The organism is Planomonospora parontospora (assembly GCA_014647935.1).
In the GTDB taxonomy this organism is placed as follows: domain Bacteria; phylum Actinomycetota; class Actinomycetes; order Streptosporangiales; family Streptosporangiaceae; genus Planomonospora; species Planomonospora parontospora.
In genome coordinates this window covers 284,769-331,564 of the sequence record BMQD01000007.1, presented here as the reverse complement: position 1 = coordinate 331,564, position 46,796 = coordinate 284,769, and the positions used below count along the sequence as shown (strand labels likewise).

Here is a 46,796-nt window from a genome sequence, read left to right as displayed (position 1 = left end):
CATGTCCGGCGGCACGCCTGTGTGCTGGGGAAACTCTTACACCACTTCCGTGGACGCAACCAGATCGCGCATCGTGCACCGCGGTCTGGCTGTTCCAGCACACTTGAGCTCCGAAGCGCCAGCTGTGAGCAGCGGCGCCGAGCAGCGCCCACAACCCACTCCTGGCATGGTGCTCCCCGGCAACCGGTCGGCCCTCACGCGCCCGCGCGCGAGCGGCTCGCGAAACTCGCATCACCCTCTCGGGCGCCCCGGGCCGGGGCCGTCCTGAGCCGTCAGCGCGCCCGGCGGTCAAGTCCGCCGACCGAGCCCCGGCGAGGGAGCGGGCTTGAGGGGCGGGCCGCGACGGCTACGCTCGTCCGATACGGGGCGGGCCGAGGCGGACATGGCGACGCCCTGCCGGACGGCTCCTTGGGTTCTAATGATCGTCGCAACACTCGAACCCCGGGAACGCGATGGTTTTCAGAACAGCACCAGGTCGACCTCTGGTTGAGGCGCGACGAAAGTTTCTCGAGCTCGTTCGCGAGGGTGTGAACATCAGGGAAGCCAGTCACATTGTCGACGTTAACCGACGAACCGGACAAGAGTGGATGAATCGGTGCAGTGAGCGCTCGAAGACCTCGACGGCCAGGTGCCCGGCAGCCGAGTGACCGCGGCTCGCAGGGAAAGGCCGAAGACTGGGCCTACGATGCCAGGTGCTGCGCGTACTGATCGGGGGGCAGGCAGCTCTTGCCCAGGACCCTCAGACGCGTGGAGTCGTCCTCGGGGTAGACGGCGACCGTCTGGCAGCGGTAGCGGGCCTGGCCGGAGTAGCGGGCGTCCTGGAAGACGACGTCGACCGGCCCCGAGACCTCCCCCTCCCGGGTGGGCGCACCCGCCGAGGCGGTGCAGCCTTCGCCGTGCGCCCACGGCGGGTAGACGCGCGGTGCCGGCAGCTCCCGCTGGCAGGTGTAGGTGGCCGCCGGATCGGCCGCGAGCGCGGCCAAAGCAGGCACCGCGAGGGCCAGGGGAACGGTCAGCGCCGCCAGGGCGACGAGACGACGGGTACCGGACATGATTGCCGTCCATGTCATGAAATAGATGATTTCGGTCATCAACTTCGTACCCATATGTCACTTTATGTAATCAAACGAGCTGAAGTGTCACTATCAGCTACATACAGAATGGCGGGAGCTCAGCGAGCACCCGGGTGGGCTTGCCACCGAGAGCGGGCATGACAGGGGCGCCGTTCTGCCGGCCTGCACCGGCACCGGCACCGGCGAGGGGGCCAAGCACGGGCCCTCACGGTATTTCGACGCCTTGAGCCAGGTCGCCTACCAGGTGGAGCCCGATGCAGGTGACGACCAGGTGATGCGCGCCGACCACACGCCGAGCCGGTCCCACGGACCGTGCGGTGCACCGCCCCGGCGGTACGTTGTTGGTTAGCCGGTCTCTTCGCTCCCTGCGCCGCGCACGGGGCCAAGCGCCGTACGGAGGGCCCATGCCGCAGGACATCGCGTTCGACCTTCCTTTCCCGGTGCGGACGAGTCCGGACGCGGAAGGCGCCCGGCGGCGCAATCTCCGCTGGGTGCAACAGCACCGGCTGGTGACCGGCGACCAGGCCCTGGCCTGGTACCGCTCCTGGGACATGCCGCGCCTGGCCGCCTGCGGCTTCCCCTACGCACAAGGGGCCGAGCTCGACCTGTGCACCGATGCCATGGCGTTCTTCTTCGTCTTCGACGACCAGTTCGACGGCCCCCTGAGCCGCGCTCCCCGCGACGTCGCCCGCCTGTGCCAAGGCATGATCGACATCGTCCACGGCACCGGACCACCCCGTACGGCCGACCCCTGCTCGACCGCGTTCGCCGACCTGTGGCGGCGCAGCACCGACGGGGCACCTCCCGGATGGGCGGCGCGGACCGCACACGAATGGGAGTACTACTTCGCCGCCCACGCCCACGAGGCGGTCAACCGATGCCGGGCCGTTCCCTCGGACATGGAACGGTACCTGCAGGTGCGCCGGGGCGTGGCCGGCACCGCGCTGCCGGTGTCGCTGGGGGAACGCGCGGCGGCGATCACCGTACCCGCCGTGGCCTTCCACAGCCCGCACCTGCGGATCATGCGAGAGATCACCGTCGACGTGACACTGATGTGCAACGACGTGTACTCCCTGGAGAAGGAGGAAGCCCGCGGGGACATGGACAACCTGGTCCTGGTCATCCAGCACGCCCGCGCCTGCTCCCGCCAGGACGCGGTGGCCGCGGCCCGCGACGAGGTCCACCGGCACGTCACCCGCTTTCGGCAGCTGGCCGCCGAGGTACCGGACATGTGCCGGCAGGTCGGCCTCACCGGCCCACAATGCGCCGCCGTGGAGGCTTACGTCGAGGTCATGACCGCCTGGATGGGCGGCTACCACCTCTGGGAGACCGAGACGGCGCGCTACCGCGCCGCGGCAGACGTCCTGCCCGGCTCGGGCCCCGGCCACTTCGAGAAGCTCCTCGGTAGCGAACCCGAGCAAGACTCGCGGCCGTGAGGGCCGGGCGCGGCGGCCGTGCGTGCGGCCCGACCGGGGCGCCGGACGGGGTCCGCATCGGGTCGCTGGCGTACGGTCCCGTTCGGTCGCAGCTGCCGCTGACCGCCGTTTCGAGGCGGATGGCCTGGTGGGTGACGCCGGGTGACGGTGATCTTCGTATCCGGAAGTCCTCAGCAACGGACAAGATCACTTCGGTCCTCGATGGACCACGGCCGCTCCGGAGCAATCGTCAAGAGTTGTGGATCGATTGAGAGCAGGATTCTCAGGACTGGTCGGTCATGTCGGCCGCGACGAGCTCGACCTCGAACCCGTCCGTGTCCTCCAGATAGGCGGCGTAATGCTGATCGCCACCCGCGTGCGGATGGCGATCGGGGAACATCAGCCTCCAGCCGTGTGCGGGCGCCTGCTCGGCCAGCGCATCGACCAGGGCACGGCTTTCCACGTGGAAGGCCAGGTGGTTCAATCCAGGGCGGCAACGGTCGTGCCGGTCGGCGCTGAGCGCGGACGACTGCTCCAGGACCAGGTAGGTGGCCCCCAGCCGCCAGCTGCGCCCCTCGCTCCAGTCCTGGAAGAGGGCGTATCCGAGCGCCTGCAGCAGCCACTGCCAGCTGATCACGGCGCGTTGAAGGTCGGGCACCCAGATCTCGACGTGGTGCAGCGTTCCGGTGGTGGCCTTGTCGTTCATGCCGCGATCCCTTCGGGACGTTCAACGAGCTTGCCGCTGACGAAGACTGCCCCGGCGCGGACGAGCGCGACGAGATGGGGCGCGTTCACGGCGCGCCATCGCGCCTGGGCCGACTCGATCAGCTTGAACGCCATCGCCGGCCCGGCCGCCCGCGAGCCCGGCCCCTTGGTGACCTTGGTGCGGTGCCGGACGGTGGCGAAGGTCGACTCGATGGGGTTGGTCGTGCGCAGATGGATCCAGTGCTCGGCCGGCAGATCGTAGAACGCCGGCAGCTCGTCGACATCACCGACGACCTTGGCCACCGCCTTGGGGTACTTGGCGCCGTAGGCGGCACCGAACGCCTCCACCGCCGCCAGCGCGTGCGTCTTGTCCTCGGCGTTCCAGATCTCCGCCAGATGCTTCTTCGCTCCCGGGTGCGCCGGCTTCGGGAGCGCCCCCAGCACGTTAGCGATCTTGTGGAACCAGCATCTTTGGGCTCTGGCCTGCGGAAACACCTCGCCCAACGCGCCCCAGAACCCCAACGCGCCGTCCGCGACCGCGAGCACCGGTGCGCGCATCCCGCACCGGGTGCAGTCGCGCAGCAGGTCCGCCCACGACTCGGCCGATTCGCGGTAGCCGTCGGCCAGCGCGACGAGCTCCTTGCGGCCGTCGGCGCGCACGCCGATCATCACCAGCAGGCACAACCGCTGCTCCTCCAACCGGACGTTGACATGGACGCCGTCGGCCCACAGGTAGACGTAGTCGACGCCCGACAGGTCGCGGGCGGCGAATGCGCGCTGCTCGGCCTTCCACTGCTCGGTCAGCTTCGTGATCACCGGCGCCGACAGTCCGGCCGTCGAGCCGAGGAACTGCCCCAGCGCGGCGGTGAAGTCGCCCGAGGACAGGCCGTGCAGGTACAGCAGCGGCAGCACCTCGCTGACCTTGGGCGTCTTGCGGCACCACGGCGGCAGGATGGAGGAGGAGAAGCGCTGGCGTTCGCCGGTGACCGGGTCGGTGCGCTTGTCGTTGACCCGCGGAGCGCGGACCTCGATCGCGTCGGCCGCGGTGAGGATCTCACGCGGGGCGTGGTGTCCGTTGCGCACGACCAGGCGGTGGCCTGCTTCGTCGCGTTCGTCGGGGAAGGCGGCGATGTAGGCGTCGACCTCGGCCTTCAGCGCCTCGGCGAGCATGCGGCGGGCGCCTTCGCGGACGAGTTCGTCGATCAGCGCGGCGGAGACGGGGCCGTCGGTGGTGCGGCGGTCGCCGTCGGCGGAGTCGGGGTCGGGGTCGGGGACTACGGTGAGCATGGGTGTGCCTTCCCAGCCGACGTTGGCGCGTCGGCCATGCGTGTGAGACCTCAAACGATCACCGGGAAGGTACACCCCTTCCCGGCCGATCCACAGGTCTCAAGCATTGCTCCCGCTCCGCTCTAGCCAGTGACAAGTACGGCGATGATCAGGAGGGCGATGACGCCGATCGCGGCCAGCGGAAGTAGCCAAATCCGGAGTTCGATACGCGGTAGGGCCAGCGGTGCGATGCGGCCCACAGGAGCCGCTGACCACGCCGGTCCCAGTCGTTCGCTGAGCCCGAGCACCGAATACCCGCGGCACCGACGTGATCGAGGTCGGCGCCGCGGGGGTTTCAGCGCAGCTTGCTGAAGAACTCCCGGACATCACCGACGAGCAGGTCGGGGGCCTCCATCGCGGCGAAGTGGCCGCCGCGGCCGAATTCGGACCAGTGCACGACGGTGTGTTCGAGCTCGACAGTGCGCCGGATTGACACATCCATAGGGAACACCGCAACCCCGGTCGGCACCGTGGAGCGCTCACTCGCGCCCCAGGCTCCGGCATGCGCGGTCTCGTAGTAGCTGTTGGCTGAGGACCCGGCGGTGCCGGTCAGCCAATACAGCATCACGTTGGTAAGCAACAGATCCCGGTCCACCGCGTCCTCGGGCAGTTCAGCGGCCGGATCGGTCCACTCCTTGAACTTCTCCACGATCCAGGCCAACTGCCCCACCGGAGAGTCGTGCAGCCCGTGCGCCAGGGTCTGTGGCCGGGTGGTCTGGATCATCACGTAGCCGGACTGCTCGGTCTCCAGGTACTGCAGGTGCTCCAGCCGCGCCCGCTCGGCCTCGGTCAGCTCCCCCACCTCGTCCGGGTTGACCTCGGTGAACGCAGAGAGCCCGTTCGCGTGCACGCCGACGACCTTGTCAGGGTTGAGCCTGCCGAGCCCCGGGGAGATGACCGCGCCGGTGTCGCCGCCCTGCGCGCCGTAGCGGTCGTAGCCGAGTCGGTTCATCAGCTCGGCGAACGCCCTGGTCACCCGGTTGGTGTCCCAGCCGGCCTCGCCGGTCGGCCCGGAGAACCCGCTGCCGGGGATCGACGGGATCACCAGGTGGAACGCGTCCGCCGGGTCGCCGCCATGTGCCCTGGGGTCGGTCAGCGGGCCGATGACGTTCAGGAACTCCACGATCGAGCCGGGCCAGCCATGGGTCAGGATCAGCGGCAGCGCGTCCGGCTCGGGCGAGCGCACGTGCAGGAAGTGAATGTTCTGCCCGTCGATCTCGGTGGTGAACTGCGGGTACTTGTTCAGCTCCCGCTCATAGACACGCCAGTCGTAGCCATCACGCCAGTACTCGGCCAGCCCTTTGAGGTAGCTCACCGGCACCCCGCGGCTCCAGCCGGCATCGGGCAGGTCCGCGGCCCACCGGGTCCTGACCAGCCGGTCCCGTAGATCCTCCAGGTCAGCCTGGGGAATGTCGATAGTGAAAGGCCGGATCTCGCTGTTGTTCTCCATGCCGATAACGCTAGGAGCTGGTTAGGACAGGCCCGGTCCTAGGCCAATGGCAGACTTCAAATCATGTGGGAAACCTCGGCACGGCTACTGCGACTGCTCTCGCTCCTGCAGGCCCGACGCGAATGGACCGGCGCCGAACTGGCCGAGCGCCTGGAGATCACTCCGCGCACCGTGCGCCGCGATATCGACCGGCTGCGCGGCCTCGGCTACCCCGTGCTGGCCACCGCGGGCACCGCCGGTTACCGGATGGGTGCAGGTGCGGACCTGCCACCGCTGCTGCTCGACGACGACGAAGCCGTCGCGGTCGCGATGGGCCTGCGCACGGCCGCCGGCGGTTCGATCACCGGCATCGAGGAGACCTCCGTGCGGGCCCTTGCCAAGCTCGAACAGGTACTGCCGTCCCGGCTGCGCCACCGGATCAACGCCCTGCAGTCGGTGACAGTGCCAATGGCCAACACCGGCCCCACCGTCGATCCGAGCACCCTCACCGCCATCGCCGTCGCCTGCCGCGACTCGCTGCGCCTGCGCTTCGACTACCGCACCCACGACGGAACAAGCAGCATCCGCACGACCGAGCCGCACCGGCTGGTGCACTCGGGCCGGCGCTGGTACCTCATCGGCTGGGACGTCGACCGCCAGGACTGGCGCACCTACCGCGTGGACCGCCTCGACCCGCGCACGCCCACCGGTCCCCGGTTCACCCCGCGCACCCCGCCAGACCCCGATATCAGCGGCTACACCTCGCGGGCGATCTCCACGTCGGCCTACCGCTACCAGGCCCGGTTCACCCTGCGCGTCAGCGCCGAAACCGCGGCGGAGCGGATCACCCCCACCACCGGAGCGCTGGAGCCGATCGACGAGCACAGCTGCACCCTGCGGACCGGGTCCAACTCGCTGGACGAGTTGGCCATCTACGTGACAACCAAAGGGTTCGACTTTCAGGTGCACGAACCCCCGGAGCTTGTCGAGCACATCAGGACGCTGGCAGCCCGGCTCGCCAGCGCGACGGATTAGGGCGTGTCCCGTGATCATATGACTGGGTCGCGGAGCCGGATGCGGATCGAGGCGACATCGAGGGTGCCCTGGTAGATGAGCTCGCGCTTACCGTAGCGCGTAGCCACGGCGCATTCGCACCATCAGCCGGGCCCGGCAAGCGAGCACTCGCCAAGCGGCGGCCCGGCGCCGGCCGCTGCCCAGCCGCGCGTCAGCTCGCGCCGTCACCGCCAGCAGCCAGCACAGCGGCGCCGGGCGTCGCGCACTCCTGCCTGGTGTGTGACGCGCGGCGCTGCTTGGCAGCACTCCGGCGGCGTTATCTGGCAGGCGACGAACGGCTTGGGTGCCCCATCAGCGGAGCAGCAGGGCCAGCGTGAGTGCGAGCAGCAGGGAGTCGAGCCGGTCCAGCAGTCCGCCGGCACCCGCCAACCAGGAGGCCGAGTCCTTGACGTCGGCGCCTCGCTTGACCATCGACTCCAGCAGATCTCCCACGGGGGCGCCGAATGCCACGGCGGCCACCAGGGCAGGGGTGAACGCGTCCAGCAGGGCCAGCATGCCCAGGCCCGCGATGGTCCCGGCCAGCACCCCGCTCCAGCGTTTGGCCGGTGACAGCGGAGAAAGCACCGGGCCGCCCAGGAGCCGGCCGCCGAACGAGGCGGCGATGTCGGCGACCGACACCGCGGCGAACAGTGCCAAGGCGGCCGGGCCGAGCAGGACCACCCCGATCAACGGCGCGAACCAGACGACGCCGAACACCCCCCGGCACAGCCGGTTCAGCCCACCGGCCGCATCACCGGTCAGGAGCGGTACCAGGGCGACGGCCAAGACGGCGACGGCGAACACGTGAGGCAGTCGTGCGGGCGCCAGCCAGGCGGTCACCGGCGGCGCGGCCACGGCGGCGGTGAGCAGCACGCGGTCGGGCCGGGGCAGGCGGGTCAGCCCGCCGTACTCGGCGGCGCACACCATGCCCACCGCCGCGGCCAGGACCGCGGCCCCGCCGGGTCCCGCATACAGGGCGGCGACCACTACCGGTACGGCCACTGCCCAGGCGCACCACCGCAGCATGTACTGTCGCCGCCGAGACAGCGCGACGGCGATCCCGCCGGCTGCGAGCGCGCCGGCGATGTAGGGGATCAGGTCGCCGACGCCGGTCACGCCGGGTTCCGCAGATCGTGCAGGGCCGTGGTGACGGTTTCGGCGATCCGGGCGTTGGCGGTGGCCTCGCGCACCGCGATGCGTACCGTCCTGCCTTCGAATGCCGGGGAGATCGGTGACAGGTCGCGCAGGAACACGCCCCGCTCCCGGCATCGGCGGACCAGACGGGCGGCTGCGGGGCCGCCGCGGGCCAGGGTGAGCAGGACGAAGTTGGCCGCCGCTTCCTGGACGTGCACGTCCTGGCCGATCGCGGCGAGTGCGGCGGCCAGTTCGGCGCGCAGCGCCGCGGTCTGCGCCCAGCGGCCGGCGTAGTAGGCGGGGTCGCGCAGAGCGTGGACCGCGGCGATCTGCGCGGGCAGGCTCACCCCCCAGGGCGGGCTCCAGCGGCGCAGCTCGGCCACGATCTGCGCAGGTCCGGTCAGGTAGGCCGCCCGCAGGCCTGACAGCGCGTACATCTTCGAAAGCGAGGTGCACACGACGGTGTTGTCGGCGGCCGCGGCGTACGGCTCCAGCGATCGGCCCGGCCCGGCGTAGCCGGCGTAGGCCTCATCGATCCAGAACCGGGTCCCGCCGGGGGCCGCCGCCAGCACTTGGCGCAGGTCGTCTGCGTCCAGGTGCGCTCCGGTGGGGTTGTTGGGGTTGACGACGACCACGAGGTCGTAGCGTGCGCGCAGCGCTTCGCCGAGGCGGTTCGGGTCGATCCGCCAGCCCTCCTGGCGCCGTAACGTGAACCGGTCGGCGCGGCAGCCGATCACGTGCTCGATGACGTGCGCGTATTCACCGTAGGAGGGGTCGATCAGCAGTACCCGGCAGGAGGCCTCCAGCCAGCCGCGGAACGCCCGGAAGATCAGGTCGGAGGAGCCGGCCCCGACCGCGATGGCCTCGGCGGGAAGGCCGCGGCGGGTCCCGATCTCCTCGATGAGCCCTTCGGCCTGCGCGGGTGGAGAGGTCCGCACCATCCAGTCCTGGTGGGCGGCCAGGGCCGCGGCGGCACCGGGGGCGGGCGGGAACCAGGCGTCGAGCACGTCGGCGGGCACGACGTCTCCGTGCGCTTGGAGGGCATCGAAGCGGCGGCCCAGCGCCCCGATCGAGGTGCCGCCGTGCTCGCAGCCGCCCGTACCGGGCAGGAAGGGCGTCTCCAGGCGCCAGCGCAACCTCGGCTCCAGGTCCCGCAACACCGGACCGTACCTGCGCAGTGTCTGCTGGGCGAGGCCGGCCACCTCACCGGTCAGCAGTTCGAAGGCGACGGCCCCTGAGCGCACCGGTGTCCCGGTGGACGTCAGCCCCAGTTCCCGGTACATCGGCAGGAGCTCGGCCCGGCCCAGCGCCACGATGGTGCGGCCCCCGTGCGCCATCACCCAGCGCAGCGCCGCGTACATCAAGAGCCTGCCGGTCATCCTGCCCCGCCGAGCCGGGTCCACGGTCAGGATGCGGATTTCGAACAGGCCGTCCTGGCGCAGAACGGGGTGCTCAGTGCGCCGCAGGTACTTGTCGATCGAGTAGCGTCCGGCCCATGGTGGTGTCACGCTGATGAACCCGGCGGGGTGTCCCTGATGGACCGCCACGATATAGACGTTGCCCTCGTCGAATTCGTCGCTCAACTGCCCGGCGTCGTTGGCGGGGTGCTGGCCGAGTTCCCGGGCGTACACCTCGTGGCGCAGCCGGTAGATCCACTCGCGGTCGGCATCCGCTCCCGGGCGCAGCTCCAGCTCATCGATACCCACGACCACGATCTCCCCATGTATTCGCCGGTTCCATCGCGCGTCCTCGGGCCGAATGGCGCAGGCCCGCAGACGTCGAGCGCACACGCCCCTTGAGCGTCAACGCCGATCTCCGCCTCCCGGCCATCGCTAGGGTGTAGCCGATCGCGGAGTTGTCAAACAGCGCCGCGCGTCACACCGGCAGCCGGCCGGTCCTCACGCGCGCCCGCGCACGAGCGGCTCGCGACTCGCATCACTGTCCCTCGGGCGCCCCGGGCCGGGGGCCGGTCAGCCGTCGGCGAACCCCCAGGCCAGCGGGCCTTGCTGCAGATCGGATTCCAGCCGGGCGAACTGGGCGTCGCTCAGTTTCGGCAGCGAGGGCGGGCCGGTGGAGCGCAGCGCCCGGGTGCCGCCTTGGCGCCAGGAGCGGCGCCATCGTTCCACCGATCGCAGGCTGACCCGCAGCCTGCGGGCGACGGCCGCGGTGGTGTCGCCGTGTGCGAACGACTCGGCCGCGTCCAGGCGGAGTCGTTCACGACGTTGCTGCTCCGCGGCGGTGAATCCGCCGCCTTGCGCGTATCGCATACTTCTGTGATATCGCACTCACCAGGAGTGATCGGATGCGGCTCCGACATCACGCATTCAACTTCAGTACATCCCCGACAGCGGCAACGTCACCGCCGCACCGAACTGCCAGCACGGCGACACCACCAAGGGCGGCGTCGCGCTGGTGGTCGCCGACACCGGTATCGGCATCCCGGCCGAACAATACGAGCAGCTGTTCTCCCGGTTCTTCCGCGCCTCCACCGCCCGCGAGGCCGGTAGCCCGGGGACCGGCCTGGGCCTGGCGACCACCAAGGTGATCGTGGAGGCGCACGGCGGCGCGATCACCGCCGCACACCGCGCGAGGGCGGCGGCACCGTCTTCACCGTCCACCTGCCCACCGCAGAACCGGCCTCCTGAAACCGGCCCGCAAACACCGCCCGGACCTGATCGGCCCAGAACTCCGACGACTACGGTGAGCCGCCACCCAGTCGATCATCCCGATGATGCCCATGGCTGCTCAGCGAGCTCAGCCGGCCGGTCCGGTTCGCACTCTCCCTGATGCCCGACCAGAAAAATCCCACCCTCAAAGCAGCCTTGACAGCGGCTCAACGGACTCGGCAGGAGCCGCGATCTCTGTCACGATATGGGCATGCCCGTTCTGCGCCTGCTGCGCGCCACCGTGTTCGCGGTGGCGTGCGTGACGGTGTCGCTGGGCATGCACGTGCTGGCCGGAGGCGCCGCCGTCGATCCGGCGACGCCGACCGCGGTGGTCCCGTTGATCACGGGCGGGGCGTTCGTCCTGGCCCGGCGGCAGCGCGGGCTGGGCACCCTGCTCACCGCGGCCTTCGCCGTCCAGTACGGCCTGCACCACCTGTTCACGGCGGCCGCGGTGCAGCCGCCGCCGGTCCCCGGGCACGGCCACGGCGGCCTGGTCGCGGACCTGGGCATGCTGCTGGCTCACGCCGTGACGGCGCTGCTGTCGGCCTACTGGCTGGAGCGCGGTGAGACCGCTCTGGCCACGCTGCTGCACCTGCTCGTCGCCGCGGTGGTCACCCTGCTGGTGTGGCGGGCCGCACCCGCCGTACGGCGTCTCCTCCCACCGCATGTCGAGGAGGGCGGGACCCGGTTCGTCGCCCGGCTGCTGGATGCGGCCGTTTCCCGGCGCGGGCCGCCGGCCGGGGCGTTCGTCTTCTGATCCGGGCCATAGACCCGTGACCCCTTCGCCGCTGGTGCGGGCCGCCTGAGTCCGCACCGCACCGCCGCACACCCCTGCTGCGAGCCGGTCTCCGTCGTGACGGCCGCGCTCGCCGCCCCGGGGGCATCGTGGCTGCGCCGATCCTGACGAACCCCCGCCGGGGTGCGTACCTCGCTGTGCGCACCCCCGTGAACGGAGACCTTTTCCATGACCTCCGACGTGCGCGAACTCTCACCCGCTCCCGAACGTCCCCGCCCCGCCGCCTGGCCCGCGGTGCGCGCACTGCTGCTGCGCCTGCACTTCTACGCGGGCGTCCTGGTGGCCCCCTTCCTCCTGGTGGCCGCCACTACCGGCCTGCTGTACGCCGCCTCCTTCCAGATCGAGAAGACCGTCCACTCCCACGAGCTCACCGCCCCCGTCCCGGCAGGGCAGACGATGCTCCCGCTGGCCCGGCAGATCGCCGCCGCCCGCACCGCGCACCCGGAAGGGACGGTCGGCGCGGTACGGCCCGCCGCCGAGCCCGGTGCGACCACCCAGGTCCTGCTGGACGCGCCGGGCCTGCCGGAGAGCACCCGGCTGGCGGTCTTCGTCGACCCGTACACGGGCGAGGTGCGAGGCACGCTGGAGAGCTACGGCAGCTCGGGTGCCCTCCCGGTGCGTGCCTGGATCTCCACCTTCCACCGCCACCTGCAGCTGGGCGAGCCGGGCCGCCTCTACAGCGAGCTGGCCGCAAGCTGGCTGTGGGCGGTCGCGCTCGGCGGCGTCGTGCTGTGGTCGAGCCATCGCCGCCGCGCGCTGAAACCCGACCGCAAGGCCGGGGGTCTGCGGCGGACCCTGTCGTGGCACGGCTCGGTCGGCCTGTGGATCACCGTCGGCCTGCTCTTCCTGTCGGCCACCGGGCTGACCTGGTCGGCGTACGCGGGCGCGAACGTCGACAGGCTCCAGACCGCGCTCGGCTGGACCACCCCGGCTCTGCCGGCGGCCGCCGGGGACCATTCCGGCCACGCCGGACACGGCGCGGGCGGCGACGGGTCCGCGAGCGGAGCCGACGCCGACCGGATCGTGGCGGCCGCGGCGGGCGCCGGACTGTCCGGGCCGCTGGAGGTGGCCTGGCCAGCCGAGCCCGGTGCGGCCTTCACCGTCAAGGAGATGGACCGCGAGTGGCCGCAGCGCAACGACCAGGTCGCGGTCGATGCGGCGACCGGCCGGGTCACCGGTGAGTTGCGCTTCGACGACTTCCCGCTGGTGGCCAAGCTGATCCGGTGGGGCATCGACGGGCACATGGGCGTGCTGTTCGGCCTGCCCAACCAGATCCTGCTGATGGCGCTCGCCGCCGGTCTCATCTGCATGATCGTCTGGGGGTACCGGATGTGGTGGCAGCGCCGCCCCACCCGGGGCTTCGCCGCCCCGTACGCACGCGGCGCCTGGAGGGCGGTGCCCCTGCCGGTGCTGCTGCCGGTCGGGCTCGCGGCGATCGCGGTGGGGGTGTTCGTCCCACTGCTCGGCATCTCCCTGCTCGCCTTCCTGGCCGTCGACGCGGTGCTCGGCCGGGTCCGCGCCGCCCGCGCGGCGACCGCACCGGCGCGGCAGAGTGATCCCCCTGCCTGAAAACCACCGCCCTCTCCCCGGCCTCGGACGGCGACCGGCTGACGAGCACCGCACGATGCCGATGTCAGGGCACCGGCACCCCATGCCATGATGATCACGCCATGACCGCCTCCCCTCTCCTGCGCATCACCCGCGCCGCGGCCTTCGCCGCGGTGTGCATCGGGCTGAGCGCGGCCGCACACCTGCTGGCCGGGGGAGCGATCTGCGCGCAGAGCGCGGCGGGCGGGCTGGTGCTGGCGTTCACCGCGGGCCTGGCGGCCGCCGGGCGGGAGCGCCCGCTGGCGGTGATCCTGCCGCTGCTGGCCGGGGTACAGGTCGTGCTGCACGTGCTGTTCTCCCTGACCCATGCCTCCCTGACTCACGCCTCCCTGGCCCACGCCGCCCCTGCGGCCGAGGTGGCCGGGATCACCGGGCACGCCCACACCGGACTCGCACCGAGCCTGGGCATGCTGATCGCGCACGGCTGGGCAGTGGCCCTGACCGCGCTGTGGCTGGCCCGCGGCGAGGCGGCGCTGTGGGCGCTGCTGCGGCGGCTGCCGCTGCGGTTGCGTCGCCTCCTGTGGGTGTTCCGGCTCCCGGATCCGGTGCCGTTCCTCACCGCCACCTCAGCCGAGCCAGTGGCGCCGCGCCGGACGACGCTGCTGCGCCACGCCGTCCACCGGCGCGGTCCTCCCCGACAGGTCACCGCCGCCCTGCGCTGACCTTCTCGCGTCACCGCACGGCGGTTCGGCACCGCTTACGGGCCCGCGCGTGCGTGCCCGCGCCGAGACCGCCGTCACCGACGGTCCGGCGGATCCGATCCGTGTGACCTCACTCTTGCGGCACGGCCTCATGCCGGTGTTCTTCCGAACCCGGCTCCGCGCCCGTGGCGGCCTGCCGCATGTGCCAGAAAGGCCTTTCACCATGCTCGTTCGCCGTACCCGTTCCGCCGCTGCCCTGCTCGCCGCCGCGATGACTCTCACCGCGTGCGCCTCCCAGAGCACCACCTCGGCCGTCCCGGCGCCCGCCGCGGCCGCGTCATCGGCTGTCCCGTCGGCCTCCTCCACCTCGTCCCCGCTGACGATCACCGACCCGTGGGTGAAGACCACCGAGGAGGGCATGACCGCCGCCTTCGGCACCCTGGTCAACAACACCGGCACCGACGTGACCGTCGTCTCCGGTTCCTCCCCGCTGTCGCCGGAGATCGAGCTGCACGAGGTCGTCGACTCGGGCGGCAAGATGGTCATGCGCCCCAAGGCCGGCGGCTTCACCGTCCCCGCCCGCGGCACGCACCCCCTGCAGCCCGGCGGCGACCACATCATGCTGATGGGCGTCACCGAGAAGGTGGAGCCCGGCGCGCAGATCGCCTTCACCCTCACTCTCTCCGACGGCTCGGCCCTGGAGTTCACCGCCGTCGGCAAGGACTTCGCCGGTGGCGAGGAGGACTACCAGCCCGGCGGTGACATGGACGGTGACATGGACGGTGACATGGACATGGGCGGCCACGACGACAAGGGCAAGGACGCGCACACGGGCGGAGACGACCAGTGACCGCCGGATCCCGCTTCACCCGGCGCGGACTGCTCACCGGCGGTGCCGCCGCGGCCGTGGGCGCCGTGGCGGCGAGCGCCGCCGAGCCCGCCTCCGCGCCCCGGGCCGTCGCCGCGACCGGACCCACCGCAGCGCCCGCCGCGGTGCCCGCAGGCAGCGCCGTCGAGCCCTTCCACGGCGTCCACCAGGCGGGCATCGCCACGGCGCCGCAGACCCACGCCGCCTTCGTCGGCCTGGACCTGCGGCCCGGCACTGACCGCGAAGCGATCGTGCGGATGATGCGGCTGCTCACCGACGACGCGCGCCGCCTCACCGCGGGCACCCCCGCGCTCGCCGACACCGAACCGGAGCTGTCCACCCTCCCGGCCCGGTTGACCATCACCTTCGGTTTCGGCCCCGGCCTGTTCACCGCCGCCAGGGCCGAGCATCTGCGGCCCGAAGCGGTGGCGCCCCTGCCCGCCTTCTCCGTCGACAAGCTCCAGAAGCGGTGGAGCGGCGGGGACCTGCTGCTACAGATCTGCGCCGACGACGCCCTGACCGTGGCGCACGCGTTGCGCATGACGGTCAAGGACGCCCGCGCCTTTACGACGGTGCGGTGGGTCCAGCGCGGGTTCCGGCGCCCGCCGCACGTGCAGGCGCCGGGCCTGACCCAGCGCAACGTCATGGGTCAGCTCGACGGGACCGTCAACCCCCGGCCCGGCACGGCCGAGTTCGACAGGGCCGTATGGATATCCGAGGGCCCGGACGGGATGCGCGGCGGCACCACGCTGGTGCTGCGGCGCATCCGCGCGGAGCTGGAGACCTGGGACGCCGTCGACCGCACGGGCAAGGAGTTCACCGTGGGCCGCCGGCTGCAGGACGGCGCCCCGCTCACCGGGAGGACAGAGCACGACGAGCCGGACTTCGCCGAGCTCACCCCGGCGGGGTTCCCCGTCATCGCCGAACAAGCACACATTCGGCGGGCCCACGTCGCCGACCCGGGCCTGCGGATCTTCCGCCGGGTCTACAACTACGACGAGGGCCTGTCCACCGACGGGCACGCCGATGCGGGGCTGCTGTTCGCCTCCTACCAGGCCGACATCGCCCGGCAGTTCACCCCGGTCCAAAAACGCCTGGCCGAGGCCGATCTGCTGAACGAGTGGACGACGCCGATCGGCTCTGCCGTGTTCGCCGTCCCGCCGGGCTGCGCGCCGGGGGGATGGATCGGCCAGACCTTGCTGTCGTGACCTTCGCCCGCGCATTCCGGCTGCCTGCCTGGTGGCCGGAATGCACGGGGCCACACCTGCCCGTCATGAAGTGTTCCTCTCACGGAATCCACACAACAGGGGCAGAATCGGTCACCCGGACGTCGGCGACCTGAGCCAGCCGACGGATCTGCTCGTCGTGGTCGAGGGCGGGTACTTTCCGGGAGTTCCGGCAGCAGCAGTCCCGGCACACGGTGATCCTTTTCACGTGTTCCTTCCCCGGGCGGACCGGTGGCCCAGCACACAGTCACCACATGTGCCGCCTCCGGGCACCCGGTAGTAGAGGCAGCAGTTGCGCCGGAGGTAGAACGGTTGCTCGGCGAACGTCCCCTGACCGCGCAGATGTCCCATGGTCAGCAGTTCACGCCCCAGCGCCAGGGCTGCCGCAGTGCGCTGTGGCCGGTGCCGGGTCAGAGCCTGGATGCTCCCGGCGAGTGCCGAGGCGGCGTTTCCCCACAGGATCGCCGGCGCGATCGAGACGACCCGGCCGACCGTATCCGCGAGCGGTTCCAGAAAGCCCGCCACGACCTCCTGGTGTAGCCGGTCGGCACCGTCTCCGCGGACGGGCAGGAAGGGCCATTCCTGCAGCCGCAACGGCAGCGGTCCGTGCGGCACCGGACGCCAGTGGACCCGTGACGGATCGAAGCCTCCGGCGACATCGTGGAGCACCAGCAGGCCGGCGGGCGGGGACACGAACCGCGCGGCCAATCCCTGGAACAGGATGGAGGCCGCCACCCGGCGATCTTCAATGCCGAGCCGTTCAGCGACATCGGCGACGCGGGCGGTGATCAGATCGGCGCTCTGGATCAGCTCGGCGACGGGCCGCCACTCCTGCCCCACGGGCCCCTCATCGAGAGCGAAGTAGCCTCCCAGCGCGGCCAGTTCACGCACGCGCGGGCACGCAGGCACAGACCCCGTCCTCCAGCCGCCAGTCGTCACTGGTGAGCAGGGGGCTCACCCCGAAGCATGGTGATACGGACCGCTACCGCGTCGCGACCCCAGCAGGATCTGGCCGGGTGCGGCGGGTGGTCATCCGCCGACATGCCCGACCGCGCCGAGGAAGTAGTCGCCGATGCCCTGGTAGGGGACCACTGTGCCCGGCTCCGGCCGCCATTCCGGCAGGTTCACCAGGCCGGGCTCGACCAGGGAGACACCGTCGAGCAGACGGGCGATCTCCGTGCCGGTCCGCGCAACGAACGGAGAGGATGATCGCCGGTAGACGTCCGTGACGCCCTCGGCGGCCTCCGGGCGGGCATCGATCGCGACGTGCGACAGGGCCAGGTAGCTGCCGGACGGCAGCGCCTCCCGCAGTTCGGCGACGATGCGCTCCGGCTTCTCCTCGTCGGGGATGAAGTGCAGGATCGCCAGCAGCAGGACCGCGACCGGTCGCCCGAAGTCGATCGCCGCCCGGACCTCGGGGTGCTCCAGGATCTCGCGGGGGCGGCGCACGTCGCCCTCGACGATGGACACGTTCTCGTGCTTACCGAGGATCGCCCGGCCGTGCACCAGGACCGTGGTGTCGTTGTCGACGTAGACGACGCGGGCGTCAGGGGCGACGACCTGGTGGACGTTGTTCTGCGTGGGCAGCCCGGCGCCGATGTCGATGAACTGGCGGATGCCCCGCCGGGTGAGGAAGTCCACGGCGCGGCCGAGGAAGGCGCGGTTGGCCCGGACGCTGTGGCGGATCTCCGGGACGAACGACAGTGCCTTCTCCGCGGCCTCGCGGTCGGCGGGGAAGTTGTCCTTGCCGCCCAGGTAGTAGTCGTACATCCGGGCGGCGTTGGGGACGTGCGTCTGGATGCCGGAAGGCGTCTGGTCGGTCACGGGCCGCTCCACGATCACGGTTTTCACGGAAATACCGTGATCATAGTCACCGAACCTCTGGAGAAGCGGCCGGACGGCTGGCAAGATCACGCCATGGTCGTCTCCCCCTCGCGCCGCCTCATCGGCCTGCGCCTCGCCGACGGCGTCACCCGGGGCAACATGCGGGCCTGCCTGTCCATGGCGTTCGCCTCGACCATGGTGATCTCCTTCCTCCCGGCCGCGCAGCCGTACATCCTGAGCGGAGTCCTCGGCGTTCCCGCCTACGACCAGGGAAAGGCCGTCGGCCTGCTCGGCGTCGCCGCGGAGATCGCGATGATCGCCAGCCTGGCCTGGTACGGGGCTCTCGCCGACCGGTACGGCAGGCGCCCCATCGCGGTGGCGGGTTTCGTCCTGTGCGCGCTCGGCACCGCGCTGTTCCCCTTCGCCGACTCCACCGCCGTGCTCGTCGCGCTCCGGGTCGTCTTCGCCCTCGGTGTCGCCGCCCTCAACGGGATGCTCTCCACGATCGCCGCCGACTACGTCCGCGACGGCTCCCGCGGCCGGTCCTACGGGTTCGTGGGGCTGTTCAGCGGGCTCGGCGCCATGGTGGCGGTGCTCGCCCTGGTGCGGCTGCCCCAGATCCTGGAGAGCCGCGGCACCGCCCCGGTCACCGCCGCCCGCCTGTCGTTCCTGGCCATCGCCGCGGCCGTGCTGGCGGTCGGCGCGCTGATGTGGTTCACCCTGTCGAGGACGCGGGTCGCCCCCGCCGCCGAGCGGGTCCCGCTGGCCCGGCTGATCGCCGAAGGCGTCGCCCTCGCCCGCGACCCCGGCATCGCCCTGTCGTACGCCGCGGCGTTCGTCGCCCGCGCCGACCTGGCCGTGGTCGCCGGATTCATGTCCCTGTGGGTGACCGAGCACGCTCTCGCCGAGGGCGGCCTGTCCGGCGCCGAGGCGCTTGCCCGCGCCGGGGCCGTGGTCGGCGTCGCCCAGACCGTGGCCATGCTCGGCGCCCCCCTCGTCGGCTGGCTCGGCGACCGGATGCGCCGCCAGGACGTGGTGATCCTCGCCCAGGCCCTCGCCGCCGTCGCCTACCTGTCCACCTTGCTGGTCACGGACCCGCTCGGCTCCGGAATGATGGTCGTCGCCGTGCTCATCGGCCTGGGCGAGATCGCCGTGATCACCACCGCGGGGCCGCTCCTGGCCCAGCAGGCACCCGCCGCCGTGCGCGGCTCGGCCTACGGTCTGCAGACCCTCTGCGGAGCGGTCGGCATCCTGGTCGTCTCCGGTCTCGGCGGCTACCTCTACGACGCGTGGCGTCCCGCCGCGCCGTTCGTGGTCGCGGGCGTGGCCGGGCTGCTGGTCGTCGCCTTCGGCCTGCTGGTACGGCGCCGCGTCACACCCCTCGGGGAACCGCCCGCCCCGCGACAGGCTCCCGCCATCCGCCCGGCACAGCCGTGATCGAGGCGGCGCCTTCCAGCGTGCCGTGTACGGAGGATCCTTCGCCCTCCGGGAACACCTGCATCGGCGGATTCGTCGACCGTTGTCCGACCGACGGCGCCCTGTCCGCCTGCCCGCGGGTCGACCGGGTCGACGGCGGGTCAGCGTCCGGCGGGGCCGGGGCGGATGAGCCCGTCAAGGACCCGGTCCAGCCCCCAGCGGAACTGGCCGGTGCCGATGTAGGCGGCGATCGTGTCGGCGCCGGCGGCCGTGCGGGGGTACCGGTCGGCCGGCAGGGCGGCGAACCCGGCTCGCCGGGCGGCGATTCGCTCCGCCTCCGGGGGGGCCGGCCGGGCCGGGTCCAGCTCGGCCGCCTCCAGTGCGATCGCGCCCAGAATGTACACGATGAGGACATAGCCCGCATGGATCGCGACGTCGTCATCGAGCCCGGCCTCGGCGAGCAGGGCGAACAGGCGCTCGCCCAATAGCAGCGCCTGCGGGCCGTCCATCGGCGCCCCGAGCAGCAACGCGGCGGCGCCGGGGTGGGCGAGCAGCCGGGTGCGCAGGCCGAGCGCGAGCTCGTGTACGCGCTCCCGCCAGGGGCGCCCGACGTCGGCCAGCGCCTCGGCGTCGTGCTCGCCGATCAGCCGGTCGACCAGCGTGCGCAGCACCGCCGCCTTGTCGGGGAAGTAGGTGTACAGGGCGTTGGGCGCCACGCCCAGCTCGGCCGCGATGCCCCGGATCGAGACGGCCTCGGCCCCCCGCTCGTCCAGCAGCCGCAGCGCCGCCGCCACGATCACCTCCTCGGAGAGGATGCGCCGAGGCCCCGGCCGGCGCCGGGTCGCCGGTGCCCGCTGATCGGATTCCATGTCACCTCCCATTGACGGAGCCACTGTACGTTGTGCAAAGTCTGTACAGTGTACAAATTGTACGCCGTACAGATCTGGAGGCCCGCATGAACTCCACCACCCGTGCCCCCGCGACGGTCAGCCGCACGCCCCACACCCGCACGGCGATCCTGCTCATCGTCGGGGCGGTCGTGGTCAACACCGCGTTCGCCCTGCTCGGGACGGCGTTCGACTACCCGGACGTGCTCCAGTACCCGGTCGAGGAGGTGCTGCGCCGCTTCCACGCCGACCGGGCGCGGATCACCGGGTTGTTCCTCCTGCTGGCGACGGGCGCTGCGCTGCTCGCCCCGATCGCGGTGCGGGCCGCCCGGCTGGCCGGCGCGGGCCTACTGCCCCGAACCTCCGCCGCGGTCGGGGTGGCCGCCGCCGCGGTGCAGGTGGTGGGGCTGCTGCGCTGGCCGCTGCTGGTGCCGCCCCTGGCCGTCACCTTGGCCGACCCCGGTGCCACCGCCGCCGACCGGGCGGCGGCGGTCGACCGTTTCCACACCCTGCACACCGTGCTCGGCCAGATCGTGGGTGAGGCGTTCGGGTACCTGCTCACCGCCGCTTGGACGGTGCTGATCGTGGTGGCGCTGCGCCGCGGCGGCGCCGGGCATCCCGTGCCCCACCGCTTCGTCCTCGGCCGGTTCTCGGCGGGACTGGCACTGCTCTCCGTCCCGCCGATCCTCGCCGGACTGCTGGTGCCCCTCGGAGCGCCTGGCGCCGATCTGGCGAACTTCATCGGATACGTGGCCTGGAGCCTGTGGCTGGTGGTGTTCGGGGCCGGCCTGCTGCGCGACTCCAGGCGGCAGGCCCGGATGGTTACCGACCGTGGAGACTGTGGCCACATCGCATGAGAACTCGCCGCTTCTCTCGCCAGATCACTGAGAATTCGTCAGGTCAGCCGAGAGGCCGCATCCGGCACGATCGCACACATCCTCGACCGGCCCGAGGACGCCGGGGAGCCGCCATCAGATCTAGCGAGGGGACTGCCGGGTTCACCCGGCAGGGGAATCGCTTCCCTGTCACAGTTTTTCTGCTTGAAACGGACAGGGCTTGTCCGTCGCCCACCTCGGCAGAGGAAAGCGAGAAGCCGCCCCCTTCAGGGAGCGGAGGAGTCACGACCGCGTGTTCCCTGTCCCGCGGCCGGTCCCGCCCGCCGCCGGAATCCCCCGGGCAACCTCCTGAACCGAAGGACGGCCGAGGCCGCGCCCGGGGGCACGGGCGCGGCCTCGGAGCCGCGGGAGCGGCGCTGCGGGCGCTGACTACCTCTTCAGGCTCCAGCCCGCGCCGACGCCCATCAGGTGCAGCGCGACGCACAGGAGTCCGGCGGTGCCGAGCGTGGTGACGGTGACGACGCTGCCGACGGCGACACCGGCGATCTCGAAGATGAGGGCGAGCAGGAACAGCAGTGCGGCGGCGAGGGCGAACATCCCTACCTCCTGGGGGGCGGGCCAACAGGTTCCTGTATGGGGATCTCCGGTGGGATCCCTCTGAAAACGGACCCCGAGGTTACGTTGCGCGCACCGGCCGTCACAAGGTATTGACCGGGCGGTCAGCCAACCGGCGGGTGGGTGCCGATCGGCCCGCGCGAGGCGGACAGGAGGCCGAAGGCCGGCGGACACCCCTCGGACGGGGACACCGGTCAGCCGACGGAGGAGTACGCCACCACACCGCGCCGGAGCGCGTCCATCGCCTTGCCCGCACTCTTCCTGACCTTGCTGTCCCGGGGCGCCGCGTCGGAGACCTGGCCGAGCAGGTCCAGCAGCTGCTTGGTCCAGCGCACGAAGTCGCCCGCGGCCAGCTCCGAGCCGTTGATCCCGTCGCCGAGCACCGCGTCCAGGGTGTGCCCCTTGGCCCAGCGGAAGGCCGCCCAGGCGAAGCCGAAGTCGGGCTCGCGGATGAACGCCAGGCCGTGGTCGCTCTCGATCGCCTCCAGGTCGCCCCAGAGCCGGATCATCTCCGCCATCGCCTGCTGCGCGCCGCCCGCAGGGATGCGGGGCTGGCGGGCCTCGTCGGCCTGCCGGGACTCGAACACCAGCGACGACACGCACGCGGCCAGCTCGGCCGGGTCGAGCTCGTCCCAGATCCCGGCCCGCAGGCACTCGGCGGTGAGCAGGTCCAGCTCGGTGTAGAGCTGGGCCAGGCGGCGGCCCTCGGCGGTGACGTCCTCCCCGTCGAGGTAGCCGAGCCGGTCGAGCACCCCGCAGACCCGGTCGAAGGTGCGGGCGATGACGTGCGAGCGGCCCTCGACCCGGCGGCGCAGGCCCTCGGTCTCGCGCAGCAGCTTGTGGTAGCGCTCGGCCCAGCGGGCGTGGTCCTCCCGCTCGTCGCAGCCGTGGCAGGGGTGCTGCCGGATCTCCCGCCGCAGGCGGAGGATCTCCTCGTCCTCACCGGCGTGGTCGCGGGCCCGGTCGGGCCTGCCCAGGTCGAGGTGGCCGATCTTGGCGTGCATGGAGGAGACGAGGTTGGCGCGCTCCTTCGGGGAGCGGGCGTTGAAGTTCTTCGGGATGCGCAGGTGCTCGACCGGCTCCACCGGGACCGGGAAGTCGGCCGCCGACAACTTCTTGACCTGCTTGCCGATGGTCAGCACCAGCGGGGACGGCCCCTCGCCCCGGGAGTTGAGGCCCGGGTCCAGCACGACGGCCAGGCCAGCGCGGCGGCCGCCCGGCACCCGGATGATGTCGCCGGGCCGCAGCGCCTCCAGCGAGCGCACCGCCTGCAGGCGGCGGGCGGCGCCGCGCTGGCGCGACAGTTCCGACTCGCGGTCCGACAGCGCCCTGCGCATCGCGGCGTACTCGGTGAAGTCGCCCAGGTGGCAGGTCATCGCCTCGCGGTAGCCCGCCAGCGCCTCCTCGTGGCGGCGCAGCTGCTTGGCGATGCCGACCACCGCGCGGTCCGCCTGGAACTGCGCGAAGGAGGACTCCAGCAGCGACCGAGCGCGCTCCCTGCCGACCTGGCCGACGAGGTTGACCGCCATGTTGTAGGAGGGCCGGAAGCTGGAGCGCAGCGGGTAGGTGCGGGTGCTGGCCAGCCCGGCGACGTGCAGCGGGTCCGTGCCCGGCTGCCAGTGGACCACCGCGTGGCCCTCCACGTCGATGCCACGCCGTCCGGCCCGCCCGGTCAGCTGGGTGTACTCCCCCGGGGTGAGGTCGGCGTGGGTCTCGCCGTTCCACTTGTCGAGCTTCTCGATCACCACGGAGCGGGCGGGCATGTTGATGCCCAGCGCGAGGGTCTCGGTGGCGAACACCGCCTTGACCAGGTTGCGGGTGAACAGCTCCTCCACGACCTCCTTGAAGGTGGGGAGCATGCCCGCGTGGTGGGCGGCCAGGCCGCGCTCCAGGCAGTCGCGCCACTCCAGGAAGCCGAGCACGGCCAGGTCCTCGTCGGGCAGGTGCGCGGTGCGCTCGTCGACGATCTGCCGGATCTCGTGGCGCTCGGCCTCGGTGGTGAGCCGGAGTCCGGCGAACACGCACTGCTGGACCGCGGCGTCGCAGCCGGCCCGGGAGAAGATGAAGGTGATCGCGGGCAGCAGGCCCTCGGCGTCGAGCCGCTCGATGGCCTCCGCCCGGTTGGGCGGTCCCGGTCTGCGCGGACGGGAGTAGCCGCGGCGACCCCTGCCGTACGCCTGGCGCTCCTCGTCGCGGGACAGGCGCAGCAGGTCGGGGTTGACCAGCGGCCGCCCGCCGTTCTCCTCGGTGACGAACAGGTCGTAGATGCGGTGGCCGACGAGCATGTGCTGCCAGAGCGGGACCGGGCGGTGCTCGTCGACGATGACGGAGGTGTCGCCGCGGACGGTGCCCATCCACTCGCCGAACTCCTCGGCGTTGCTGACCGTGGCCGACAGGGCGACCAGCCGCACCGACTCGGGCAGGTGGATGATCACCTCTTCCCAGACGGCGCCGCGGAACCGGTCGGCCAGGTAGTGCACCTCGTCCATGACCACGAAGCCGAGCCCGGTCAGGGTGTTGGACCCGGCGTAGAGCATGTTGCGCAGCACCTCGGTCGTCATGATGACGATCGGAGCCTCGCCGTTGACGCTGTTGTCGCCGGTGAGCAGGCCGACCTTGGCGGCGCCGTACCGCTTGACCAGGTCGTTGTACTTCTGGTTGGACAGGGCCTTGATCGGGGTGGTGTAGAAGCACTTGCGGCCCTGCGCCAGGGCCAGGTGGACGGCGAACTCGCCCACCACGGTCTTGCCTGATCCGGTGGGAGCGGCCACGAGGACTCCGTCGCCCGCCTCCAGCGCGCGGCAGGCGTCCAGCTGGAACTCGTCCAGCTCGAAGTCGTACAGACCGCGGAACGAGGTCAGGGCCGGTCCGCTCTCGATCTGGCTCTGACGGAAGGCGGCGTAGCGTTCCGCAGGGGTCGTCATAATCTTCAGCCTACCGATATCGCAATTCCGGTCCGCCCTCCGCCGGGTACGGCCTGCGCCCCGGCCGCCGGGCCTGCCCCGGCGCCGACCGCACCCGCCTCACCGCGCCGGCCGGGCCCTCATTGTCCCGGCCGCACCCGCCCTACGCCTCGATCCGGGGGCTCGGTCAGCGCCCACATCCTCATTGCCCCGGCCGCACCCGCCCTACGGCACCAGCACGCGCAGCGCGCCGGGGACGGCCTCGCAGACGAGAGGAACCGGGCCGATCCGCTCGCCGTCGGCGTAGGCGACCACCCCGGGGGCCTCCAGCGCCACCCGGCGGGCCCGCCTGATCGTGACGGCGGGATGGTCGACGTGGGTGCCCCGGTAGACGCTGGGGAAGGCGCGCAGGAACCTGCTCTTGGGCACGGCGCCGAGGATCGTCACGTCCAGCAGGCCGTCGTCGGGGAGCGCGCCGGGGCAGACCTTCATCCCGGCGCCGTAGGAGCGGGTGTTGCCGACCGCGACCAGCATGGCCTCGACCTCGACGACCTCTCCGTCCAGCTCGATCCTGAACGGGATGGGCGTGAAGTCGCGCAGCTCCTCCACCAGCGCGACGAGGTACTTCGCCATGCCGGGCGGCCAGGTGAGCCGGTTGGCCCGCTCGTTGACGCGGGAGTCGAAGCCGCAGCAGAGCACGCCTGCGAACCAGTCGTCCTCGCCGATCCTGACGGCGTCGACCGTGCGGACCCGGCCGCCGAGCACGACATCGGCGGCGGCGAGCGTGTCCTTGGCGGGCAGACCGAGGGCGGCGGCGATGTCGTTGCCGGTCCCGGCGGGGATGACGCCCAGCGGCACGTCGGTCCCGGCCACCGCCTGCACGGCGAGGTGGACCAGGCCGTCCCCGCCGAAGGCCACCAGCGCGTCCGGGCCCTCGGTCACGGCGGTGCACGCGCGCTCCAGCGCGTCCTCGGCGGAGTCGCCGAGGATCACCGAGACCTCCGCGCCGGTCCGCCGGAGGCGGTCCAGGACGGGTGCGAGCAGGCCGCGCGAGCGGCCGCCACGGGCGGCGGGATTGACGAGTACGGCGATCTCTCCGGGCACGAACCGGAACTTATCGCCTATTTGGCGGAATCAGTATCGGTCGTTCTCGAATCGAGAGCAGAATCGTCGTCCCCGAGCGGGACGGCCCTCTCCACCGGGGAGTCTTCGGCGGCGAGCGGCGACGCCTCGTCGTCGGACAGGTGCGAGAAGTCGTCCCCGCCCGCGGCCCTGCGCTCCCGCAGGAACATGACCCCCTCGGCGAGGGCGAACAGGATCACCATCGGCAGTGCCAGCGCGATCATCGTGAACGGGTCGCCGCCCGGGGTGGCGATCGCCCCGAAGACGAACATCAGGAAGATGACCATGCGGCGGTGCTTGGCCACCGTGGCCCGCGGCAGCACGCCGATGACGTTGAGGAAGACCATCAGCAGCGGCAGCTCGAAGGAGACGCCGAAGACGATGAGGAGCACCAGGGCGTAGCCGAGGTACTCGTCGAGGGTGATGGTCGGGATCGCGTTCTCCGGCGCGAAGCCGAGCAGGATGGCCAGGCCGGTGTCCATCACGAAGTAGGCCAGGGCCGCGCCTGCGAGGAAGAGCGGGACCGCCATCCCCAGGAAGGCCAGCGAGTAGCGCTTCTCGTTGCGGTACAGGCCCGGCGTCACGAAGGCCCAGATCTGGTAGAGCCAGATCGGGGACGTGACGACCAGCCCGAACATCGCGGCGACCTTGAGGTTCACGAAGAAGGACTCGAAGACGCCGAGGACGAGGAAGGTGCACTCCCCGCGCAGCTGATGCGACTGCTGGAGGCTGCAGTAGGGCGCGGAGACGAAGTTCCAGACCGGGTCGAACAAGACGAACCCGAGGATGATGCCGGCGACCAGCCCCAGCAGCGCGACGACCAGGCGGTTGCGCAGCTCGCGCAGGTGCTCCATGAGCGGCATGCGCCCGTCCGCCGCCTCCTCGGACGGCACGGACCCGTTACGGCCCGGCTTGGGCCACTTCAGCAGTGCCATTCGCGAATCCCGGTCCGAGGAGTGAGGTGTTCAGGAAGGAGGACGGCGTGCAGCCTACTGCTGCTTGGGAGCCACCGACTGGGCGCGCAGCCGGGCCGCCTGCTCCTCCAGGGCGCGGGCCTGCTCCTCGGCCGTCGGCGCGGCGGCCGGAGCCGGCGTGGCGATCTGCTGCGGGGCCGGGGCGACGGGCTGCGCCTGCACCACCGTGGCGGTCGGCGCGGCGGCCTCGTCGTCCTCGCGGAGCTTGGAGGTCTCCGCCTTGAAAATGCGCAGCGACCGGCCGAGCCCGCGAGCGGCCTCGGGGAGCTTCTTGGCACCGAACAGCAGCACCAGGATCAACCCGATGATGATCAGCTCAGTGGGTCCCAGGTTGGGCATGACACATCCTTAAGCCGAGCGACGTGCAGTCTCTGTGCCGATCGTACGCTGCCCGGGGCGCAGACTCATCCCTCCGCGCCCCGGTCCTCGTCCGGCCGTCCGCCGGAGAAGTCCCGGACGGCCTCCAGCCGCTGCCGCGTCCGGTCCACCTCCCGGCCCAGCTCACGGGTGGCGAGCAGCACCCGGGCCCCCATCAGGCCCAGGACCGCCACTCCCGCGAAGCCCAGTCCGACCGCGGCGAGGATCCAGCTCATGTCACCGGATCCTAACCGCCTGTCCGCCGTACGTCCGCCACCGATTCAGGAGACCGACCCCTGACCGCCTGCCCGCCGTACGTCCGCCGCCTGTCCGCCACCGGTTCAGCGGACCGACTCGTAGCGCGCCAGCGCCGCCGTGGCCGCGGCCCGCACGCTCTCGGCCAGCGAGGCCGGGGAGACGACCCGGCCGGTGCCGCCCAGGCGCAGCGCCAGCCGGAGCAGCCAGCTCTGGTCGCGGGCCCGCAGGGCCACCCGCAGGCGGCCCTCGCCGAGTTCCTCGACGCTCTCGCACGGGTAGTACTCGGCCACCCAGCGGCCCGCCGCGGTCAGCTCCAGCTCCACCAGCTCGTCGGTGGGCGAGGGGCGGAACACTCCGGGCGTCACCTCGTCGGGCACCGCGTCGGCGGGCGGGTCGGCGGCCACGTCCAGCAGGTCCACGTCGAGCATGCGGTCCAGCCGGAACAGGCGCACCGCCTCGGCCCGGTAGCACCAGCCCGACAGGTAGGAGCGGCCGTCCACCACGACCAGCCGCATCGGGTCGACCTCACGCGGGGTGATCTCGTCGCGGCCCGGCACGTAGTAGCGGAGCGAGAGCCGCCTGCGGCGGCGCAGCGCCTCGTTGACGGCCGGCAGCGCGTCGGGCGTGGCGTCCACCTCGACGGCGACCTGGCTGCTGACCGCGGCGGCGCCCTCCCCCGCGGCCTGCTCGAACTTGGCGATGACCCGGGCCAGCGCGTCGCGCTCGCCGAACTCCGGCACCTCGGCGAGCATGCGCAGCGCCACCAGCAGCGCGCTGGCCTCGTCCACGCCCAGGCGGAGCGGGCGGGCGATGGTCTCGGCGTTGTCGATGACGATCTCACCGCCGTCCCAGGAGACGTCGATCAGGTCGCCGGGGGTGTGGCCGGGCAGCCCGCACATCCACACCAGCTGCAGGTCGTCGATGAGCTGCTTCTCGGTCAGCCCGAAGACCTTCGCGACCTCGGGCACCTCCGCCCCGGGGTGGGACATCAGGTAGGGCACGAGGGCCAGCAGCCTCGGCAACCGGTCGGCCGTCCCGCTCACTGGTGCACCATCCCCTCGTCGGTGGCCGGAAGAGCCCCGGCGCACCCGGGGCACCGCCGGGTCGCCTCTCCCCGCTCGCCGTACGGGCGGCCCGCGGGGGCCGCCCCGCTCACCGTTCCCGCCGTACCGGGTCCAGTCCGGACGATCATGCCAGCGCTCCCTTCAGGCGGCAGATGACGGCCTCGCGGGCGTCGGGCGGCCCGACCACCTCGGCGTCGGCGGCGAACCCGGCGACCCAGCCGGCCAGCCGCTCGGGGTCGGTGAAGTCGACCTCCAGCTCGTCCCAGCCCTCGCCGGCGGGCCGTACGGCCTTCGCCACCTGGCGCAGGCCCTGGCAGGCGCCCTCGCGGGCCCGGATGACCGCGGTGCGCGGGGTCAGGGGCCCGTCGTCGCGGTAGCCCACCATCGACTTGATGTCGACGCCCTCGGGGACCGTCACGGTGCCGGGGCGGCCGGCCGGGACCACCGGCCCGGTGATCCGGCTGAGCCGGAAGACCCGGGGGGCGTCGCGGTCGCGGTCGTGGCCGACGACGTACCACCGGCCGCGGCGGCTGACCACGCCCCACGGCTCGACGGTCCGGGTCAGCACGCTCTCCCCGGCCGCGACGCGGTAGGGGAAGCGGACCGGGCGCCGGTCGCGCACGGCCTCCCACAGTGCCGGGAAGGCCGGGTCGCTGGTGTCGACCCGCAGCTCCAGCGCGCCGCCGAGCATGCCGCCGGTCTCGTCGGTCTCCACTCCCCCGGCGCGCAGTTTCAGCAGCGCCCCGCTGGCCGCCTCGGCCAGGCTGGCCCGCTGCCACACCCGGGCCGCCAGGCCCACGACGGCGGCCTCGTCGGGCTCCAGGGTGATCTCGGGCAGCTCGTAGGCCTGCCGGACGATCCGGTAGCCCGGATCCTCCTCCCAGGGGTCCTTCTGGACCTCGATCGGGATGCCGATCTCGCGCAGTTCGTTCTTGTCGCGCTCGAACATCCGCTGGAAGGCCTCGTCGTTGGCCGAGTCGTAGCCGGGCACGGCCTGGCGGATGTGCTCGGCGCTCAGCGGCCGCCGCGTGGCGAGCAGGCAGATCACGAGGTTCAGCAGCCGCTCGGTCTTCCGGCGTGACATCCGGCCTCCCTCCCTGTTCAAATGACGCTACCCTTCCCCGCGTGATCAGATGGCGCAGGGGCGAGGTCGTACGGATCCGGCGCGAGTGGCCGGGGGCGGTGGAGCTGGACGTCGCCACCGAGGAGGGCCAGGCGCGCGCACTCGCCTATCCCGCCCTCGTGGGACGCCCCGAGCCCGGCGACGCGGTCCTGCTCAACACGACCGCGCTCGCGATGGGTCTCGGTACGGGAGGTTACGCCATGGTGGTGGCGCTTCCCGACCGTTTGCCGGAAGATCCACACGGACCGGGACATCTGGTGAAGGCACGCTACACCCCGCTGCAGGCCACCGTGCCCGGCGCCGACGAGCAGGGCTCCCCGCACCACGAGGTCCTGCGCGAGGCCGACTCCCTGGACGGGATGCCGGTGGTCGTCGCCGACCTGCACTCGGCCCTCCCGGCGATTCTGTGCGGCCTGTACGGCTCCCGCCCCGGCGTCCGGGTCGTCTACGTGATGCTCGACGGGGGCGCGCTGCCGGCCTGGTTCTCCATGTCGTGCGCGCGGCTGCGGGAGGTCGGCTGGCTGTGCGGGACGGTGACCACGGGCCAGTCCTTCGGCGGGGACGTGGAGGCGGTGACGGTGCACACCGGCCTGCTGGCGGCCCGGCACGTCCTGTCGGCCGACGTCGCGGTCGTCACCCAGGGGCCGGGCAACCTGGGCGGCGGGACCCGGTGGGGCTTCTCCGGCGTCTCGGCCGGGGAGGCGGTCAACGCCGCCGCGGTGCTGTCGGGCCGCCCGGTCGCGGCGCTGCGGGTCAGCGAGGGCGACCCCCGCGAGCGGCACCTCGGCCTCTCGCACCACTCGCTGACCGCCTACGGGCGGGTCGCCCTGGCCCCCGCCCGGGTGGCGCTGCCCGAGCTGCCGGGCGGGTTCGGCGCCCGGGTGGCCGAGCAGGCCCGGCCGCTGGGCGAGCGGCACGAGCTGGTGCCCGTGCCCGTGGACGGGCTGCACGAGGCGCTGGAGGCGTCGCCGGTGCGGCTGTCCACCATGGGGCGGGGGCTGGAGGAGGACCGGGCCTACTTCCTGGCCTCGGCCGCCGCGGGCAGGCTGGCGGCCTCGCTGCTGCCGTAGGAGCCCGCGCCGCCGGGGCCCGCGCCGTCACCGGCCGCCCCACCGTCGTGGAAGTCCCTGAACGTGAAGGCCCGCGGGCCGGGCCCCTCGCGCCGGAGCAGTTCCAGCCGCTCCATCCCCTCCGCCAGCGAGGGGATGTGCCCTTCGGGGATCCACCACATCACCGAGTACGGCTCCGCCATGCTCAGGAACCACTCCCGGCGCCGCTGCAGCACCGGCAGGTGGGCGCTGCGGTAGACGAAGTTCCACAGCGCCTCGCGCGACTCCCAGACCGAGAAGTTGATCACCAGGTCGTCGCCGTAGTCGTGCTGGACCGTGGCCTGCGGGTCGTCCTCGCTCTCCTTGAGCCGCCAGACGAAGCCGGGGGACTCGTCGGAGACCTTGTTGACCGGTTCGAGGAGCGCGACGAAGTCAGCGATCTCGGGCGAGTCCAAGGGGGCGCGGAGGCGGGCGACGTTCAACTGTGCCAGATGCATGACCTCAGCAGACCATCCCCGCGCCTTCTATGTCAATTATCATTATCTATAGAGAAGCTCACGCAGCACTCCCTCGGCCGCGGGTCCGACCGGGCCCGCCCGGGGTCGCGGCCGAGTCCCTCCAGCAGTCCCCGGCACAGGGCCAGGTTCATCGAGCAGACCAGCAGCGGGTGCTCCTCGGCCAGGACGTGGAACGGGCAGTTGCGCAGCCGCAGGCGGCCGTCCTCCTCGTAGGGCTCGTAACCGCGCCGCCGCAGCAGGTCATCGAGATCACCGGAGTCTCCGGGCACTCCGGCCGCGTCCGGCCCTCCGGCCGCCCCCTCCCGGCCGCGCGACGGGTCCTGACCGCCCGGTCCACCCGATCCGCCCGGCCCGCCCGGCCCGCCCGGCCCCGGCTCGCCCCGTCCGCCCGCGAGCCTGCGCCCCGCCCGCCGGGCGGCCTCCTCGGCCCGCTCGTCCCCGCCGAGCAGGTCGACCGCCTCGGCCAGCACCAGGGCGAGCGTGCGGTAGTCGCGGGACGGGACGCTCACCTGCCACTCACCCGGCGCCCGGCGGTAGACCTTGGCCGGCCGGCCGCTCCCCGGCCCGGTCCGCTCCCCCAGCCGTTTGAACCCGGACTCCAGCAACCCGGCCTCGACCAGCTTGTCCAGGTGGAACGCGGCGAGCGTGCGCTGCACCCCCGCCGCCTCGGCCGCCTCGTTGCGCCCCACCTCGCGCCCCTGGGCGACCACGTACTCGTAGACCGCCCGCCGTACGGGATCGTTCAGGACCGCCACCGCGCTCAGATCGTCGCCGTTCACGGCCGGAGTCTAGTCCGCCCGGCCACCGCCCCATCGTCCCGCTCGCCCGGACCGGCCGGTGCCACGGCAGGGCCGCGGCAGGCGGCGGTGCGCGGGCCCCGTCCGGCGGTCCGCCGGACCGCCCGTCGGAGGTCCACCGCAGTCCACCGGGCGCCTCAGTAGGCGGCGAGCACGTCCACGACGAAGACGAGGGTGTCGGAGGGCTTGACCAGGGGCGGCAGCCCCTGCCGGTAGCCGAGGGCCGGGGGCACGACCATCGCGACGCGGCTGCCGACCGGAACGCCGGTCAGGGCGCGGTCCCAGCCGGGGATGACGGCGCCCTTGCCGATCCGGAAGGCCTTGGGCCGCCCGGTCCGCCAGGTGGAGTCCAGCACGGCGTCCGACCCCCAGACCCTGCCCTCGTACTGGACGACGAGGAGCCGTCCCGCCTGGGTCCTCGCCCCCCTGCCCCGGACGAGCACCTCGGTCTCCAGGCCGGCGGGGGGACGGCCGTCCGGCAGGGTGAGAGCCGGCCGCTCCCCGGGACCGCCGGTGATCTTCACTCCGGCGAGCTCCCCCGGGCCGCCGGACCCCTGCGCGGCGGCGCCCGCCGGGAACGCGCCGAGCACGTCGATCACGTAGAACAGCGTCTCCCCGGCGCTCATCCCGCCGGGCGGATTGGGCCCGTAGCCCTCCTCCGGCGGGATCACCGCGACGACGCGGCTGCCGACCCGGTGGCCCTGGAGCGCCTTGCCCACCCCGGTGACCGCCCCGTTCAGCGGGAAGGAGGCGGGCGCCCCCTGGTCGAAGCTGGAGGCCAGCAGGCGGTTGTCCCGGCCGTCCCACACGTGCGCGGTGTAGTGGGCGACGACGAGGTCGCCCGGCTCCACCACGGCTCCGGTCCCGGCCATCTGCTCGCGAACCCGCAGGTCCTCGGAAGGACCGCCGACGGGGAAGCCGATCTCCGGCTCGGCGCCGAAGTCGCCGCCGACCGCGATGTCCGGGCCCGCCTGCCCGCCCGCGGTGCAGCCGCAGGCCAGCGCGAGCGAGAGCACGACGAGCAGGGCCCGAGGACGCATCCGGCTCCCCCTGGATCGGTGGATGCGCCCACCCTAACCCGCTATTGGGGGAGATGTCAGTAACATGCGGCAGGCCCGGCCGCGCGCGTGCGCGACCGGGCCTGCCCCTGCCCGGCCGGTCGCGACGCCCGCCCGGGGGGAGCGTCGCGACCGGCCGGACCGGTGCCTAGTAGGCGCCGACGATGTCCACCAGGAAGACCATGGTGTCGGTGCCCTTGATGCTCGGGGCGCGACCCTCGGGACCGTAGCCGAGGTCCGGCGGGATGGTGACCAGCACGCGGCTGCCGACGGTCTGGCCGACCAGCGTCTGGTCCCAGCCCTTGACGACCTGGCCGACGCCGATCGGGAAGGTCGCCGGCTCGCCCCGGCCCCAGCTGCTGTCGAACTCCTTGTCGGTGCCCCAGATCTTGCCGATGTAGTGGGCCATGAGCTTCTGGCCGGACTTCACCTCGGGGCCGGTGCCCTTGATGACGACCTTGGAGATCAGCTCCTTGGGCGCCTTCTCACCGGTCTTCGTGGTCAGCTTGGGCGTCTTGCCGGGGCCCGGGTTCTCGACCTTGACGCCCTTGACGCCGGGGTCAGTGGCCTTGCCGTCCACGGTGACGGGCTTCGGCGCCGGCGGCTCCAGGCCCACCATGTCCAGCACCAGCACCTGGGTCACCTCGGCCTGGCCCTGCTGCTTGGCCTGCTCCAGCTGCTGCGGGGACAGGCTGTCGGGGGCCACCACGGCGACGTGGCGGCCGCCGGGCTTGGCCCCGACGAACGCCTCCTTCAGGACCGACGGCAACTGGTCGCTGACCGGGATGGTCTCCGGGGAGCCCGTGTCGTAGGTGGACATGGCCGCGGCGTTGGTCTTGCCGTCCCACGTGTAGACCGTGTAGTTGACGATGACGTTGTCGCCGACCTTGAACTCCGTGCCGGAGCCGTCCTTGACCGTCTCCTCGACGGACTTCTTCGCGGGCGCGCCCGTCGGAAAGGTCACCGTCGGCTTCTTGCCGACGTCGCCCGTCACCTTGATGCCGCTGCCGGCGGCGGGCTTGGTGCCGCTCTGATCGGTGCCGCAGGCTGCGGCGAACAACAGAGGCACTGCGGCCAGTACGGCCAGGCTGCGGCGGCGCATTCGATATCCCTCAAGCAGACGTCAGGTTCGCGCCACACTATCCGACCGCCGCATACGGCAGGGATAAGCGGTGAAACGTTCATCCTCGCGAACACGCGCCGCCCGACCACGACGGACCGCCCGCCGGGTGCCCGTCGCGGGCGGCGGACCGCCCGGCCGCTCCTGCCGTCCCCGGGCGGGCGGCGGACCGCCCACCGCCCGGGCCGCCGTCACATGCCCGCGATCAGCTTGTCCACCCGCTCGTCCACGCTGCGGAACGGGTCCTTGCACAGCACGGTCCGCTGCGCCTGGTCGTTGAGCTTCAGGTGCACCCAGTCGACGGTGAAGTCGCGCCGCTTCTCCTGCGCCCGCCGGATGAACTCGCCGCGCAGCTTCGCCCGGGTGGTCTGCGGCGGCACCGACTTGGCCTCGAAGATCTTCAGGTCGGAGGCCACCCGCTCCACCGCCCCGCGCTTCTGCAGCAGGTAGAACAGCCCCCGGCGGCGGTGCACGTCGTGGTAGGCCAGGTCGAGCTGGGCGACCCTCGGACTGGAGAGCGGCAGGTCGTACTTGGCGCGGTAGCGCTCGATCAGCTGGTATTTGGTCACCCAGTCGATCTCCCGCGCGACCAGGTCCAGGTTGCCCGTCTCGACGGCGTTGAGCGTGCGCTCCCACAGCTCCAGCACCCGGTGGCTGATCTCGTCGCCGCCGCGCCGGTCGACGAAGTCGCGGGCCTTGGCCAGGTATTCCTGCTGGATCTCCAGCGAGGACGCCTCCCGGCCGTTGGCCAGGCGCACCCGCCGGCGGCCGGTCATGTCGTGGGACACCTCGCGGATGGCCCGGATCGGGTTCTCCAGCGACAGGTCGCGCATCACCGTGCCCGCCTCGATCATGCGCAGCACCAGGTCGGTCGCGCCGACCTTGAGCAGCATGGTCGTCTCGCTCATGTTCGAGTCGCCGACGATGACGTGCAGGCGGCGGAAGCGCTCGGCGTCGGCGTGCGGCTCGTCGCGGGTGTTGATGATCGGCCGCGACCGGGTGGTCGCCGAGGACACGCCCTCCCAGATGTGCTCGGCCCGCTGGGAGACGCAGTAGACCGCGCCGCGCGGCGTCTGCAGCACCTTGCCGGCGCCGCAGATGATCTGCCGGGTGACCAGGAAGGGGATCAGCACGTCGGCCAGGCGGCCGAACTCGCCGTGCCGTCCGACCAGGTAGTTCTCGTGGCAGCCGTAGGAGTTGCCGGCCGAGTCGGTGTTGTTCTTGAACAGGTAGATGTCTCCGGCGATGCCCTCCTCCCGGAGCCGCTTCTCGGCGTCCAGGAGCAGGCCCTCGAGGATGCGCTCGCCCGCCTTGTCGTGCGTCACCAGCTCGATGACGTTGTCGCACTCGGGGGTGGCGTATTCCGGGTGGCTGCCGACGTCCAGGTAGAGGCGCGCGCCGTTGCGGAGGAAGACGTTGCTCGACCGGCCCCACGAGACGACCCGGCGGAAGAGGTAGCGGGCGACCTCGTCGGGTGACAGCCGCCGCTGCCCCCGAAACGTGCAGGTGACACCGTATTCGTTCTCAAGCCCGAAGATGCGGCGGTCCATCGTTCTCCTAGCGAGGGGACTGTCGGGTTCACCCGGCAGGGGGGTCACTTCCCTGTTATGGTCCTTGTGTTCGAAACGGTCAGGGCTTGGCCGTCGCCTACCTCGGCAGAGGGAAGCGAGAAGCCGCTCCGGCAAGGAGCGGAGGAGTCGCTTCCTCACACTATTCGCCAGGTACCTCGAGCGGGAAGGATCCGTCGGGGTTTTCGGTCGGGGGGCTTATGCCCCCCGGCCCGGGGGCGTAAGCGGACTCAGGGCGTGTAGATTTCCTGGAACTTGACGATCTTGCCCTTGTAGACGGTGATGAGTCCGGGCATCCTGCTCTTCTTGGCGTTGGCCAGCAGCGCCTTGCGGGAGCAGCGCTTGACGCCCAGGCCGGTCTTCGGGCTCACGGTCGTGCCGGCCCTGGCCTTGCCGCAGCCGAAGGCGCTCAGATAGACGACGTCCCCGGCGACCGGTGAGGCGTAGGCGGTGACGTCGCCCTCCGGCGGGCCCACGAAGTAGCCCTCGGCGTACTTGGCCCGCTTCCACTTGATCGGTTCGTACTCGACGTGCCGGGAGCCGACGTAGGTGATCCAGCCGCGCAGGACGCCGTCCCTGCGGGGGCTGATGCGCTTGGTGAAGTCGTGGCCGGGGTCGCGCTGGAACGAGGCGCCGAAGATCTTGGGGTTCGGGAAGTCCGGAACCGCCGCCGCCTCCGCCGCGGTCGTTCCGGCCAGGGCGAGGGCGAACACCGCGGAGGCCGCTGCAAGAGATCGCTTCATGTCCGTTACGACGGCGCCTCCCGGTGATCGGTTGGGCGAGGGGCCGGTGATCCGCGTCACACCCCAGGCGAGGGGTACGGCGGGCCCGCCGTACCCCTCGTCTGGAACCCGCCGTATCCCCCGGCCGAGAGAGGTCAGCCGCCGGAGCCGGTGTCGATGTCGCCCTCGGGGCCGGTCGCCGGACCGGCGCCGCTCTCCGGAGCCGAGACGGCCCCGGGCGCGGACTCCGACTCCGCGGGCGGCGCCTGCGCGGCACGCCCCGCCGCGGCCTCGGCGAGCAGCGTCTCGAGCCGGGAGCCGACGAGCCGCTGGAACTTGCGGTGCTCGCGGTTGCGGTCGAGCACCGCCACCTCCAGCTGCCCCACCGGCGGACGCTCGCCGCCCGGCTCGGTCAGCGCGGCCAGCGCCGCCTCCAGCGCCTGCGCCAGCGTCATGCCCTCCCGGTAGTGCTCCTTGAGCCGGGTGGTCACCGCCTCCGCCTGGCCGCCCATCACGGCCATGCCGTGCTCGTCGAAGACCGAGCCGTCGAAGGTCAGCCGGTAGATCGCGTCGGTCTCCGGGGTGTCGCCGACCTCGGCGACCACCACCTCCACCTCGAACGACTTGATCGACTCGGTGAAGATCTGCCCGAGGTTCTGCGCGTACAGGTTGGCCAGCCCGCGCGCGGTCACGTCCGAGCGGTCGTAGGTGTAGCCGTTGATGTCGGCGTAGCGGATGCCGCCCAGCCGCAGCGCCTCGAACTCGTTGTAGCGGCCGACCGCGGCGAACCCGATCCGGTCGTAGATCTCGCTGATCTTGTGCAGTGCCCGGGAGGGGTTGGGGGCGACGAACAGGATGCCGTGCTCGTACTGGAGCACGACCACACTGCGGCCGCGCGCGATGCCCTTGCGCGCGTAGTCCGCCTTGTCCCGCATGATCTGCTCAGGGGACGCATATCCAAAGGGCATGGACACCGTGGTGCTCTTCCTCTCGTGTCAGCGCGGCTCGTGTCAGCGCAGCGGGGCGACGGGACCGTCGGGGTTGGTCATGCGGCCGGCCACGGTCGCCTGGACGTACTCGGCGACCTCGTCGTCGGGCAGCCTGCGGAACCCGTCGGCGGTGATCGTGGCGACCACCGGCCAGATCCTGCGGGTCACGTCGGGCCCGCCGGTCGCCGAGTCGTCGTCGGCCGCGTCGTAGAGCGACTGGATGAGCGCCATCACGGTGTCCTCGGGAGAGGCCCCCTCCCGGTAGAGCTTCTTCAGCGAGCCCCGCGCGAAGATCGAGCCGGAGCCGATCGCGTGGTGGTGGAACTGCTCGTACGGCCCGCCGCCCACGTCGTAGCTGAAGATCCGGCCGCCGTCGATGTCGGGGTCGTAGGCCGCGAACAGCGGCACCACCACCAGGCCCTGCATCGCCATCGCCAGGTTGCCCCGGATCATCGTGGCGAGCCGGTTGGCCTTGCCCGCCACCGAGAGCGTCCGGCCCTCCATCTTCTCGTAGTGCTCCAGCTCCACCCGGTAGAGGCGGGCCATCTCGATGCCGGTGCTCGCCGCCCCGGCGATGCCCATGCACGAGTGGTCGTCGGTCCGGAAGACCTTCTCGATCTCCCGCTGGGCGATGATGTTGCCGGAGGTGGCCCGGCGGTCCCCGGCCATCACCACGCCTCCGGCGCAGGTGGCCGCGACGATCGTGGTCGCGTGCGCGATCTGGTCGCCGACCGGCGCCGCCAGGTTGTCGTTGCGGCCGGGCAGCAGCTCCGGCGCGTAGGACCCGACGAACTCGGTGAACGAGGAGTTGCCGGTGTTCGTGAAGATGTGGTTCACCATGCCGGCGGGCAGGTCCCTGTGCGATGCCACGCGACTCCCTCCAAGACTTCCGTACATGTTCGAGCGACGCCGGAGGGCAAGGCCGACAGCCCTACCGGTGTGCTCGCCTAACGCCTGACCCTACTCACCCATCCGTCCCCCATGCACTCCCCTCGATCAGCTCAGCGCGAACCCGGTCCGCCCGGGTTCCCGATTCCCCGCACCCCGCGCCCGCCGCGCGGCCCGCCGCTATCGTGGCCGCGCGGGGAATCATCGGAGCGGACTCACCCGGGGGAGCCCATGGCGCCTGACACCGACGTCACCGGCATCGACGAGATCACCGTCGTCCCGCACACCCACTGGGACCGCGAGTGGTACCTGCCCTTCCAGCGCTTCCGCGCCGGGCTGGTCCGCATGCTCGACCGGGTCCTCGACGCCCTGGCCGCCGACCCCGCCCACCGCTTCACCATGGACGGCCAGCTCGCCGCGCTGGAGGACTACCTGGAGGTGCGGCCCGAGCGCAGGCCGCTGGTCGAGGCCCTCGTCGCCGGGGGCCGCCTCGCCGCCGGCCCGTGGCTCGTCCTCGCCGACGAGTTCCTGTGCGCGGGCGAGACCCTCATCCGCAACCTCGAGTACGGCGTGCGCGGCGCCGAGAAGCTCGGCGGCGCGATGCGCGTCGGCTACCTCCCCGACCAGTTCGGCCACTGCGCCCAGATGCCGCAGATCCTCCGGCTGGCCGGGTTCGAGCACGCCTGCCTCTGGCGCGGCGTGCCCGCCCGCGTCGACCGCGCCGCCTTCGCGTGGACCGGCGCGGACGGCACCGCCGTCCGGACCCAGTACCTCCCCGGCGGGTACGGCAACGCCGCCCATCTGCTCAGCGGCCCCGCCGAGGCGCTGGCCGACCGGCTGGCCGCCCTCACCGAGACCCTGCGCCCCTGGCACCCGGACGGCCCCGTGCTGGCCATGTACGGCAACGACCACACCACCCCCGACCCGGAAGTCACCGCGGCCGGGCTGCGCCTGGCCACCCTCGGCGAGTACCTCGCCGCCCGCGGCCCGTCCGTCGACGGCCTGCCCGTCGTGGAGGGCGAGCTGCGCTCCCACGCCCGCGCCCACCTCCTGCCCGGCGTCGTCTCCGCCCGGGTCCCCGTCAAGCGGGCCATGGCACGCGCCGAACGCGTCCTCATCCGCTACGCCGAACCGCTGGCCGCCCTCTGGCTGCCCGGCGGCGCCGCCGAGGGCGTCCGTGGCCCCCACGGCACCTCCGACGGCGTCCATGGTCCGCAGAGCACCTCCGACGCCGGCCCGGACGACGTCTCCGGTGCCGCCCGGCCGGACGGCGCCGGTTCCGCCGCGCGGCTGCTCCTCGACGCGGCCTGGCGCCGCCTCATCGCCTGCAGCGGGCACGACTCCGTCACCGGCTGCGGATCCGACGAGACCGCCCAGCAGGTCGCCGCCCGCATCGCCGAGGCCGAGCAGACCGCCCAGGCCGTCGTCGACCTGGTCGGCGCCTCCCTCGCCGACCGGGCCGGCCGCGATCGGCTCGTGGCCGTCAACCCCTCCCCCTTCACCCGGACCGCCCTGGTCCTGGCCGACCTCCCCGAGGCCCGCTCCCGGCTGCTCGGCCCCGGCGGGGAGCCGGTGCCGCTGCAGCGGCTCGAGCTCGCCCCCACCCTGCTCGGCGAGACCGTCGTGGACGACCTCACCCGGCTCCTCGGCCGGATCCACGACCGCGAGACGTCCGGTCAGGAGATCGTCTCCTGGAGCGCCGAGGAGGATCTCTTCACCGTCGTCGTCGGCCGCCACGGCTCCTCCGGGTACGACTACGCCGACCTGCGCCGCGCCGTCCTCGACGGCGCGGCGGCCCGCCCCGGCCCCTGGCGCGTGCGCACCCTCGCCGAGCCCGTCGTCACCGTCGCCGCCCTCGTCACCGTCCCGCCCCTCGGCCGCACCGTCCTGACCGCGGCGCCCGTCACCGGACCCGCCACGGAGCCCGGACCCACCACCGCGTCCGCCGCGGAACCCCCCGCTCCGGAGCCCCCGGCCGCGGGCCCCTCCGGCTCGGCACCCGCCGCCGCGGAGACACCGGACCGAGCCGCCGCGTCCCATCCCTCCGCCCCGGACGGCCCCCGCTGGAGCCGCCCCGCCGAGGGCGCCCTCGACAACGGCCTGCTCCGCGTCGCCGTCGCCCCCGACGGCACCCTCTCCCTCGCCTCCCGCGACGCGCAGGCCCACGGCGTCGGCCGCATCGTCGACGGCGGCGACGCCGGGGACACCTACGACCACGCGCCGCCCCGCCACGACCTCCAGGTCGACACCCCCGTCTCCGTCGAGGTCGAGAGCGTCTGCGCCGGACCGCTGGTGTCGGTGCTGGAGATCCGGCGCACCTACCGCTGGCCCGCCGAGTCCTGGGAGCACGGCCGCTCCGAGGACACCGAGCCCGTCACGGTCACCACCCGCGCCGAGCTCCGCGCCGGCGAGCCGTACCTGCGGCTGGAGACCTCCTTCGACAACCGCGCCCGCGACCACCGGGTCCGCTGGCACGCCCCGCTCCCCCGGCCCGCCGCCGAGTCCTTCGCCGAGGGGCAGCTGGCCGTCGTCCGGCGCGGCCTGACCGCCGAGGGCGGCTGCGGCGAGCACCCCCTGCCCACCTTCCCCGCCGAGGGCTTCGTCGCCGCGGGCGGCCTCGCCGTCCTGCTCGACCAGGTCACCGAGTACGAGCTGACCGGCGGAGAGCTCGCCCTGACCCTGCTCCGCTCCGTGGGCCACCTGTCGCGCGACCGCAACGCCCGCCGCGAACGGCCCGCCGGTCCGCAGCTGCCCACCCCCGCCGCCCAGTGCCCCGGCCCCACCGCGATGCGCTTCGCCGTGCTCCCGCACGCGGGCACCTGGGACGAGGCGGGCCTGCCCCGCCTGGCCGAGGAGTATCGCCACGAACTGCTGGCCGTACCGGGCTCGGGAGGCGATGTCCGCGCCTCTCCGGCGGCCGGGCCCACGGCGGGCACCGGCGGGCGGCTCTGCGTCGAGGGCCGGGGCGTGGTGCTGACGGCGCTGCGCGAGCGCGGCGACGCACTGGAGCTCCGCCTGGTCGCCGAGCATCCGGCCGCCACCGGGGCGGTGATCCGCGGCTCCTTCACCGCCGCCCGCCGCGCCGACCTGCTCGGCACGGCGGGCGAGCGGCTGGAGGTCACCGGCGGCGCCGTACGGCTACCGCTGCGCCCCTTCGAGATCGCGACCGTTCACCTGATCAGCTGACGGCCTCGAGCAGTCCGCGCCACGCCTCGTCCTCGGCGGCGGCGAGACGGGCGATCTCCTCCTCGTCGGTGGTCTCTCCCCAGGCCTCCCTGAGATAGTGGATCGCCGCCTCGACCACCCGCGCGCTGTCCCGGAACTGCCCCAGACCACTGTTGCAGGGCAGGCAGAGCGCGTGCCGCACCCCGCCCGTGTCATGGTCGTGGTCGACGTGCTCCGCCGGACGCATCCAGCAGACCACGCACCACCCCTTCTGCCGGTCGAGCATGCGGTCGGCGTCGGCGGCGGTGATCCGATATCGGCCGGTGAGGTGGTAGCTCCGTGTCGGGGCAGGCTCCCTCCGCGGCGCCGAGCACGGTTCGAGATCGCCCTCCGGCCAGGGCACCTGGCCGAGCAGGTAGAGCACGGCCAGATCCATGACCCTCAGGTCGTCCCGGAAGTGCCCCAGCCCGTTGTTGCAGTTGAAGCAGAGCAGCCCCCGCACCCGGCCGGTCTCATGGCAGTGGTCGACGTGCTCGGCCTCGCCCTCCCGGCAGATCGCGCAGAGCCCGCCCTGCTCCGCGTGCATCCGGTCGGCCTCGGCCTCGGTGATGCCGTATCGATGCCTCAGTCGATAGTTGCGCTCGCTGCCGTGGTTTTTCACCTTGATGGCTCGTATGACCAGGGTGTGACATGGCCTGCAGTAGCTTGTCAGGCCATCGTTGGCAGCCCGGTTCCTACCGAACTCGGCGCGCGATTTGACGTCCTGGCATCCGGGACAGAACTTCATCCCCTCCGGTACGTCACTCCATGGACGATAAGGCCTCGGCGTCTTACCTACCTTTTTCTGTTGTCCCCGATAGGAAGCGGCATTGCGCTTGCCGAAACAGGGCTTACAGTACAGCGCCAGCCCGTCGGCCGACTGCTTGCGACGCCAGAACCCACTGACCGGCTTCAGGATGCCGCAGTCTCTGCAGACTTTGGAATCGCCTGCCGCCTCATCTGTCACTTTCGACAACCCACCCCACCCGCACCGCGTCCGTTTTACCCTACTCTCCGCCCTTCTGTACGTAACTGCGCACGAATTCCTCCGCATTCTCTTCGAGGACTTCGTCGATCTCGTCCAGGATCGAGTCGACATCGTCCGAGAGCTTCTCCTGGCGCTCCTGGACGTCGGAGGTCGAGGAGGCCTCGACCTCCTCGAGCTCACGGTCGGTCCGGCCGGTCTGCTTCTGGCCGCCGGTGTCCTTGCTAGCCATCTGTGGCACCTCCGCCTGGGGGACGTCTGTACTCCGTATCTTCCCCGAACCGGCAGACATTTCGCGCGGATCAGCCCGCGATCTTTGCCCGCCACCCGGGTCGCGTCCGCCAGACAACCTCCCCCTCCGCCTCCGAGGCAAATCCACCGCTTGACTAGATAGTCATACTACCCAATAATTAGGCAGCGCTACTATCCAACCGAGGAGACCCTTCGCATGTCGCCGTCGTCCCTGAGCACCGCCGGAGTGCTGCTCATCACCGTTCCCGCCGTGGCCTTCGGCGGACTCTCACTGCTCGCGCACATCATGCGCGACATCCCCGGCTACCTGGACAATCCGGTCCGGCGCGGCCTGTGGCGGGCGGGCCACGCCCACGCGGGCGTCCTGGTGCTCTTCGCCCTGGTCGCCCTGCTCTACATCGACCGGGCCGACCTGTCCGAGGGCGTGAAGAGCCTGACGCGGGCGCTGATCGTGGCCGCGCCGATCCTGATGCCCCTCGGCTTCTTCCTATCGGTCGTGCGGCCCTCGGACACCAGGCCCAACAAGCTCATCTGGCTGGTGGCACTCGGTGGGATCTCCCTGGGAGCCGGGACCCTCAGCCTCGGAATCGGTCTCGTTTGAGGCCCTTTACGGCGTAGATTCACACCTTTTCGGGTGATCGATCACTTCTGGAGCGGTCCAATTAGGTCTTCGCCTCCGATCCCTGGGATCATTGCCCCGTGAGCACCATCGTCGCCGGCCGGTACCAGCTCGTCGCCCCCGTGGGACAGGGGGCGACAGGCGTCGTGTGGCGGGCCTACGACCTGCTGCTGGAGAGGGACGTCGCGCTCAAGGAGATCGCCCTGCCTCCGGGACCCGGCGCGGCCGAACGGCGGCGCCGGGTGGTCAAGGAGGCGCGGATGGCCGCCCGCCTGAGCCACCGGGGCATCGTGACGGTGCACAACCTGGCGGAGGAGGCCGAGCGACTCTGGATCGTCATGGAGTTCCTCGAGGCGCTGACCCTGCACGACACCGTGGTGCAGGCGGGCCCGCTCCCCGCGGAGCTCGTGGCGAAGATGGGGCGGCGGCTGCTGGAGGCGCTGCGGCACGCGCACGACGGCGGGGTGGTCCACCGGGACATCAAGCCCGCCAACATCATGCTGACCGGTGACCGGGTGGTGCTGGCGGACTTCGGCTTCGCGGGGTTCGAGAGCACGGCGACGACCTCGATGCGCGGCACTCCGGCGTTCATCGCGCCGGAGACCCTGCAGGGCAGGGGCGGCACGCGCGAGGCCGACATGTGGTCGTTCGGCGCGACGCTCTACATGGCGGTGGAGGGCAGGACGCCGTTCCGCACCGTGGACTCCATGGCCGCCCTGATGGCGGCCCTGCAGGAGCCGCCGCGCGCGCCGAAGCGGGCGGGGGCTCTGGAGCCGGTGCTGCGGGGCCTGCTCCGCAAGGACCCGGCGGCCCGGCTGACGTCCGAGCAGACGTACGCGATGCTGGTGAACCTGCGCCGCCACAGCGCGGCCTGAGCCGTCCCGGTCATCCCGGAAATACGCTTCCGGTCAGCACCGAAATCGAAAAAAGGCACGAATGGCATTCCATGCCATTCGTGCAACTTAATCGTTATATGCGATACATGTCGTCACCCGGTCATGCACCGTTCCAGATGAAAACATCGATGCACGGAGGGGCCCGGTTTCTACGTGCAGCAGGTGGTCCATGGGAACGGGAAAGCGGCGACCGCTGGGGGATCGCTATCAACTGATCTCGCCGACCGGGCGGGACGGTCCGGGCATCATCTGGCGCGCCCACGACCTGCGGCTCCGCCGCGACGTGGCGATCAAGGAGATTCAGCCGCTGTTCCGCGCGGACGGCGCGGACATGGACGGCGCACGGCGGCGGGCGATGCGCGAGGCCCGCTCGGCCGCGCGGCTGAGTCACCCGGCGGTGGTCGCGGTGCACGACCTGCTGGAGGAGGGCGGGCGGCTCTGGATCGTGATGGAGCTGCTGGAGGCGCTGACCCTCAAGGAGACGGTGGCCCACCTGGGCCACCTGCCCGTGCACTGGACGGCGTGGATCGGTTTCCAGCTGCTGGGAGGGCTGCGGCACGCGCACGGGGCGGGGGTGCTGCACCGGGACATCAACCCCGGGAACATCCTGCTGACGGGTGACCGGGTGGTGCTGGCGGACTTCGGCATCGCGGCGCTGAACGGGGATCCGAGCGCGTCGACCACGGTGCCGCTGCACTGCGCGCCGGCCTACGTCGCGCCCGAGCGGCTCCGCGGCCTCACCGCGAGCCCCGCGGCCGACCTGTGGTCGTTCGGCGCGAGTCTGTACTTCGCGGTGGAGGGCCGCCCGCCGTACCCGGGCTCGGACTCCCTGGCGGTGCTGGGCGAGGCCGTCAACCGCGACCCCGATCCGCCGGTGAAGGCGGGCCCGCTCCGCCGGGTGCTGGAAGGGCTGCTCCGGCGGGACCCCTCGGACCGGATCACCGCCGACCACGCCGCGCGCCTGCTCTCGGCGATCCTCCGGATGGAGGGGGTGGCGGTGGATCCGCCCCGTCTCCCGGCCGCGCGGCTGCCTCCCGACTCGTTCGCGAGGTAGCCCGGACGGGCCCGTCCCGGAGGTCAGCCGGCTCGGGGGGCGGCCGCGCGGTCCTCCGGCCGGGCGCACTCCGCGGCGAACCGTGCGGCCAGATGGGGGTGACCCGCCCAGTGCAGGTGCAGGTAGGAGGCGGTGACCCGGCCGTCGGCGAACCCGTCCGCCCCTCCCCGCCAGCGGAACAACGGACGGTCCGGGGCGGGTTCGACGGCGGTGCGGTGGAACTCGTGCCCCCGGTAGCGCTCGCCCTCCCTGGTCAGCACTGAGTCGCGGACGGCGACCGCGTCACGGTAGCCGAGGGTGAGCCTGCCGGTCATCCCCGCCTCGGCGCCGACGACCCCGCACATGGGCCTGCCGTCCAGCGACCGCGCGAGGTAGAGCAGACCCGCGCACTCGGCGGCGATCGGCCCGCCGAACGCGGCGATCCGCCGGCGGAGCGGCTCGTTGGCGGACAGCTCGTCGGCGTAGACCTCGGGGAAGCCTCCGCCGATGACGACGCCCCGGCTGCCCTCGGGCAGGTCCTCGTCGGTGAGCGGGTCGAACGCGGCGATCTCGGCCCCGGCCGCGGCCAGCAGTTCGGCCTGCTCGGTGTATCCGAAGGTGAAGGCCCTGCCCCCGGCGACGGCGATCCGGATGCCCTCCGGCACCTGCGGCACGCCCCGCGCGGCGGTGGACGCGCCGGAGCGCACGGGGGGCGCGCCGGCCGGTGCGGCGGACGCGCCGGTGACCACGGTGGATGTGCCGGTGAGTGCGGCGGCGCGCACGGCGAGGTCCGGACTCCACGGGCCGCCGGGCAGCGGCGGGGCGGTGCGCGCGAGCCGTACGAGCGCGTCCAGGTCGCAGGAGCCCGAGACGAGCGCCTCGGCGGCGTCCATCGCCCCGGCCGCCCCGGAGCCGTGCTCGGTCGCGGTGACGAGGCCGAGGTGGCGGGAGGGCACGGCGACGGCGTCGCTGCGGCGGATCGCGCCGAGGACCGGGACGCCGCTCTCGGCGAGGGCCTCGCGCAGCAGGCTCTCGTGCCGCTCCGAGCCGACCCGGTTGAGGATCACCCCGCCGAACCTGAGCCGGGTGTCGTAGGAGGCGAAGCCGTGCACCAGCGCGGCCACGGACCTGCTCTGCCGGGCCGCGTCGACGACGAGGACGACCGGGGCGTCCAGCAGGCGCGCGACGTGCGCGGTGGAGGCGAACTCACCGGACCCCGCGCCGTCGTAGAGGCCCATCACCCCCTCGATCACCGCGATGCCGGCCCCCGCGGCGCCGTGCAGGAACAGCGGCACGACGAGCTCCTCCCCGACCAGCCACGGGTCGAGGTTGCGGCCGGGCCGGCCGGTGGCCAGGGCGTGGTAGCCGGGATCGATGTAGTCGGGTCCGACCTTGTGCGGGGAGACCGCCAGGCCGCGGCGGGTCAGCGCGGCCATGAGGCCGGTGGCGACGGTGGTCTTCCCGGCCCCGGAGGCGGGGGCGGCGATCACCAGTCTGGGCGCGGGAACGCTCACTGGTGCACCATCCTGTTGCCGGTAGCCGAAAGACCGCTGATGCACCCGAGGTGCCGCCGGGTCGCCGCCCTGCTCATGCCTGCCCCGGTACGGCCGGCCGTCCGGACCGCGGTCACCATTCGATGCCCTTCTGCCCCTTCTGCCCCGCGTCCATGGGGTGTTTGACCTTGCCCATCTCGGTGACGAGGTCGGCGGCGTCGACCAGGCGCGGGTCGGCGTCGCGGCCGGTGATGACGACGTGCTGGCTGCCGGGGCGGTCCGCCAG

The 46,796-nt window shown here is 72.2% G+C and carries 45 protein-coding genes (1 of these 45 only partly in view); 15 read left to right on the top strand and 30 right to left on the bottom strand.

The window, feature by feature from the left end; genetic code table 11:
* Positions 1-680: 680 nt before the first annotated feature.
* The gene (locus tag IEZ07_RS14105; RefSeq protein WP_191895154.1) at positions 681-1,070 is read right to left on the bottom strand and encodes a hypothetical protein; all 390 of its coding nucleotides are present in this window, start codon (positions 1,068-1,070) and stop codon (positions 681-683) included.
* Between the two features lie 407 nt (positions 1,071-1,477).
* On the opposite strand from IEZ07_RS14105, the gene IEZ07_RS14100 reads away from it, so the two are divergent.
* Positions 1,478-2,509, top strand: coding sequence for a terpene synthase family protein (locus IEZ07_RS14100; protein WP_191895153.1), 1,032 nt, complete (start codon positions 1,478-1,480; stop codon positions 2,507-2,509).
* A 262-nt stretch (positions 2,510-2,771) separates the two neighbouring features.
* Here the strand turns inward: IEZ07_RS14100 and IEZ07_RS14095 are convergent, their stop codons facing one another.
* From IEZ07_RS14095 to IEZ07_RS14085, 3 genes are all read right to left on the bottom strand, one after another.
* On the bottom strand, positions 2,772-3,194 hold the full coding sequence (locus IEZ07_RS14095) for a VOC family protein (RefSeq protein ID WP_191895152.1): 423 nt from the start codon (positions 3,192-3,194) through the stop codon (positions 2,772-2,774).
* On the bottom strand, positions 3,191-4,480 hold the full coding sequence (locus tag IEZ07_RS14090; protein WP_239319897.1) for an IS256 family transposase: 1,290 nt from the start codon (positions 4,478-4,480) through the stop codon (positions 3,191-3,193). Before IEZ07_RS14090 ends, IEZ07_RS14095 begins: the two co-directional genes overlap by 4 nt.
* A 334-nt stretch (positions 4,481-4,814) precedes the next feature.
* Positions 4,815-5,969 (bottom strand): epoxide hydrolase family protein, encoded by a 1,155-nt coding sequence (locus IEZ07_RS14085; RefSeq protein ID WP_191895151.1) that lies wholly within the window; start codon positions 5,967-5,969, stop codon positions 4,815-4,817.
* Between the two features lie 63 nt (positions 5,970-6,032).
* Between IEZ07_RS14085 and IEZ07_RS14080 the strand changes: the two genes are divergently transcribed.
* Complete coding sequence (locus IEZ07_RS14080) at positions 6,033-6,983, top strand: helix-turn-helix transcriptional regulator (RefSeq protein WP_191895150.1); 951 nt, start codon at positions 6,033-6,035, stop codon at positions 6,981-6,983.
* A 330-nt stretch (positions 6,984-7,313) separates the two neighbouring features.
* Here IEZ07_RS14080 and IEZ07_RS14075 read toward each other — a convergent pair whose 3' ends face one another.
* From IEZ07_RS14075 to IEZ07_RS14065, 3 genes are all read right to left on the bottom strand, one after another.
* Positions 7,314-8,117 carry a phosphatidate cytidylyltransferase gene (locus tag IEZ07_RS14075; protein WP_191895149.1) on the bottom strand — a complete coding sequence of 268 codons (804 nt, stop codon included), beginning with the start codon at positions 8,115-8,117 and terminating at the stop codon, positions 7,314-7,316.
* Positions 8,114-9,841 (bottom strand): histidinol-phosphate aminotransferase family protein, encoded by a 1,728-nt coding sequence (locus tag IEZ07_RS14070; RefSeq protein ID WP_191895148.1) that lies wholly within the window; start codon positions 9,839-9,841, stop codon positions 8,114-8,116. Before IEZ07_RS14070 ends, IEZ07_RS14075 begins: the two co-directional genes overlap by 4 nt.
* Before the next feature lie 264 nt (positions 9,842-10,105).
* Entirely contained in the window at positions 10,106-10,402 is a 297-nt protein-coding gene (locus IEZ07_RS14065; RefSeq protein WP_191895147.1) for a helix-turn-helix domain-containing protein, read from the bottom strand.
* 145 nt (positions 10,403-10,547) lie between these two features.
* Between IEZ07_RS14065 and IEZ07_RS36290 the strand changes: the two genes are divergently transcribed.
* From IEZ07_RS36290 to IEZ07_RS14035, 6 genes are all read left to right on the top strand, one after another.
* Entirely contained in the window at positions 10,548-10,922 is a 375-nt protein-coding gene (locus IEZ07_RS36290) for an ATP-binding protein (protein WP_191895146.1), read from the top strand.
* 90 nt (positions 10,923-11,012) lie between these two features.
* The gene (locus tag IEZ07_RS14055) at positions 11,013-11,558 is read left to right on the top strand and encodes a hypothetical protein (RefSeq protein ID WP_191895145.1); all 546 of its coding nucleotides are present in this window, start codon (positions 11,013-11,015) and stop codon (positions 11,556-11,558) included.
* Between the two features lie 207 nt (positions 11,559-11,765).
* Positions 11,766-13,166: a PepSY-associated TM helix domain-containing protein gene (locus IEZ07_RS14050; protein ID WP_191895144.1), complete on the top strand. Its 1,401-nt coding sequence runs from the start codon at positions 11,766-11,768 to the stop codon at positions 13,164-13,166.
* 101 nt (positions 13,167-13,267) lie between these two features.
* A complete protein-coding gene (locus IEZ07_RS14045; protein ID WP_191895143.1) occupies positions 13,268-13,867 on the top strand; it encodes an MFS transporter in 600 nt (199 codons plus the stop codon).
* A gap of 202 nt (positions 13,868-14,069) precedes the next feature.
* Complete coding sequence (locus IEZ07_RS14040) at positions 14,070-14,696, top strand: copper chaperone PCu(A)C (RefSeq protein ID WP_191895142.1); 627 nt, start codon at positions 14,070-14,072, stop codon at positions 14,694-14,696.
* Entirely contained in the window at positions 14,693-15,922 is a 1,230-nt protein-coding gene (locus IEZ07_RS14035; protein WP_191895141.1) for a Dyp-type peroxidase, read from the top strand. Before IEZ07_RS14040 ends, IEZ07_RS14035 begins: the two co-directional genes overlap by 4 nt.
* Positions 15,923-16,144: 222 nt before the next feature.
* On the opposite strand, the gene IEZ07_RS14030 is transcribed toward IEZ07_RS14035, so the two are convergent.
* Both IEZ07_RS14030 and IEZ07_RS14025 read right to left on the bottom strand, forming a co-directional pair.
* Positions 16,145-16,831 carry a (2Fe-2S)-binding protein gene (locus IEZ07_RS14030; RefSeq protein ID WP_191895140.1) on the bottom strand — a complete coding sequence of 229 codons (687 nt, stop codon included), beginning with the start codon at positions 16,829-16,831 and terminating at the stop codon, positions 16,145-16,147.
* Between the two features lie 138 nt (positions 16,832-16,969).
* Positions 16,970-17,791, bottom strand: coding sequence for an SAM-dependent methyltransferase (locus IEZ07_RS14025; protein WP_239319893.1), 822 nt, complete (start codon positions 17,789-17,791; stop codon positions 16,970-16,972).
* 9 nt (positions 17,792-17,800) lie between these two features.
* Between IEZ07_RS14025 and IEZ07_RS14020 the strand changes: the two genes are divergently transcribed.
* Positions 17,801-19,201 (top strand): MFS transporter, encoded by a 1,401-nt coding sequence (locus IEZ07_RS14020; protein WP_191895139.1) that lies wholly within the window; start codon positions 17,801-17,803, stop codon positions 19,199-19,201.
* Between the two features lie 140 nt (positions 19,202-19,341).
* On the opposite strand, the gene IEZ07_RS14015 is transcribed toward IEZ07_RS14020, so the two are convergent.
* Complete coding sequence (locus IEZ07_RS14015) at positions 19,342-20,049, bottom strand: TetR/AcrR family transcriptional regulator (RefSeq protein ID WP_191895138.1); 708 nt, start codon at positions 20,047-20,049, stop codon at positions 19,342-19,344.
* Between the two features lie 86 nt (positions 20,050-20,135).
* Between IEZ07_RS14015 and IEZ07_RS14010 the strand changes: the two genes are divergently transcribed.
* On the top strand, positions 20,136-20,924 hold the full coding sequence (locus tag IEZ07_RS14010) for a DUF4386 family protein (RefSeq protein WP_191895137.1): 789 nt from the start codon (positions 20,136-20,138) through the stop codon (positions 20,922-20,924).
* Positions 20,925-21,332: 408 nt separating this feature from the next.
* Here the strand turns inward: IEZ07_RS14010 and IEZ07_RS14005 are convergent, their stop codons facing one another.
* The 8 genes from IEZ07_RS14005 to IEZ07_RS13970 all read right to left on the bottom strand — a co-directional run bounded on the left by IEZ07_RS14005 (position 21,333) and on the right by IEZ07_RS13970 (position 29,280).
* Positions 21,333-21,500: a hypothetical protein gene (locus IEZ07_RS14005; RefSeq protein ID WP_189236313.1), complete on the bottom strand. Its 168-nt coding sequence runs from the start codon at positions 21,498-21,500 to the stop codon at positions 21,333-21,335.
* A gap of 212 nt (positions 21,501-21,712) precedes the next feature.
* Complete coding sequence (locus IEZ07_RS14000) at positions 21,713-24,442, bottom strand: DEAD/DEAH box helicase (RefSeq protein ID WP_191895136.1); 2,730 nt, start codon at positions 24,440-24,442, stop codon at positions 21,713-21,715.
* A gap of 204 nt (positions 24,443-24,646) precedes the next feature.
* Positions 24,647-25,525 (bottom strand): diacylglycerol kinase, encoded by an 879-nt coding sequence (locus IEZ07_RS13995; protein ID WP_191895135.1) that lies wholly within the window; start codon positions 25,523-25,525, stop codon positions 24,647-24,649.
* Between the two features lie 17 nt (positions 25,526-25,542).
* Positions 25,543-26,478 carry a twin-arginine translocase subunit TatC gene (tatC, locus tag IEZ07_RS13990; RefSeq protein WP_191895134.1) on the bottom strand — a complete coding sequence of 312 codons (936 nt, stop codon included), beginning with the start codon at positions 26,476-26,478 and terminating at the stop codon, positions 25,543-25,545.
* A gap of 54 nt (positions 26,479-26,532) precedes the next feature.
* Positions 26,533-26,856 (bottom strand): Sec-independent protein translocase subunit TatA, encoded by a 324-nt coding sequence (gene tatA / locus IEZ07_RS13985; protein WP_191895133.1) that lies wholly within the window; start codon positions 26,854-26,856, stop codon positions 26,533-26,535.
* 65 nt (positions 26,857-26,921) lie between these two features.
* Entirely contained in the window at positions 26,922-27,110 is a 189-nt protein-coding gene (locus tag IEZ07_RS13980) for a hypothetical protein (protein ID WP_191895132.1), read from the bottom strand.
* A 105-nt stretch (positions 27,111-27,215) separates the two neighbouring features.
* The gene (locus tag IEZ07_RS13975; protein WP_191895131.1) at positions 27,216-28,175 is read right to left on the bottom strand and encodes a helix-turn-helix transcriptional regulator; all 960 of its coding nucleotides are present in this window, start codon (positions 28,173-28,175) and stop codon (positions 27,216-27,218) included.
* Between the two features lie 145 nt (positions 28,176-28,320).
* Positions 28,321-29,280 carry a helix-turn-helix transcriptional regulator gene (locus IEZ07_RS13970; protein WP_068899415.1) on the bottom strand — a complete coding sequence of 320 codons (960 nt, stop codon included), beginning with the start codon at positions 29,278-29,280 and terminating at the stop codon, positions 28,321-28,323.
* A gap of 41 nt (positions 29,281-29,321) precedes the next feature.
* Here IEZ07_RS13970 and IEZ07_RS13965 point away from each other — a divergent pair, with 41 nt between their 5' ends.
* Positions 29,322-30,389, top strand: a complete 1,068-nt coding sequence (locus tag IEZ07_RS13965) for a DUF3866 family protein (RefSeq protein ID WP_191895130.1) — start codon at positions 29,322-29,324, stop codon at positions 30,387-30,389.
* Here IEZ07_RS13965 and IEZ07_RS13960 read toward each other — a convergent pair.
* The 8 genes from IEZ07_RS13960 to prcB all read right to left on the bottom strand — a co-directional run bounded on the left by IEZ07_RS13960 (position 30,335) and on the right by prcB (position 38,010).
* On the bottom strand, positions 30,335-30,865 hold the full coding sequence (locus IEZ07_RS13960; RefSeq protein ID WP_191895129.1) for a DUF3291 domain-containing protein: 531 nt from the start codon (positions 30,863-30,865) through the stop codon (positions 30,335-30,337). The two genes, IEZ07_RS13965 and IEZ07_RS13960, sit on opposite strands and share 55 nt — an antisense overlap.
* Before the next feature lie 32 nt (positions 30,866-30,897).
* A complete protein-coding gene (locus IEZ07_RS13955) occupies positions 30,898-31,665 on the bottom strand; it encodes a helix-turn-helix transcriptional regulator (protein WP_191895128.1) in 768 nt (255 codons plus the stop codon).
* Between the two features lie 155 nt (positions 31,666-31,820).
* Positions 31,821-32,723 carry an FKBP-type peptidyl-prolyl cis-trans isomerase gene (locus tag IEZ07_RS13950; protein ID WP_191895127.1) on the bottom strand — a complete coding sequence of 301 codons (903 nt, stop codon included), beginning with the start codon at positions 32,721-32,723 and terminating at the stop codon, positions 31,821-31,823.
* Between the two features lie 166 nt (positions 32,724-32,889).
* Complete coding sequence (locus tag IEZ07_RS13945; RefSeq protein WP_191895126.1) at positions 32,890-33,843, bottom strand: FKBP-type peptidyl-prolyl cis-trans isomerase; 954 nt, start codon at positions 33,841-33,843, stop codon at positions 32,890-32,892.
* A 209-nt stretch (positions 33,844-34,052) separates the two neighbouring features.
* Positions 34,053-35,411 carry a Pup--protein ligase gene (pafA, locus tag IEZ07_RS13940; RefSeq protein ID WP_068899405.1) on the bottom strand — a complete coding sequence of 453 codons (1,359 nt, stop codon included), beginning with the start codon at positions 35,409-35,411 and terminating at the stop codon, positions 34,053-34,055.
* 248 nt (positions 35,412-35,659) lie between these two features.
* Positions 35,660-36,172, bottom strand: coding sequence for a hypothetical protein (locus tag IEZ07_RS13935; protein ID WP_191895125.1), 513 nt, complete (start codon positions 36,170-36,172; stop codon positions 35,660-35,662).
* Positions 36,173-36,306: 134 nt separating this feature from the next.
* Positions 36,307-37,119 carry a proteasome subunit alpha gene (gene prcA / locus IEZ07_RS13930; protein WP_191895124.1) on the bottom strand — a complete coding sequence of 271 codons (813 nt, stop codon included), beginning with the start codon at positions 37,117-37,119 and terminating at the stop codon, positions 36,307-36,309.
* A 42-nt stretch (positions 37,120-37,161) separates the two neighbouring features.
* Positions 37,162-38,010, bottom strand: coding sequence for a proteasome subunit beta (gene prcB, locus IEZ07_RS13925; RefSeq protein WP_084008610.1), 849 nt, complete (start codon positions 38,008-38,010; stop codon positions 37,162-37,164).
* Positions 38,011-38,259: 249 nt separating this feature from the next.
* Between prcB and IEZ07_RS13920 the strand changes: the two genes are divergently transcribed.
* Positions 38,260-41,214 carry a glycoside hydrolase family 38 N-terminal domain-containing protein gene (locus IEZ07_RS13920; protein ID WP_191895123.1) on the top strand — a complete coding sequence of 985 codons (2,955 nt, stop codon included), beginning with the start codon at positions 38,260-38,262 and terminating at the stop codon, positions 41,212-41,214.
* Here IEZ07_RS13920 and IEZ07_RS13915 read toward each other — a convergent pair.
* The gene (locus tag IEZ07_RS13915; RefSeq protein ID WP_191895122.1) at positions 41,207-41,854 is read right to left on the bottom strand and encodes an endonuclease VII domain-containing protein; all 648 of its coding nucleotides are present in this window, start codon (positions 41,852-41,854) and stop codon (positions 41,207-41,209) included. The two genes, IEZ07_RS13920 and IEZ07_RS13915, sit on opposite strands and share 8 nt — an antisense overlap.
* Before the next feature lie 385 nt (positions 41,855-42,239).
* Positions 42,240-42,449 (bottom strand): ubiquitin-like protein Pup, encoded by a 210-nt coding sequence (locus IEZ07_RS13910; protein ID WP_191895121.1) that lies wholly within the window; start codon positions 42,447-42,449, stop codon positions 42,240-42,242.
* A 216-nt stretch (positions 42,450-42,665) separates the two neighbouring features.
* Here IEZ07_RS13910 and IEZ07_RS13905 point away from each other — a divergent pair, with 216 nt between their 5' ends.
* From IEZ07_RS13905 to IEZ07_RS13895, 3 genes are all read left to right on the top strand, one after another.
* Positions 42,666-43,070 (top strand): hypothetical protein, encoded by a 405-nt coding sequence (locus IEZ07_RS13905; protein WP_191895120.1) that lies wholly within the window; start codon positions 42,666-42,668, stop codon positions 43,068-43,070.
* A 98-nt stretch (positions 43,071-43,168) separates the two neighbouring features.
* Positions 43,169-43,963 (top strand): serine/threonine-protein kinase, encoded by a 795-nt coding sequence (locus IEZ07_RS13900; RefSeq protein ID WP_068899398.1) that lies wholly within the window; start codon positions 43,169-43,171, stop codon positions 43,961-43,963.
* Positions 43,964-44,153: 190 nt separating this feature from the next.
* On the top strand, positions 44,154-45,038 hold the full coding sequence (locus IEZ07_RS13895) for a serine/threonine-protein kinase (protein ID WP_191895119.1): 885 nt from the start codon (positions 44,154-44,156) through the stop codon (positions 45,036-45,038).
* A gap of 23 nt (positions 45,039-45,061) precedes the next feature.
* Here IEZ07_RS13895 and IEZ07_RS13890 read toward each other — a convergent pair whose 3' ends face one another.
* Positions 45,062-46,531, bottom strand: a complete 1,470-nt coding sequence (locus IEZ07_RS13890; RefSeq protein ID WP_417629257.1) for a cobyrinic acid a,c-diamide synthase CobB — start codon at positions 46,529-46,531, stop codon at positions 45,062-45,064.
* A gap of 112 nt (positions 46,532-46,643) precedes the next feature.
* Positions 46,644-46,796: the end of a cob(I)yrinic acid a,c-diamide adenosyltransferase gene (gene cobO / locus IEZ07_RS13885; RefSeq protein WP_191895118.1), read on the bottom strand. It continues 450 nt past the right edge of the window; 153 of the gene's 603 nt are visible here — the last part of the coding sequence; its start codon lies beyond the right edge, outside the window; it ends in the stop codon at positions 46,644-46,646.

Bases quoted from the DNA above. Each gene is read 5' to 3' on its own strand.
- IEZ07_RS14105 (WP_191895154.1), bottom strand. From the start codon at position 1,070: ATGACATGGACGGCAATCATGTCCGGTACCCGTCGTCTCGTCGCCCTG.
- IEZ07_RS14100 (WP_191895153.1), top strand. From the start codon at position 1,478: ATGCCGCAGGACATCGCGTTCGACCTTCCTTTCCCGGTGCGGACGAGT.
- IEZ07_RS14095 (WP_191895152.1), bottom strand. From the start codon at position 3,194: ATGAACGACAAGGCCACCACCGGAACGCTGCACCACGTCGAGATCTGG.
- IEZ07_RS14090 (WP_239319897.1), bottom strand. From the start codon at position 4,480: ATGCTCACCGTAGTCCCCGACCCCGACCCCGACTCCGCCGACGGCGAC.
- IEZ07_RS14085 (WP_191895151.1), bottom strand. From the start codon at position 5,969: ATGGAGAACAACAGCGAGATCCGGCCTTTCACTATCGACATTCCCCAG.
- IEZ07_RS14080 (WP_191895150.1), top strand. From the start codon at position 6,033: ATGTGGGAAACCTCGGCACGGCTACTGCGACTGCTCTCGCTCCTGCAG.
- IEZ07_RS14065 (WP_191895147.1), bottom strand. From the start codon at position 10,402: ATGCGATACGCGCAAGGCGGCGGATTCACCGCCGCGGAGCAGCAACGT.
- IEZ07_RS14055 (WP_191895145.1), top strand. From the start codon at position 11,013: ATGCCCGTTCTGCGCCTGCTGCGCGCCACCGTGTTCGCGGTGGCGTGC.
- IEZ07_RS14050 (WP_191895144.1), top strand. From the start codon at position 11,766: ATGACCTCCGACGTGCGCGAACTCTCACCCGCTCCCGAACGTCCCCGC.
- IEZ07_RS14045 (WP_191895143.1), top strand. From the start codon at position 13,268: ATGACCGCCTCCCCTCTCCTGCGCATCACCCGCGCCGCGGCCTTCGCC.
- IEZ07_RS14040 (WP_191895142.1), top strand. From the start codon at position 14,070: ATGCTCGTTCGCCGTACCCGTTCCGCCGCTGCCCTGCTCGCCGCCGCG.
- IEZ07_RS14015 (WP_191895138.1), bottom strand. From the start codon at position 20,049: ATGGAATCCGATCAGCGGGCACCGGCGACCCGGCGCCGGCCGGGGCCT.
- IEZ07_RS14010 (WP_191895137.1), top strand. From the start codon at position 20,136: ATGAACTCCACCACCCGTGCCCCCGCGACGGTCAGCCGCACGCCCCAC.
- IEZ07_RS14005 (WP_189236313.1), bottom strand. From the start codon at position 21,500: ATGTTCGCCCTCGCCGCCGCACTGCTGTTCCTGCTCGCCCTCATCTTC.
- IEZ07_RS14000 (WP_191895136.1), bottom strand. From the start codon at position 24,442: ATGACGACCCCTGCGGAACGCTACGCCGCCTTCCGTCAGAGCCAGATC.
- tatC (WP_191895134.1), bottom strand. From the start codon at position 26,478: ATGGCACTGCTGAAGTGGCCCAAGCCGGGCCGTAACGGGTCCGTGCCG.
- tatA (WP_191895133.1), bottom strand. From the start codon at position 26,856: ATGCCCAACCTGGGACCCACTGAGCTGATCATCATCGGGTTGATCCTG.
- IEZ07_RS13980 (WP_191895132.1), bottom strand. From the start codon at position 27,110: ATGAGCTGGATCCTCGCCGCGGTCGGACTGGGCTTCGCGGGAGTGGCG.
- IEZ07_RS13970 (WP_068899415.1), bottom strand. From the start codon at position 29,280: ATGTCACGCCGGAAGACCGAGCGGCTGCTGAACCTCGTGATCTGCCTG.
- IEZ07_RS13960 (WP_191895129.1), bottom strand. From the start codon at position 30,865: ATGCATCTGGCACAGTTGAACGTCGCCCGCCTCCGCGCCCCCTTGGAC.
- IEZ07_RS13950 (WP_191895127.1), bottom strand. From the start codon at position 32,723: ATGCGTCCTCGGGCCCTGCTCGTCGTGCTCTCGCTCGCGCTGGCCTGC.
- IEZ07_RS13945 (WP_191895126.1), bottom strand. From the start codon at position 33,843: ATGCGCCGCCGCAGCCTGGCCGTACTGGCCGCAGTGCCTCTGTTGTTC.
- pafA (WP_068899405.1), bottom strand. From the start codon at position 35,411: ATGGACCGCCGCATCTTCGGGCTTGAGAACGAATACGGTGTCACCTGC.
- IEZ07_RS13935 (WP_191895125.1), bottom strand. From the start codon at position 36,172: ATGAAGCGATCTCTTGCAGCGGCCTCCGCGGTGTTCGCCCTCGCCCTG.
- prcA (WP_191895124.1), bottom strand. From the start codon at position 37,119: ATGCCCTTTGGATATGCGTCCCCTGAGCAGATCATGCGGGACAAGGCG.
- IEZ07_RS13920 (WP_191895123.1), top strand. From the start codon at position 38,260: ATGGCGCCTGACACCGACGTCACCGGCATCGACGAGATCACCGTCGTC.
- IEZ07_RS13910 (WP_191895121.1), bottom strand. From the start codon at position 42,449: ATGGCTAGCAAGGACACCGGCGGCCAGAAGCAGACCGGCCGGACCGAC.
- IEZ07_RS13905 (WP_191895120.1), top strand. From the start codon at position 42,666: ATGTCGCCGTCGTCCCTGAGCACCGCCGGAGTGCTGCTCATCACCGTT.
- IEZ07_RS13895 (WP_191895119.1), top strand. From the start codon at position 44,154: ATGGGAACGGGAAAGCGGCGACCGCTGGGGGATCGCTATCAACTGATC.